Source organism: Streptomyces sp. DT224, assembly GCF_049844595.1.
GTDB lineage: Bacteria > Actinomycetota > Actinomycetes > Streptomycetales > Streptomycetaceae > Streptomyces.
Genome location: NZ_JBNCLI010000002.1, coordinates 678,578 through 734,872 on the forward strand (window position 1 = coordinate 678,578; position 56,295 = coordinate 734,872).

Sequence of the window (56,295 nt, forward strand, 5' to 3'; positions counted from 1 at the left end):
GGCTGGGGTTACGAGGGCGTGTCGCTGTGGGCCGTCCACGAGCCGTACGGCGGGCCCGAAGGGCTGAAGCGCTTCGTCGACGCGGCGCACGGCCTCGGGCTGGCCGTCGTCCTGGACGTCGTCCACAACCACCTGGGCCCGTCCGGCAACTACCTCCCCGCGTTCGGCCCGTACTTCACCGAGACGCACCACACCCCGTGGGGCGCGGCGGTCAACCTGGACGCACCGGGCTCCGACGAGGTGCGGTCGTACCTGCTGGGCAGCGCGCTCGCCTGGCTGCGGGACTACCGGCTCGACGGACTGCGGCTCGACGCGGTGCACGCCCTGGCCGACACCCGGGCGCTGACCTTCCTGGAGGAGCTGTCCGCCGCGGCCGACGCGCTCTCCGCCGAGCTGGGGCGCCCGCTGCCGCTGATCGCCGAGTCCGACCTGTGCGACCCGCGCACCACCACCCCGCGTGCGGAGGGCGGGCTCGGGCTGCACGCGCAGTGGAACGACGACTTCCACCACTGCCTGCACACCGCGCTCACCGGCGAGTCCCAGGGCTACTACGCGGACTTCGCGGCCGCCCCGCTGGCCGGGCTCGCCAAGACGATGACGAGCGCCTTCTTCCACAACGGCACGTACTCCAGCTTCCGGGGCCGTACGCACGGCCGCCCCGTCGACGTCACGCGCAGCGCCGCCCACCGCTTCGTGGGCTACGCCCAGACCCACGACCAGATCGGCAACCGGGCCCTCGGCGACCGGCTCGCCGCCTCCCTCTCCCCCGGGCTGCTGGCCTGCGCGGCGGCGCTCGTGCTGACCGGGCCCTTCACGCCGATGCTGTTCATGGGCGAGGAGTGGGGTGCCCGCACCCCGTGGCAGTTCTTCACGGACCACACGGACCCGGAGCTGGCGGAGGCCGTACGGACCGGCAGGCGGCGGGAGTTCGGGGCGCACGGCTGGGCGGAGGAGGACATCCCGGACCCTCAGGACCCGGCCACCCGGGCCCGCTCCTGCCTGGACTGGGACGAGCCCGGCCGCGAGCCGCACGCCCGGCTGCACGCCTGGTACCGCGAGCTGATCGCCCTGCGCCGCACCCTGCCGGACCTGCGCGACCCGGACCTGGCGAGCGTGAAGGCGGCGTACGACGACGAGGCGCGGTGGCTCGCGGTGCGCCGGGGCGACCTGCGGATCGCGGTCAACCTCGCCGCGAAGCCGGCCGCGATCCCGCTGGGCAACGGGCGGCACCGGGGCGGTCCGGGGCGGGTCCTCGCGGCATGGCTGCCGGTGGACCCGCCGGGCCCGGACGGGACGCTGCACCTGCCGGCGGAGTCCTGCGTGATCCTGGCCGACGACTGACCGGCGCTACTCCACGATCGCGAGTTCGCGGGCGGTGGCGTTGAGCCGGCGCCCGCCGTCCTCGGTGACGGTCACGATGTCCTCGATGCGGACGCCGAACCGGCCCGGCAGATAGATGCCGGGCTCCACCGAGAAGCACATGCCGGGCACCAGCGGCTGCTCCTCGCCCTCGATCATGTAGGGCGGTTCGTGGGTGGTGACGCCGATTCCGTGGCCGGTGCGGTGGATGAAGCGTTCCCCGTAACCGAATTCGGTGATGACCGCGCGGGCGGCCCGGTCGATGTCCTGGCAGGCGGCGCCGGGGCGCACCGCCGCGCAGCCCGCCTGCTGCGCCTCGCGCACGATGTCGTGGACCCGCTGCTCCTCGGCGGTGGGTTCGCCGACGTGGACGGTGCGGGAGGTGTCGGAGCCGTAGCCGTGCTTGAGGCCGCCGAAGTCGAGGACGACCATGTCGCCGTGCTCGATGGTGCGCTCCCCCGCCTCGTGGTGCGGGTTGGCGCCGTTGGGGCCGGAGCCGACGACGGTGAAGTCGACCTGGGAGTGCCCGTGCTCGGTGAGCAGCCGGGCCAGGTCGGCGGCGACCTCGGTCTCCTTCCGGCCGGAGAAGCGGACCTTCAGGATCTCCTCGTACGCGGCGTCGGCGGCGGCCCCGGCGGCGGCGAGCCGGTCCAGTTCGTGGGCGTCCTTCACCGCGCGCAGCATGGGCAGCGCCTGGGTGAGCGAGGCGTACGAGGTGCCGGGCAGCCGCTGCTGGAGGCCGAGGAGGTGCATGGCCCAGGCGTTGTCGCTGATCCCGAACCGGCCCCGCGCGTCGAGCAGCGGGGCGGTGACCTCGTACGGGTCCTTGCCGTCCGTCCAGTCGCGCAGGGTCAGGGCGGGGGCGCCGACGGCTCTCTCCGCGTCCGGCGCCTCCAGGGTCGGCACGACCAGCACCGGGTCCTGGCCCGCCGCGAGGACGAGCAGGGTGAGGCGCTCGGTGTCCGCGGGCGGCGCATAGCCCGTCAGGAACACCATGTCGGGCCCCGGTGCGACGAGGACCCCGGCGAGCCCGGCCGCGGCGGCGCTCTCGGCCGCCCGCGCCATCCTGGCCCGGTAGTCGTCGGCGGTGAACGGCACCGGCTGGTTCATGGGCATGCGGGTCCTCCTGACGGCACGGAACGGCCCTCCCATCCTGCCCGCCCGCCGGTGCGCGCGCGAACGGGTCACCGGATGACGAGGTCGGCCAGGTCGCGCCCGGCCGCGACGAGCCGGGCGTTGGCCTCGTCGGACCGCGCCACCCAGCGCTCGGCGCCGGCCCGGGTCTTCCCGTACCGCACATGCCGCTCGACGAGCCGGGGCACGCGTACCGCGTCGTCCGGGTCCAGGAACCACGCCTCGTCCAGCAGCCCGCGCACCGGGGCCCAGGGTCCTTCCTCGTACAGCAGGTAGTTGCCCTCGGTGACGACGAGCGGGACGCCGGGCGGTACGGAGATCGCCCCGGCGACCGGTTCCTCCAGGGAGCGGTCGAAGGCGGGGGCGTAGACGACGGTGCCGGGCTCGGGGGCGCGCAGCCGGCGCAGGAGGGCGGCGTACCCGGCGGCGTCGAAGGTGTCGGGCGCGCCCTTGCGGCCGGCCCGGCCGAGGCGTTCGAGCTCTCCCTGCGCGAGGTGGAAGCCGTCCATGGGCACGAGGACGGCGAGCGGGCCGAGCGCGTCGGTGATCCGTGCGGCCAGCGTCGACTTGCCGGCTCCGGGCGGCCCGGCGATGCCGAGGACGCGCCGCCGCCCGGTGCGGGCGAGGCGGTGCGCGCGGGCGGTGAGGTCGGGAAGGTCCATGCGGATAGTGTCGCGCCGGGGGCCGGCGCCCCGCCGCCCTGCCGCACCACGAGGAGTTCCATGCCGCACATCGCCCTGGTCACGCTGGTCGTCCGCGACTACGACGAGGCCCTTTCCTTCTACACCGGCGCCCTGGGCTTCGAGTTGGTGGAGGACACCGACCGGGGCGACGGCTCCCGCTGGGTGGTGGTGCGGCCGCGGGGCACCGAGGGTACGGGGCTGCTGCTGGCGCGCGCCAAGAACGAGGCGCAGGCGGCGAGCGTCGGGGCGCAGACCGGCGGCCGGGTCGGCTTCTTCCTGCACACCGGGGACTTCGCGGGCGACCACGCCCGGATGTCGGCGGCCGGGGTGCGCTTCCTGGAGGAGCCGCGCCACGAGGCGTACGGCTCGGTCGCGGTCTTCGAGGACCTGTACGGCAACCGCTGGGACCTGCTCCAGCCGTCGTCCTGACGGCGCGCCCCGCCGCTCAGCCGCCCGTCGGCACGTCGGCGTCCGCCGCGCCCGCCAGCGCGTCCAGGACCGGTGCGATCAGCGGGTGGGCCTCCGCGCCCCGACGCACCGCCGCGAAGACCCGGCGGGTCGGGGCGGTCCCGCGCACCGGGCGGACCACCACGCCGGTCAGCGTCATGCCGCGGAGGGCGGTGCGCGGGACCAGGGCCACTCCGGCGGCGGCGCCGGCGAGGGCGACGACCGCGTGGAAGTCGTCCGAGGAGTGTTCGAGGTTCGGGGCGAAGCCGGCGTACTCGCAGGCCAGGACCACCACGTCGTGGCAGGGGTTGCCGGGGTAGGGCCCGATCCAGGCGTCCTTGGCGAGCTCGGCGACGGCCACCTGGTCCTGGCCGGCCAGCCGGTGGCCCACCGGGAGCACCGCGTCGAACGGTTCCGAGTAGAGGGGGACGCGGGTGAGCCGGCGGTCGTCCTCGCCCGGGGCGCCCCGGTACTCGACGGCGACGGCGACGTCGGCCTGGCGGTCCAGGACCATCGGCACGCTCGCGTCGCCCTCGGCGTCCTGGACGCGGACCCTGATGCCGGGGGCGGTCCGGCTCAGCGCGGCGATGGCGGGGGCGAGCACCAGCCCGATGCCGGTGGCGAACGCGGCGACCGTGACCGTACCGGCCTCGCCGGAGCCGTACGCGGCGAGCTCGGCCTCGGCCCGTTCCAGCTGGGCCAGGACCGCGTTGGTGTGGGTGAGCAGGATCTCGCCGGCCGGGGTGAGCCTGGCCCCGCGCGAACCGCGTTCGACCAGCCGGTGACCGGTCTCCTGCTCCAGGGCGGCGAGCTGCTGGGAGACGGCGGACGGGGTCAGGTACAGGGCGGCGGCCGCGGCGGTCACTGTGCCGTGGTCCGCCACGGCGCGCAGGACGCGCAGCCGCCGGGCATCGATCATGCGACCCATTGTCCCAGGTCGCGGGGGGATGTCGGCCCGGGCCGCGGGGGCGCCCCGACCGCCCCCGCGACCGGTCGGGGACCGCTCCTCAGCTCTCCAGCTCGGCGCGCGCCGCGACGAACGCGTCCACCGCGCGGTTCACGTCGTCCGTGGAGTGCGCCGCGGAGAGCTGGACGCGGATGCGGGCCGCGCCCTGGGGGACGACCGGGTACGAGAACCCGATCACGTACACACCGCGCTCCAGGAGCAGCTCCGCCATCCGGCCTGCCTTCGCCGCGTCCCCGATCATGACGGGGGCGATGGCGTGGTCGCCGGGCAGGATGTCGAAGCCCTCCTCGGTCATCCGGGTACGGAAGAGCGCGGTGTTGGCGTTGAGCCGCTCGCGCAGTTCGCCGGCGGACTCCAGCAGGTCGATGACCTTGAGGGAGGCGGCGGCGATGACCGGGGCGAGCGAGTTGGAGAAGAGGTACGGGCGCGAGCGCTGGCGCAGCAGGGCGACGATCTCGGCGCGGGCCGCGACGTAACCGCCGGACGCGCCGCCGAGCGCCTTGCCGAGGGTGCCGGTGATGATGTCGACGCGGTCCATGACGCCGTGCAGCTCGGGCGTACCGCGTCCGCCGGCGCCGACGAAGCCGACGGCGTGCGAGTCGTCCACCATGACCATGGCGTCGTAGCGCTCGGCCAGGTCGCAGATCTCGCGCAGCGGCGCGACGTAGCCGTCCATGGAGAAGACGCCGTCGGTGACGATCAGCCGGCGCCGGGCCCCGGACGCCTCCTTGAGCTGCCTCTCCAGGTCGGCCATGTCGCGGTTGGCATAGCGGAAGCGCTTGGCCTTGCACAGGCGGATGCCGTCGATGATCGAGGCGTGGTTGAGGGCGTCGGAGATGACCGCGTCGTCGGCGCCGAGGATCGTCTCGAACACGCCGCCGTTGGCGTCGAAGCAGGAGGAGTAGAGGATCGTGTCCTCCTGGCCCAGGAAGGAGGAGAGCCGCTGCTCCAGCTCCTTGTGGACCTCCTGGGTACCGCAGATGAAGCGGACCGAGGCCATGCCGTAGCCCCAGCGGTCCAGCGCCTCGTGGGCGGCGGCGATCACGTCGGGGTGGTCGGCGAGCCCCAGGTAGTTGTTGGCGCAGAAGTTCAGCACCTCGCCGGGGCGGCCCCCGGCGGTGACGGCCACGGTCGCGGACTGCGGGGTGCCGATGACGCGCTCGGGCTTGTGCAGCCCGGCCGCCTCGATCTCTTCGAGGGTGGTGCGCAGGTCGTCGCGTACGGAGTCGAACATGCCGGATTCCTTAAGAGGTGTGAGGGTCAGGCGGTCCAGTCGAGGATGACCTTGCCGCCGCGCCCGCTCGCCGCGTCGTCGAAGGCCGCCTCGAAGTCGCGGTAGCCGTACCGGCCGGTGATCACGGGGGCAAGGTCGAGACCGCCCTCCAGCAGGACGGACATGGCGTACCAGGTCTCGTACATCTCGCGGCCGTAGATGCCCTTGATGGTGATCATCGAGGTGACGATCCGGGCCCAGTCGACGGCGAACTCCTCGGCCGGGAGTCCGAGCATGGCGATCCGGCCGCCGTGCGTCATGTTCGCGATCATGTCGCGCATCGCCTCGGGGCGGCCGGACATCTCCAGGCCGATGTCGAAGCCCTCGCGCAGGCCCAGCTCCTTCTGGCCGTCGGCGATGGTCGAATCGGCGACGTTGAGCGCCAGGCTGACGCCGACCTTGCGGGCCAGTTCGAGGCGGGCCTCGCTGACGTCGGTGATCACGACGTTGCGGGCGCCGGCGTGCTTGGCGACGGCGGCGGCCATGATGCCGATCGGGCCGGCGCCGGTGATCAGGACGTCCTCGCCGACCAGCGGGAAGGACAGCGCGGTGTGCACGGCGTTGCCGAACGGGTCGAAGATCGCGGCGACGTCGAGGTCGACGGGGACCCGGTGCACCCACACGTTGGACGCGGGCAGGGCGACGTACTCGGCGAAGGCGCCGTCGCGGCCGACGCCGAGGCCCAGCGTCGAGCGGCAGAGGTGGCGGCGGCCGGCCAGGCAGTTGCGGCACTTGCCGCAGACGAGGTGGCCCTCGCCGCTGACCAGGTCGCCGACGGCGATGTCGACCACGTCCGCGCCGATCGCGGCGACCTCGCCGACGAACTCGTGGCCGAGGACGAGCGGGGTGCTGATGGCCTGCTGCGCCCAGCCGTCGTAGTTGCGGATGTGCAGGTCGGTCCCGCAGATGCCGGTGCGCAGGACCTTGATCAGTACGTCGCCGGGGCCGGTCTGGGGCTCGGGGACGTCCATCAGCCAGAGTCCGGGCTCGGCCTTCTGCTTCACGAGTGCCTTCACGGCTGCGGCTCCCTGTACGGCGTTGAGCTCCCCGGGCCGGGGGCATGCCTGAGGAAGCCTGCGGCCCGGGGAAGGATGAGGGGGACGGCGTGGCAGCGCGCTCGCACCGGCTGCCGCGCACCATCCTCCGCCGTCACGGAGAAATCTGCCGTACCCCGCGCCCCAGGTCCATCGAGGTTTTCTTAAGCGGGCCCGCAGCTCCGCTTCACACCGCGCACGGGTTCCGCCGGACGGCTCAGTCGCGCGGCCAGGGCCTGCCGTCGAGGCGTTCGATGTCGCGGTTGAGCCGGGCCAGGTCGTCGGCGAAGCGGGCGGCCTCCTCCGGGGTCCAGGCAGCGAGGACCCGTTGCAGGCCCTCGCGGTTCTCCGCCCGGTCCTTGTCGAGGCGGCGCTCACCCTCCTCCGTGATGGCGAACTTGCGCGCGATCCCGCCGTCCGGGTCGGCGATGCGGTCGACGACGCCGGCCCGGAGCATCGCGGCGGTCTGCCGGTTCAGCGTCGAGGTGTCGAGCCCGAAGGCGTCGTGCAGCTGGCCGATCGACATCGGGCCCTGGACCCTGATGCGGCTGAGGAGGATGTACGCGCTCCGGTCGAGCCGCCCGTCGCCGCGCGAGGTGAGCAGGCTCATGTGCCGGCCGAGCAGCATCGTCTCGAACTCGATCCGGTCCACAGGCATGTCCACGCACGGCTCCCTACGACTGCGGTACGCCTCCCCCACCGGGACGGCGACCTCTCTGTACACATATACCACGGAATGTGTGCACGATGCACGCGTCATGCATGATGCACAACGCCCTGCGGGGCCGTACAGGTTTGAACGGCGTCCGCCACCCGAAACGGTTGTCCTTCCCGCCCCCGGGCCGGACAATCCGCTGTGACGGGAGCCGTTCGTCCACCCGGTCGTAGACTCGCCGGATGGCGAAGTATTTCGACGTACACCCCGAAAATCCCCAGCAGCGCACCATCACCAACGTGGCCGAAAGCATCCGCTCCGGGTCGCTCGTCGCGTATCCGACGGACTCCTGCTACGCACTCGGGTGTCAGCTCGGCAGCCGGGACGGTCTGTCCCGCATCCGGGCGATCCGCAACCTCGACGACCGCCACCACTTCACTCTGATGTGCCAGAACTTCGCCCAGCTCGGGCAGTTCGTGCACATCGACAACGACGTGTTCCGCACGGTCAAGGCGTCGACGCCCGGCCAGTACACCTTCATCCTGCCCGCCACGAAGGAGGTGCCGCGCCAGCTGCTGCACCCCAAGAAGAAGACCGTCGGCGTCCGCATCCCGGACCACCCGGTCGTGCAGGCGCTCCTGGGCGAGCTGGGCGAACCGCTGCTCTCCAGCACGCTGTTGCTGCCCGACGAGGCCGAGCCCCTGACCCAGGGCTGGGAGATCAAGGAACGCCTGGACCACGAGGTGGACATCGTCATCGACTCCGGCGACTGCGGTACGGAGCCGACGACCGTCCTCGACTTCTCGGGCGGCGAGCGGGAGATCGTACGCCGGGGAGCCGGCGACACCTCGCGCTTCGAGTAGCCCGGCCCGGCCCCCGCGGCCTCGCCGAAGACCGCGGGGGCGGCCACCGCCTCGGACGAGGACGGAGGCCGTTCCGGTCGGGAATCAGCCCGCGGGCGCGACGCCCGGGAACCAGCCGTCGGGCGAGGCGTCCTGCCCGGCCGGGAACCAGCCCGCGGGCGCGACGCCCGGGAACCAGCCGTCGGGCTCGGCGCTGTGCGCGGCAGGCGTGGACGAGGTCGCGGCCACGGCGGCCGGCGCCATGGCCCCGCCCACCACCACCAGGACCGCTGCGGCCAGCCCCGAGAACGCGTACTTCCTTTTCATCGAACTCCCCTTCATCGGTTGCTCGTCAGCCGGACCCCGGCGTCCCCCCGGAGCACCGGGGTCCGGTGACCACAGCTTCCCTCCCCGCCGCGCCCCCGTCTTTGACCTACGGTCACCACTGACTTGACGATGCGTGCCGGTAGTCGCGGGGCGACATGCCGTAGGCCGTACGGAAGCTGCGGGTGAAGGTGGAGTGGTCCCGGAAGCCCCAGCGCGCGGCGATCTGGTGCACGGTCACCTCGCTCAGGGCGGGGTCCCGCAGATCCCGGCCCGCACGCTTCAGCCGCATCCCCCGGATCCACGCCGTCAGCGTCGTGCCGCGCGCGCTGAACAGCCGGTGGAGATGCCCCACCGAGACGTGGTGGGCGCCGGCGATCGTACGGGGGGACAGGTCCGGGTCGTTCAGATGCCGTTGCACGAATGCCTCGACGCTCAGCAGCAGCGCCCCCTGGCGGGAGTCGCCCCCGGGCACCGGCTCCGCGTCCGCGTGGTGGTCCACGAGTGCGGTGAGCAGGTCGCCGGCGATCTCCGCCAGCCGGCTGCGGTCGTTGGGCCGGTACGCGCGCGACTCGTCGGCCAGACTGCTCATCAGGTGGACGAACATGCCGGCGAAGCCACCGCGCCCCGGCAGCGGCCGGGCGAGCAGCGGCTCCACGAGGTCCGCGGACGGGCCGAGCAGGGCGCGCGGGATGTGGGCCCGGATCAGCGTCGCGGGCTCGCCGCCCGGGGCGCCGACGCCGATCTCGAAGGGGCGCGAACTGTCGTAGAACGCGAGCTCGTTCGGCCCCAGGACCGCGTCCCGTCCGGCCTGGCTGAGCATCGTCCGCCCGGCGGCGGCCAGCGCGACGCAAACCAGCTCCGGATCGGCCTGCCGCACCATCCGGGCGGAACGCACGACCCGCCCCGGTGACATCGTCAGCTGGACGACGTTCACCGCCGCGAGGTCGACACCCCTGACCGACGCGGTGAAGCCGTCCGCCTCATGGCTGAGGACGCCCATGGCATGCTCGCTGGTGAGGAACGCGTCGTTCAGCGCCGCCAGCCGCTCACGCGGCGCCAAGTCGGCGCGATCAAAGAGTGTATGCAGCATGGCTCCCCCCAGGAGCCCACGGTAACGAACGCCTCCTCCCCCTACCGAGCCGAATCGGCCACGCGTTCGGCGACCCGGCCGTCGTCTCCTTGATAGCGTCGCCCCAGCGACTGCGGAGCACTCCCCGCCGGAGTCGCCGCTCTCTGCCGGGACGGCGCTGCCACCGCGAGGGCGGATGCGGGTGGCAGGGGATCTTCAGGCAGGGACGAAGAGAGCCGACGCATGAGCCTCGCGCAGTTGCACTACACCTCCGCGGTGGACGGGGACGGAACAGGCGAGGACGGGCCGGCCCCCGCCCGCTTCACCTCGGTCGACGCCTCGATACCCGCGTCCGTGCTGACCGAGGCGGGACCGCTGCTGGCGTACGAGGCGCCGAGCGGCACCCCGGAGCGGCTCACGGACACCGCCCTGCGCGCCCTGCCCGAGGCGTACAGCTTCAGCCTGCTCTCCGACGGCAGCGGGCTGCTGGCCCGGACCGTCCCGGTGCGCTCCCCCCGGACCTCCGCCGTCCGCTTCCACGCCCACGCGGTGCACCTGCCCCCCGGCACCCGGCTGCCCGAGGGGACGTTGCCCCTCGCCGCCTGCCGGTCCGCCCGCTGGGCCGCCGCCACCCCGGAGCGGCCGCTGCCCGACCCGCTCGCCGCGCTGCCCGCCCCGGCCGGCCACGAGGCCCGCGAGCGCGAGGCACTCAACGACTTCGCCGTCTCCCGCGGCCCCTGGCTCGCCGGTGTGCTGTCCGACCTGCGCCGCCTGCACGGGCCGGACGGGCCGGACCGGGTCGTCCTGGCCGAACGGCAGAGCGCGGACGTCGCCCGGTGGATCGCGCTCGCCGGGCTCACCCTGCCGGACGGGCTCGCCGAGCACCTGACCTTCACCACGTACACCCGCCGCCCGCGCGAGGCGGCCGGGCGGGTGGTCGGCGTGCTGCCCGAGGACGCCGACGGGCTGGCGGACTCCGGACTGCGCGTGCACGTGTGCACGGGTCCGCGCCCGGAGGGGCCCGTCGGCGACACCTGGGCCGAGACGGCGGCCCGTGTCTGGCGCGGACGTGCGCCGGAGCTGTTCCGGGAGGCGGCCGCGCTGCCCGGCGAGCCGTTCGCGGCGGGGCCGCTGGCGGTGACGGCCCTGTGCGCCGGCATACCGCTCGGCACCGAGGAGCGCGCGGCGGCGGCCGACTGGGCCGCCGAGCGGCCGTACGCCCTGGACGGGGCCCGGACCCGCCGGCTGGTCGAGGCGCTGACCTCGCCCGGGGCCGACGACCGCTCCGGACCCGAATTCGACGCCGCCGGACGGCTGTTCGCCGCGCTCGACGGCCGCTCCCCCGCGACCACCACCGCCCCGCTCGCCGCGATGCTGGTGACGGAGGCGGTGCGCGGCGGCAACGGCTCGCTGGAGCTGCCCGGCCGCACCGCCTTCAGCGGCCCGGAGGGCGCGGCCGTCGCCGGGGTGCTCGGGCCGGAGATCGTGACCGAGCTGGGCGGCGCGGGCGTCGGCCTGGACGTGGCCCGTACGGTGCAGTTGCTGCGGGTGGCCCGGCTGCTCGGGGTGGACTGCGCCGAGTTGCTGCCCTCCGTGGTGGGCCGGCTGGCGCCCGCGCTGCTGGCGGGCGGCGAGGAGGAGGCACCGCGCTGGGCACCGGCCCTGCTCGAACTGATGGACGAACAGTTCGATGTGCGTACGGCACTGCTCGGGGCGCTCGACCGGATCGCGCCGGACCACCCGGCGGGGGTGGCGCGGCTGCTGAGCCGGGTGCCGCTGCCGTTCACCGGCACGCAGGCGCTGCCGCACCTGCGGATGTGCGCCGGGGCGTCGGAGGCCAGGGCCGACTGCGGCGACGACCGGGTGGCGACCCTCCAGCGGATCCTGCGGGCCGGCGGGGTGTCGCCGTTCGCGGAGCCGCTGGTGCTGCGGACGGGGGTGGGCCTGGTGTGGAACGAGGAGGCCCCGACGGCCGCCGAGGCCCGGCAGCTGCTGGAGGCGGCGACCTCGGACGCGCACCGGGCGGCCGGCACCTGGTCGGTCCTGGTGGCCGCCGCGCTCGCGGCCGGCGCCGACGACGGAGCGGCCCCGGAGCTGGCCCACGACCTGCTGCGCGGCTTCCCGCGGGAGACCGGGGGCCGGGTGCGCGCGGCGCTCCAGCTCCTGGAGTTCGCCCGCGACGTGCGTTCGGGCGCGGCGGAGCCGGACTGGGCCGAGCGGGTGCGGGCGCTGCGCGCGGAGGCGGAGCCCGTGGAGCCGGGCGTGCTCGGGCAGGCGTGCGACGCGGTGGCCGGGCGGCTGCTGGCGCCGGAGCGGCCCGACGAGGAGCTGTACGCCCTCGTGCAGAGCGGGGACGCGGACCTGATCGCCGCCTACGCCCGGACCGCGCGCGGTGACGGCGTCCGGGCCCGGCTGGCCGCCGATCCGGCCTACGCGGCCGACTGCTTCACCGTGTGGACGGCCCACCCGCACGCCGGTGAGGTGTGGACCGGGGCCGCCGCCGGGCTCCTCGACGAGGTGCTGCGCCCCGTGGTGCGGGGGCTGCCCACCGACCGGGTCGCGGCGGTCGAGGACGCGGTCGGCCGCTCGGGCAGCAGCGGCCGGGCGGACGCCTTCCGCGACTGGAACCGCCGCGAGCGCCGCACCCTGGGCCGCCTGGGCCGCCGCATCGCGGGGCGGGTGCGGCGGGGCTGAGTGGGGCGCGTGGCGGGGCACCCGTTGCGGCCGCGGCCGCCGGTCTGCTCAACGCTGTGGTGCTCGCGGGTCTGCTTGCGGCCGTAACCGGTCTCTCCGTGCCCGTCTCGGTGGCCGCCGGTGCGGGTGCCTGCGTGGCCGTCTCGCTCGTGATCAGCGTGCTGCTGCCCCGCCCCCGGGCGATGGCCGGGGTACGGGGCAGCCACTGACGCGTGGGATCGGTTCAGCCCGCGTCCGGCGTCAGCCGCAGCGAGATCGAGTTGATGCAGTAGCGCTGGTCCGTCGGGGTCGGGTAGCCCTCGCCCTCGAAGACGTGGCCCAGGTGCGAGCCGCAGCGGGCGCAGCGGACCTCGGTGCGGACCATGCCGTGGCTGCGGTCCTGGACCAGCTCGACCGCGTCGGTGTCCTTCGGGTCGTAGAAGGACGGCCAGCCGCAGTGCGACTCGAACTTGGTGTCGGAGCGGAACAGCTCCGCGCCGCAGGCCCGGCAGGAGTAGACGCCCTCGGTCTTGGTGTCCGTGTACTCACCGACGAACGCGGGCTCGGTGCCGGCCTTGCGCAGCACCGCGTACTCGGCGGCGGTGAGCTCCTCCCGCCACTGTTCGTCCGGCTTCTCGACGTCGTACGTCACGGTGGCTCCTTCAGCTCGACAGGTGGTCCAGGATCCGCGGGCCGAGGTCGGTGACGTCGCCCGCTCCCATGGTGAGAACGAGGTCGCCCGGCTTCGCCATTCCCGCGACGACCTCGGGGACGCGGTCCTTGTCGTGGACGGCGGTGACGTCGGCGCCCGCGGCGGTCGCGGCGTCGATGATCAGGGCGCTGGTGACGCCGGGGACCGGGTCCTCGCGGGCCGGGTAGATGTCCAGGACCACGGAGGCGTCGGCGAGCGCGAGGGCCTGGCCCATCTCGGTGCCGAGCTCCTGGGTGCGGGAGAACAGGTGGGGCTGGAAGACGACGAGGAGGCGGGCGTCGGACGCGGCGCCGCGCATGGCCTCCAGGTCGGCGGTCATCTCGGTGGGGTGGTGGGCGTAGCTGTCGATGACCTGGACGCCGGCCGCCTCGCCCTTGAGCTGGAGGCGGCGCTTGACCCCGGTGTACTTACCCAGGGCCGATGCGAGGTTGTGGGCGGGGATGCCGAGGGCGATGCCGGCGGCGAGGGCGGCGACCGCGTTGAGCGCGTAGTGGCGGCCGGGGACGGAGACGGTGAAGGTGAGGAACTTCCCGCCCAGGACCACCGTGACCTCGCTGGTCAGGCCGCGCGGGGTGATCTTGTGGACGCGCACGTCGGCGGTCTCGGCCTCGCCGTAGGTGACGACGGTGAGCGCGGGCAGCGCCTCGCGGACCCGGCGGGTCAGCTCGACGGCGCCGGACTGGTCGGCTGAGACGACGAGCGTGCCCTCGGGGACGATCTTCCCGGCGAAGGTCTCGAAGGACTCGTAGATCTCGTCCATCGAGGCGTAGTTGGCGTGGTGGTCCAGCTCGACGTTGAGGACGATCGCGACGTCGGGGTCGTACTTCTGGAAGCTCCGGTCGCTCTCGTCGGCCTCCGCGACGAAGATGTCGCCCTCGCCGTGCGTGGCGTTGGTGCCCGGGCCCGCCAGGTCGCCGCCGATGGCGTACGAGGGGCCGAGGTCCAGCTCGCTCAGGGCGACGGCCAGCATCGAGGTGGTGGTGGTCTTGCCGTGGGTGCCGGCGACGGCGATGGAGCGCAGCCCGCCCATCAGCGAGGCCAGGGCGTCGGAGCGGTGCACGACGGGGACCGACAGCTCCCCGGCGCGCACCAGCTCCGGATTGTCGGCGCGGATGGCGCTGGAGACGACCACGCAGCTGGCGTCGTCGGCCAGGTGCCCGGCGGCGTGCCCGATGTGGACGGTCGCGCCCAGCGCGCGCAGCGCCTCGGCCGTCGGGGACTCCTTGGCGTCGCTGCCCGCGACCTTCGCGCCGCGCTGGGCGAGGATCTTGGCGATGCCCGACATTCCGGCGCCGCCGATGCCGATGAAGTGGGGTCGTTCCATGGCGGCGGGGATGCCGGGTGCCATACGTGTCTCTCCCAGGTGCGTACGGGTAAGGGCTCCAGCCTATTCGCTGTGGGCGAAGAGCTTGAGCACCGGGACGCCGACCTTGTGCCTGGCCCGGGACGCCCAGTCGCGGTGGAAGAACTCCTCGACGTAGTGGGGTGCGGTGAGCACGATGACCTCGTCGGCCTCGGACTGCTCGACCACCGTGGTGAGCTTGTCCAGGGGGTGGCTCTCGATCACCTGTCCGACGGCTTCGGAGCCCGCCTGGCGCAGCGCCTCCAGCGAGACCTGGAGGGCGAGCTCGGCCGACTCCCTGGCACTCCGGCCCTCGGGCTCCTCGCTCTCGCGGGCGGCTTCCTTCAGTTCGCCCATCGCCAGGTCGTCGATGGCCCGCAGCAGCACGTCCGCCTGGTCGCCGCGCGGCTGCATGAGGACGACGAAGGAGATGCGCTCCTCCCCGTGCAGGGTGGTGACGAATTCGACGTCCCCGGAGGTGAGGGCCTTCTCGATCATCAAAACGCTGGTGAACACCACAGAGCCCTTCTCTTCAGCGACCGCCGCCGGCCGCTGCCGAAACCATCCTTCCCCGCGCTCGCACGGGGTCTGCGAGATCCATTCTGCCCACGGAACGCTAACCGGAACGTAATATTCCGCTAATTGCCATCGTGGGGCGCGGTACGGGAGAGCCCTGGGGCGTACGGGGCTGCCGCGGCTCAGTGCCGGCGGTAGCGGGTGAAGAGGAAGCCGTCCTCCTCCAGCAGCGAGGCCAGGGCGAATCGTTTCGGCACTGCGACGGCGGGCCCGCCCGCGATCCGCTGGGCGTCACCGGCCGTGAGCATCGGCGCGACGGTCAGGCACAGCTCGTCGAGCACTCCCTCCGCCACGAACTGGCCGAGCAGCCGGGGACCACCCTCCGTCAGCAGCCGCCGGTGGCCCCGGTCGGCCAGCTCCCGCACGGCGCGCGCGGGGTCGACGCGCGAGCCCTCCCCCGCGATCACCACCTCGGCGCCCGCCTTCCGGGCCGTCGCGATCCGGTCCGGGGGCGCGCCCGCGCCGGTCAGCACGAGCGTCGGGACCAGCGGCGAGACGAAGAGCGGGAGCGAGAAGTCCAGGTCCAGGCTGCCGCTGACCACGGCGATGGCCGCGACCGGCGTCTGGCCCGCCTCCGCCCGGCGCGCCGCGAAGGCGTCCCGCGCCCTGGCCGGCCGGTACCCCTCCTGGCGTACGGTCTCGGCACCCGCGATCACCACGTCGGCCAGGCCGCGCAGGGTGCCGAAGATCCGCATGTCGCTCGCGCAGGAGATGGGCTGCGAGCGGCCGTCGTGCTGGGCGGCCCCGTCCAGGGTCGACACCATGTTGGCGCGCAGCCAGGGGCCGTCCACAGCCGGGTAGGAATAGGCGTCGGCGAGGCGGTCCAGGCTCCAGTCGCCGGAGAGGTCGGCCGCCGCCAGGTCGGTCACAGGGAACAGGCGTCGCATGTCAGGCAGTCTGGCACGGGTCGTCACGGCCTCGCCCGCGATGGCCAGCGGCGTCACGCCACCCGGGACCTCCGCCTCCGGCGTTGTCGTCGGCCGGGATGGCCCCGCCGTCACTCCCCCCTCCGCCTTGGACGGGAAGCCCCCGGGCGCCGCTCCTTCGCCCACTGACCATCGCGGGTGAGGCCGTAAGCTTGACGGTTGTGTCGTCCTCCCATGCCGCGCCGGGGTCCAGCCCCATAGCCGAAGCGGCCCCGCTGTCCCTGTGCGCCCGCGAGCCGCACGTCCCCGCCGACCGTCTGGTCGCCGAGATGGTGCCGCCGCCGCGCTTCGACTCGGTGCGTTTCGATACGTACGTACCCGACCCGGACCAGCCGAGCCAGACCGAGGCGGTCCGGGTGCTGAGCGACTTCGCCGCGGGGCTCGGCGGGGCGCACGCGACGGGCGCGGGCAAGCGCAAGTGGTTCGGCCGGAAGGCGGCCGCGCCCTCCGGCCCGCGCGGGGTGTACCTCGACGGCGGGTACGGGGTCGGCAAGACCCATCTGCTCGCCTCGCTCTGGCACGCCACCCCGGCCGCGCCCTCGCTGAAAGCTTTCGGCACCTTCGTGGAGCTGACGAACCTGGTGGGCGCGCTCGGCTTCCAGCAGACCGTGCGGACGCTGAGCGGGCACCGGCTGCTCTGCATCGACGAGTTCGAGCTGGACGACCCGGGCGACACCGTGCTGGTGTCCTCGCTGCTCAGCCGGCTGGTCGAGGAGGGCGTGGCGCTGGCCGCGACCTCCAACACACTGCCCGGCAAGCTCGGCGAGGGCCGGTTCGCCGCCGCCGACTTCCTGCGCGAGATCCAGGGCCTGTCCGCGCACTTCCGCCCGCTGCGCATCGACGGCGAGGACTACCGCCACCGCGGCCTGCCCGAGGCCCCGCCGCCGTTCTCGGACGAACAGGTCACCAAGGCCGCGTACGCCACGCCGGGCGCCAGCCTGGACGACTTCCCGGCGCTCCTCGACCACCTGGCCCGCGTCCACCCCAGCCGCTACGGGGCGCTGACGGACGGGGTGAAGGCGGTGTGCCTGACCGAGGTGCGCCCGGTGCCCGACCAGTCGACCGCGCTGCGGCTCGTGGTCCTCGCGGACCGGCTGTACGACCGGGAGGTGCCGGTCCTCGCGGCCGGGCTGCCCTTCGACAAGCTGTTCAGCGAGGAGATGCTGAACGGCGGGTACCGGAAGAAGTACTTCCGGGCAATCTCCCGGCTCACGGCGCTGGCGCGTGACGCGAAGGGGCTGGCGGCGCAGTAGGTTCGGGGGCGTAAGGACGTACCACCGGCGGCGCACGACGCAGTGCCCCGCCGTCCCCGTACAACCGCGCATTCCGTTCGAAGGGAACCAGCATGGCTACCACGCGTCAGGCTCACACGGTCTGGGAAGGCAATCTGACCGAGGGCTCGGGCGTCGTCACGTTCGACTCCTCCGGGATCGGTGACTACCCGGTCTCCTGGCCGTCCCGCGCCGAGCAGGCGAACGGGAAGACCAGCCCGGAGGAGCTGATCGCCGCGGCCCACTCCAGCTGCTTCTCGATGGCGCTCTCGCACGGCCTGAGCGGCGCCGGGACCCCGCCGGCCCGGCTCGACACCAAGGCCGACGTCACCTTCCAGCCGGGCACCGGCATCACCGGCATCCACCTCACCGTCGTCGGCGAGGTGCCGGGTCTCGACGAGGCGGCCTTCGTCAAGGCGGCCGAGGACGCGAAGGCCAACTGCCCGGTCAGCCAGGCGCTTTCGGGCACGACGATCACGCTGAGCGCGTCGCTCGTCTGACCTCTCCCCTCCTGTGTCCCCGGGCCGCCTGCCCGGGGACACAGCTGTTCGCGCACCGGGCGTGTTCACCTTCCGGCCCACGCGAAGCCGCTTCCCGGAGCGTCGGCCCCGGTCCGTAAAGGCGGCATGACAACGTTCACCAGTGGCCTCGGATGGGCAGGGCTGCTCTTGACGAAGCCATGCCACCTGTCCCCCCAGCAGGGAGTCGCTCATGTCAGTCGCACCCCGCCCCACCGCCACCCGGCGGAACGTTCTTGCAGCGGGCGGCGCCGCCGCCGTCTCGATCGCCTTCACCGGGGCGTTCACCGAACTCTTCGCGGGCACCTCCGCCGCACGCGGTCACGAGGGTTACGGCCCGCTGGTGCCGGACCCGGACGGCCTGCTCGACCTGCCGAAAGGCTTCCACTACCGGGTGCTGTCCCGGGAGGGCGACCGGCTCCGCTCCGGCGAGGGGCAGGTGCCCAGCCACTGCGACGGAATGGCCGCGTTCAAGGCCCGGGGAGGGCACGTCCGGCTGGTCCGCAATCACGAGAACCGGGTGAACGCCGCGATTCCGGTGCCGGTGGTCGAGGGGCTGACGTACGACCCGATGGGCAAGGGCGGCTGTACGGCCCTGGAGCTGGACGGCCACAACCGCGTGCTGTCCGAGCGCGTCGCCATCGCCGGTACGGCGGTGAACTGCGCGGGCGGGCGCACCCCGTGGAACACCTGGCTGACCTGCGAGGAGACCGAGGACAAGGCCGGCACCAACGGCTACACCAAGGACCACGGCTACATCTTCGAGGTGGACGGCGCCGATCCGCGCCGCACCGGCGCCGTGCCGTTGACGGCGATGGGCCGCTTCCAGCACGAGGCGATCGCGGTCGACCCGCGCGACGGGACGGTCTACGAGACGGAGGACGCGTTCGAGAAACCGTTCGGGCTGTTCTACCGCTTCCTGCCGGAGAAGCCGCTGGGCGGTACGGGTTCGCTGCGCGCGGGCGGCCGGCTGGAGGCCATGCGGGTGCCGGGGGTGCCCGACCTCTCGGCCGTCCAGGAGACCGGGACGGTGTTCGACGGCGTCGAGTGGGTGCCCGTACCGGACCCGCGGGCCGTCGAAACCCCCATCCGTCTCCAGGACTTCGGCCGGAAGGGCATCACGCACGGCCAGAAGCTGGAGGGCTGCTACTGGGGCGGTTCGTGCGTCTACTTCGTCTCCAGCTTCGCGCACAGCGCGGAGGGCTCGGCTGCGGACCACTACGGGCAGGTCTGGCGCTACGACCCGCACCGGCGCCGGCTGACCCTGGTCGTCGTCTTCGGCCCGGACACCGACCTCCGGCTTCCCGGCGAGTCCCCCGACAACATCACCCTGGCCCCCGGCGGCGGCCTGATGGTCTGTGAGGACGGCGGCGGCGCCCAGCACGTGTTCGGCCTGACCCGGCGCGGCGAGGTGTACCCGATGGCACGCGGCCGGCAGAACATCGGGACGCCCGAGGAGCCGGAGTGGGGCGAGTTCGCGGGCGTCACGTTCGCACCGGATTACGGGACAATGTACGTGAACGTCTACACGCCGGGCACGACCTTCGCGGTCACGGGCCCCTGGCACTGACGGACTGAGCGGAACCGCGGCGCACCCCGCCGCGTCTTTGCATCCGGCAACATGGGGTTTGATCCACCGGGTGTGCCGGTGCAGGATGGCGGGGTGCGCTTCGGTGCGCCCGCGCTTCGGCGCGCCGGTGCCCGGACGCCCAGTGGAAGCGATTCTTGACGGGGGTGGCACCGTGACCAAGTGGGACATCGACCCGAACGGCGTTCGTCGGGTGCTGAGGAAGACCGCTGAGGTGGGCGGGGAGTTCGAGAAGGAGTTCACGTCCTACAACGACGGGCTGGTGGGGTCGGCGACCTCGGCGGGCACGATGGTGCTGGGCGGCTCCGAGATCCCGGCCGGAGGCGCGTTCGGGCCGGTGGCCCAGGCGTTGCAGGAGTTCCAGCAGCACACGCTCAACGACCTCAAGTTCCTTCCGGTCCGGGCGGCGAAGTCCATGACGGGGGCGCGGCTCGCCACTGAGGCGTACCTCGCGGGCGACCTGGAGATGGCGAAGAACAAGCAGGAGCAGTACTCCAAGGCGCCGACCCCGGAGGAGCTGAAGGGGAAGGGTCCCAAGAAGTGATCGACCTGGCGAAGATCCCCTTCTTCACCGGCAATCTGGAAGCCCTGGAGAAGCACGCGGCCACGCTGAAGACGACCGCCTCCGACATCCGGACCACGGGCAAGGACGTCCACACGGCCTTCCAGGCGCTGGACCCGGTCTACGACGCCCCGGAGCAGGAGGAGTTGCTCGACTCCACGATTCCGGTACGCGACAAGGCGGACGCGTTCGCGGACAAGTTGGAGTCGGTGAGCGGGGCGCTCTCCGGATTCGCGACGACGGCGCGGCCGCTGGTGGCCCGGATGAACCGGCTCCGGGAGGACGCGGCGAGGTTCGTCGCGGAGAACCGGGACGACGACGACTGGCAGCAGGACCAGGACAAGATCGACGAGAACGCCCGTCTGGTCCACGAGGTCGGCACCACGTGGGTGGCCTTCCAGGGCGCCGAACGCGACGCGGCCAACAAGATCACTGCGCTGGTGGGCGGGACGCACTTCGTCGTGGACGACGGTTCGCACAAGGCCGGCATGTACGGCTTCAAGGCGGACGACGTCAAGGACGCCGGTGAGACGCCGTGGGGCACGGTGGACGAGCGCGAGTACACGGGGCTGCGGGCCGCGTGGGAGTGGACGAAGGACAACGTCGGCGGTGCGCTGAAGGGCTTCTTCGTCGACGGGGTCTGGGGCACGATCAAGGGCCTCGGCAGCATGGTCAACGTCTTCGACTGGGACAACTTCAAGAAGACGTGGTCGGGCATCGGTGACGTCTTCGGCGGCATCAGCGCGTACATCATGACGCCGTACGACTGGGCGATGGACAAGATGTTCGGCCCGGTGGACCACAGCGACACCGATCGCCAGAAGGCCGCCCTGCGCAACTTCGGCAAGTCGCTGGTCGCCTGGGACGAGTGGGGCCACGACCCGTCACGCGCCTTCGGCACGGTGCTGTTCAACGTGGTGACCATCGGTTCCGGCTCCCTGCTGAAGCTCGGCAAGGCCGGCAAGCTGGGCGTGGTCGCGGACGCGGCGTCGGTGGCGGGCAAGGCGGGCGCGCTGGTGGACCCGATGAGCTACCTCGGCAAGGCGGCGGGCGTCACCAAGATCAAGGTCGGCGACCTGATGGAGAGCCTGAAGACGGGCACCGCGGGCGTGGACGACATGGCCCGTACGGCCCCGTCCGGCACGGCCCCGCACCCGACGACCGAGGTCCCGGGCCTCCACTACACCGACCACCAGGGCAACCCGCGCGTCGTCGGCGAGGACGGCGTCATCCGCGACGAGCACGGCAACCCCGTACCCGACACCGAGCCGGTCCCGGAGCCGCACAAGAACGAGCTCCCGGACACGCACGAGCGCGTCCCGGACCACGAGAAGGTGCTGGAGGGCGCGGGGGGCCCGAGTCACGTCGAGAACTCGGCGAAGCCGCCGCACTCCTCGCCGGAGGGGACGACGCACCACACGACCCCGTCGACGGGCGGGCATGTGACGGAGCATCCGACGGGGGCGGGTGGGGGCGGCGGGTCGCATACGCCTGCCGGTCATGGGGGCGGCGGCTCGCATTCAGGCGGTGGCTCCGGCTCCGACGCGGGTCACGGTGGCCCCGGTTCCGGGGACGGCGGGGGTACGCCGCCGCCCAGCGACGGTCCGTACCGTCCCGCCCCGGGTGAGGACGTCCCCGATCTCCGGCGCCAGGACAACGACTTCTCGGACGAGTACAACAACAAGGGTCAGCGCAAGAGTTACCTCAACGAGGACGGTGACCTCGTTCCGGCCAATCCCGACGGCAAGGCGACGATTGTCGACCACATCGTTGGGCGCGATCCCAAAAAATCGGACAGCCCCTACACCTCGACCAGCAAGGACGGCGCGGACGCCAAGGACTACGGCGGCAAGACCATCCGCGTGGACCTGCCCCGCCTTATCGACGACATCGACAAGGGCAAGGTCAAGGGCGTCGAGGTGTATTCGCCGAAGGAAGTCGAGGCGGCCATTCAGGCAGCTGCCGACAAGATCGTCGGGCACCCGATCGACATCACGGTTCCGCCGGAGACAAGCTATGCGAGGATTCACGAGATCGCGGCTGATTTCGGTCTCAGCAAGACGAAGACGGCCCGCATCGAGCAGCGAATGAAGGACATGATGCACACACGCCGCGACTCGGAATGGCTTATCAAGGGTGTTGTGCCAAGTGAATACATCACCGGTCCGTTCTAGCTCCAGCATCCACACATGAAGAAAGGCCGGCTGTGACGAAGATCGACGAACTGCTCGGCAGGGATTTCGACGGCGAACCGACGCCAGATCTCGACGACGTGATCGACACCGCGTACGACGACCCTCGGCACAGCGAGCGCGTGCCTGGGCTCATTGAGCTGATGAACGATCCGGGTGAGCCCGAGAAGGACCGCTTTCTCGCGTGCCTGGCGCTGACCTCGTGGGCCGAGCCGGCCGGCTACAAGGCGGTGATCGCAGCGGCGGCGGACCCGCAGAGCACACCCTGGTACGACTTCTCGATCGACCGGAAGTTCTCCGTGGACAGCACGTTCTCGCAGCTCGCGGTGGCTGTCGACAGCAGCCGTTTTCTGGTGGAGGAGAAGGGCACCGCCGCACTGCGCACCCAGGCCTTCCGCGCCCTCGTGCAGCTCGCCGACACGCAGTACTTCGAGGACCGCCTCGGTGAGCTGATCGACGACACCACGATCAGGGCCACGCTGGGCGAGATCAAGGAAGCCATCGGCCGTGGCGTGCACGCCCTGACCGCCGGCGAGAAGCAGCGGTTCGACCTGGCCACCCAACTGGTCGACCTGGCCTGCGCCGTCGCCCCGGTCGACGGGCCCCTGTCTGTCGACCTGGCCATGAGCGTCCTACGGGTCAGCACCTCGCCCCGCACACTGGAGCACGCCGTCACCATCGTCTACCGCGCCGAGGGGCCGCAGATCCGGGAGTTCGGCGAATACCTCACGACGGTCGGCGACGAGCGCGTCCGGACAAGAGTCCGCAAGGCATTCGAAGGCTCGCAGTGACGGAGACGCCCTTCCTGGAGACGGTCCCGTGGCAGCCGGCCGCGTTCCCCGCCGACCCTGCGGCCGCAGAGCAGCTCCGTGAGTGGCTCGCTTCCGAGGAATACACCCTCGACGGCGTGGAGCGGGACTTCCGGGGCGCGGACCACTCGGGTGGGGATTTCTCGCATTGCTGGTTCACCGACGCCGTGCTGGTCACTGTACGGCTCGTCGGGGCTTCCCTCTACCGTGCCGATCTCCAGTCGGTGAACCTGACGCGCGCGGACCTGACGGCGGCGGACCTGGTGAAGGCGAACCTGGATGAGGCCGTTCTCCGGTCGGCGGTGCTCGACGGAGCGGACATGGTCGGAGGCTCGTTGTCCGAGTGGACGCGAGGGGAGCCAGTTTTCGCGGCACACGCTTCGTCGGCGCGGAGTTGCTCGACACCGACATGAGGGGCAGCGACCTGTCCGATGCCGTGGTCGAGGAGAACTACTTCGAGATCAAGGTGGACGACACCACGCTCCTTCGCGGCTTGCAGGGCACGGTCTTCGGCCCGGTCACCGTTGTCAGCGACGGCTCCTCGCACCAAGTGGGCGGTACGGAACTCGAAGCCTGGATCAGTGCGCGCGGCGGGCAGGTTCAGGTGATCCCGCCGCGCCGACCGGCAGTAGGTACGCCTTGAGCGAGCCAATTCAAGCGGACCCGGACTTCAGAAACTTTTTCAGAACTCAACTCGACCTTGAGCGCGGATACGAAATCCTGGGCGACTTGAGGCCCACGTTGTGGAGCTTCAGCGATTCCTACGTTGACTTGATCCGCTCTGGGTTCGAGCAGATCATGGCAGACGAGAACTTCGGCCCCGACGACTACGAACGGCTGACCGACATCGAGTTCCCCGACCGGGAGACCCTGCACACCTACCTTCGGGACATGTACGACTACCTGTTCGGCGATGCGCCGGAACAGCCGATGCCCCCGGGTTAGTTCGAGGAGGAGGACCGATTGGACCAGGAACACGACCGCGTCGAGCGCGTACGGACTGAAGTCCGCGAGGCGTTCGAAGGCTCGCAGTGACGGAGACGCCGTCCAGCGAGTCGGGTCCCTGGCAGCCTGCCGCGTTCCCCGCCGACCCGGCGGCGGCGCGGCAGTTGAGGGAATGGCTCGATGACACGAGTTGCGCCCTGTACGGGGTGGGGCACGACTTCCGGGGTGCCGATCTCACGAACGGCGAATTTCCCGGCGCGTGGCTCATCGACGCGGTGCTGACGGGCGTGGAGCTCGCGAACGTGTGTCTCTACCGTGCGGACCTCACCGGGGCGGACCTGACCAGGGCCAACCTGTTCGGCGCCGGCCTCGTCCGGGCGAAGCTCGACCGGGCGGTGCTCCGGTCCGCCCGGCTCGACGGGGCCGACATGGTCAAGGCGTCGCTCCACGATGTCGACGCCTCGGGGGCGAGCCTGCGCGGGACGCGCATCATGGGTGCCTCGCTGTACGACGTGGACCTGCGGGGCGCGGACCTGACGGACGCCGTCCTCTTCCACAACACGTTCAAGGTCACCGTGGACGACGCCACGCTCGTACGCGGCCTCACCGGCACGGCCTTCGGGCCGGTCACGGTGGTCAGCGGCGAGGGTTCCCGGGAAGTAAGCGGCGCGGACCTTGAGGCGTGGATCAGTGCGCGTGGCGGCGAGGTTCAAGTGATCCCTCCGCAGCGACGGGGGCAGTAGGTGCGAATGGGAGATGAAAAGCCGTTGGACCCGCACGTCAGGAACTTCTTCCGGGTGTACCTGGACCTTGAGCGGGGGTTCTGAACTGCTGTGGGCTGAGTGCGCATGAGTGAGTTGTTGTGGTGCTTGGGGGTGAGCGGGGTGGGGTGGGTGTGCGTGGGGGGATATGAGTTCTGGGGTCGAATGGGTGACCTTGTGGGGGGTTGCTCGTTGTTGCGGGTGGCGGGGTGTGCCGGTTGTGGGTGGGGGTGTGGTGGTGGGTGGTGTGCGGGCGGTGGCGGCGTCGTTCGTGGTGGCTGGGCCGTCCGGGGTGGCGGTGCGGGACCGTCTCAAGCACCTCACCGAACAGGACGAGCAGGTGTTGCGGGCCGTCGGCGCCCATCAGGGTGGGCTGGCGTCGCGGGATCTGAAGGTGCGGTGTGCGGATGGTCTGGAACACAGCGCTGAGTCGTGGGCTGTGCGCAAGCGTGGGTTGACGGGGTTGTCGTCGTCGCGGATCGCTGGGGCGATCACGAAGGCGTCGCATGATCAGTGGGCGTTGGCCCGGCGGGGGCTGGTCGCGCACATTCGCACCCTTGAGGCCGGGATCCAGACGCTCAAGCATCGCTTGTCGCTTCCGGTCGGGGCCAAGGGGACGAAGCGGGCGGCGGGTGGTTACCGGTCCAGGGGTGAGTGGTTCCACAAGTCCCGCCGTCTGAAGACCCTGGAGGACCGGCTTGCTGCTGCTGTCGCGGACTGGCGGGCGGGGCGGGTGCGGGTGGTGCGCGGCGGGAAGCGCCTGTTGAACACCCGCCATCACTTGGCCGAGGCCGGGCTGACGGAGGAGGAGTGGCGTGAACGCTGGGAGGCGGAGCGGTGGTTCCTGGCGGCGGACGGTGAGTCGGGCAAGCGGTACGGCAACGAAACGATCCGCGTCACCCCGGAGGGCCGGGTCAGTATCAAGCTCCCCGCCCCCTTGGCCCACCTCGCCAACTCCGCGCATGGCCGCTACACCCTCGCCTCCACGGTCGCCTTCGCGCACCGGGGTGGGGAGTGGGCCGACCGTATTGAGGCGGACCGTGCTGTGGCCTATCGCATCCATTACGACACCGGCCGGGACCGCTGGTACCTGACCGCGTCCTGGCAGAAACCAGTCGTACAGACCGTACCGTTGGAAGCTGCGAGGGCCGGGGGTGTGATCGGTGTGGACACCAACGCCGATCACTTCGCCGCCTACCGCCTGGACCCCCGCGGCAACCCGGTCGGCGAACCCCACCGCTTTCCGTACGACCTGGGCGGAACGGCCGCACATCGTGACGCACAGGTCCGCCATGCCCTCACCCGCCTCCTGCACTGGGCCGCCCGGTCCGGTGTCACGGCGATCGCCATCGAGGATCTCGACTTCGGTGCTGAGAAGACGCGGGAGAAGCATGGCCGCCGGAAGCGTTTCCGGCAGCTGATCTCCGGTATGCCCACCGGCAAATTCAAGGCCCGGCTCGTCTCCATGGCGGCCGAACACGGTCTCGCGATCATCGCGGTCGACCCCGCCTACACCTCACGGTGGGGTGCTCAGCACTGGCAGAAGCCACTGACCACCCCGCACCGCAGAATGTCCCGTCACGATGCCGCCGGTATCGCGATCGGGCGACGCGCCCTCGGACACCCGATCCGGCGTCGGACGACACCGCCCTCACACGACCGGAGTGATCGTGCGAGGCATCGGACCGTCCAGGCCGCACCAGGTGCCCCAAGGCGCGAGGAAACCCGCCCCCGCATCCCCGGACCACGGACACGATCCGCGCAACCGGACGCGACGAGAACGCGGGCAACCAGGACACCCAAAACCGTTCGGGATGTCCGCAGCGAACAGGAATGGGTCCAAGACCCACTCCTGCTCACTGAATAGGAACGGTACGAGAACACCGGCCACCTGCGGCGCACCCTGCTGAGCTTCAAGGATTCCTACGTGGACCTGATCCGGACGGGATTCGAGCAGATCATGTCGGACAAGGGTTTCGGGCCCGCCGCATACGAGGACCTGACCGACATCGAGTTCCCCGACAAGGAGACACTGGACGCCTATCTCCGGGACATGTACGCCTACCTGTTCAACAAGGCGCCGGAACAGCCGATGCCCCCGGGCTAGCCAGATCCCCCGATCCACCTCACCGAAGGACCCCGCATGACCCAGGACGTCGTCGCACTCACCAAGCGCATGCCCGACTCGCTCGCTGTGCTGGCCGGGTTGCTCGCCGGCGGGCCCGATCTGCGGGTGGGGACCACCGGGGACGGGGCCGTCGTGCAGTTGTGCGACGCCGAGGGGCGGCCGCTCGTGTCCGTGGAGGTGCCCCTGTTGATCCAGGTGCCCGGGGAGGCCGTGCGGCTGCTCGGGGCGGACGCCGCGCCGGAGGGGGACGGGCCCTGGTGGTGGGTCGAGGCGCGGGCCGCCGCCGGGGTGGACCGGGCCGAGGAGCTGGCCGGGGCCTTCGCCGCGCGGCTCACGCTGCTGCTCGGCGGCAGGGTCTGGCCGGCCGACGCCCCCGGCACCACCGGCGCCGCCAGCCCCCTCGACGTCTCGGGCATCACGGCCGTGCCCTCCCCCGCCGCCGCGCAGCCCGCCGTCGACATGCTCACCGAGAAGGCGGCCGTCGTCATCCAGGACCGCCCGGTCGTCCCCATGACGAGCTGGCTGACGGAGGCGCTGCGGGCCACCGTGGAGAGCGAGCGGTCGCTCCAGATCGTCACCCCGCCCCACTGCACGCTCTCCCTGCCGACGCGGCTGCTGCTCCAGTCCACCTCCTCGCGCTGGGTCGTCCAGGACGAGCGCTGCGGCTACTACGACGGGCTGACCGGCGCCGTACTCCGCTGGCAGGACGACGCGTTCGCACCGGACCGGCGCGAGGACGGGCAGACCCCGGTCGCCGAGGCGTTCACCGAGGCGGAGCCCACCGGTGAGCGGCAGCTCGTCGTGTCGCTCAGGACCGTGCACCGGCCCACCGCCGACCTCGTGCTCGGCGGCGCCCTGGAAGCCGCCTGGGAGGCGCTGACCGGCGCGCCCCCGGCCGGCTGGGGGACCTCGGAGCCGGCCGGGCTCACCTGGTCGCGGCGGCGGCTGACCGATCTGGCGTACGAGCGGGCGCCCCGGCCGACCTGGCTGGTGGCCGTGGGCGACCCGGACCGCCCCGCCGTCGCCACCCTGCAGGTGAACCGCACCCCGGACGGGGTGGAGGAGGACATCACGCTCGTCCTCGGCTACGGCCCCGACGAGCCGCCGGCCCTGGACGCGCTGCCGGGGCTCGCCGACGAGCTCGTGACCCGGCACGGGCTGCGGACCATGCTCTGCCAGCTGGCCGAGGGCCGCCGCGACCTGAACGCCCCGCCCCGCTTCGAACGCCCCCCGCTCCCGTACTCCTTCACGCTCGGCTCCGCCGAGGTGGCCGAGGTGGGGCGCGACACCGCCTCCCGGACCCCGCTCAAGGAGGCGCCGGTGCGGCTGGGTCCCGGGGGCCGGCCGGGCTACTACTACCCGCTCGGCGACGGCGAGACCGCCGAGAGCTGGGCGGCCCTGGAACAGCTGATGCGCCATCTGCGTGGGGCGCCGCCGGTCTAGCGCGCCAGCCCCGTGCGGCCTCTGGCCGATCGGTTAGCGTCCGGAAGTGATCAGATTTGCGCACAGGGCGGCCGTTTTGGGTGTGCTGGGTGCGGTGCTCGTCGGCTGCGGCCAGGCCGGGCCCCGTGCAGCCGTCGAACGACCGGCCGCCTCCCCCGCCGCGGAGAAGCCCGCCGAGAAGCCCCCCGTCATGGCCCCCGGTCCCGGCGGGCTGACCCCCGTCTTCACGCGCGGGGCGCAGCACGCCGCGAAGGTCGTCGCCCTGAGCTTCGACGCCGACATGACGGCCGACGAGGGACCGCGCGCGGCGGCCGGTGAGCGCTTCGACAACCCGGAACTGATCGCCCTGCTGCGCCGCCTGAAGGTGCCCGCGACCGTGTTCATGACCGGGCGCTGGGCCAAGGAGTATCCGGACCAGGCGCGTTCCATCGGCACCGATCCCCTCTTCGAGATCGGCAACCACTCCTACAGCCACTACGCCTTCACCCCGCCCTGCTACGGGCTGCCGACGGTCGAAAAAGGTGCGGTGCGCAAGGAGGTCCAGCGGGCCTTCCGGGCGATCCGGGCGACCGGCGCCCGCAACGTCGTGCCGTACTTCCGCTTCCCCGGCGGCTGTTACGACGACGACACGCTGCGCGCCCTCGGGCCGGAGAAGGTGACCGCCGTGCAGTGGGACGTCGTCAGCGGCGACGCCTTCGCGACGGACGCGGACGCGGTCGCCGAGCAGGTGCTCGACGGGGTGCGGTCCGGTTCGCTCGTCGTCATGCACTGCACCCGCAGCGCGGCACCGGTCACCGCCGAGGCGGTCCGCCAGGTCGTGCCGGAGCTGCGGAAGCGCGGCTACCGCTTCGTCCGGGTGTCCGAGCTGATGGCCGGATGAAGCGCCTCAGCCGGAGCAGGCCGTGCGCTGGGCCTCCTGCCACTCGCACACCGGGCACAGCGTGATGCCCTTGACCGACTCCGCGTATTCGGTCGGCTTCCGGCACAGCACGCACTCGGCGTACGGCGGCCCCTCGGCCCGCTCCGGCGACTCGGCGGGCGGCGTCTCGCAGTAGGGCCCCGATTCCTCAGTCATACGTACGAGCCTACTCAGCCCCGTACCGAAGTGAGCCGGCAGACGAGCGCGAACACGGCGGCCGCCACGGCGGCGGCCCCGAGCAGCGGGAGCACCGGTACGTGGACCGTGCCGGTCAGCGAGCCGGTGACCAGGCCCGTCACCGCGTACTTCGCGGGCGATCCGGCGGTGACCAGAGCCAGCAGCGCCACGAGCGCCGTCGCCGCGATCGACCACCCGCGCCCGTGCAGCACCGGTCGGCCGCACAGCGCCCCGGCCGCCGCGCCCAGCAGCACGCAGCACGCGGTGGCGAGGAGTCCGGCGGCCCCGGCGGGCGGCAGGGGCACCCGCACCGAGTGGTCCGTACTGGCCGGGTCGCTGATCGCCAGGACCACGGCGGTGGCGGCGGTGCCGAGGAGCACGGCGCCGCCCAGCGCGGTGAGCAGGGCCGCCAGATGGGCCTTCGGCTGCCCGCCGACCGCCGCCGCGACGACCGCCCGGGCGGCGGAAGGCTCCTGGGTGACGCAGACGCGCACCAGCCAGGCGGTGACCGGGAGCATCCCGGCGGCGGTGTAGCCGAGCGAGTCCAGGACGGGCTGCCCGGAGCGGATGCCGACAGCGAGGAAGGCCAGGTAGAGCAGCACCGGGGCCAGCCAGCGCTGGGACCGTACGAGCAGGGCGGCCTGGTAGCGGATGAGCGAGGTCATGGCGCGGGGTCCCCGTCCGGGGAGGGTGAGCGGTGCGGCGCGGATTCCGGTACGGGGCCGGCGCCGCCCGCCTCGCCACCGTCCGCGCCCGGCCCCCGCACCGGCTCCACCCGCCCGATGTGCCACGGCGGCCGGGCCGACAGCAGGGCCCCGAGCAGGGCGTCGGAGTGCGTCGCCGGGACCGTGAGGCGGGCCGTTCCGTCGGCCAGGGTGTACGCGGGAGCCCCGGGCAGTCCGGCCGGGAGCGAGGTCCCCGGCGGGGCGGTCGCCTCGATTCGCACGCGGGGCTCGGCGGGCGCGAGCGGGGCGGCGGTCAGGCCCAGCCCCTCCACCCGGTACGCCGCGTCGACCGAACCCGCCAGCCGGCGCGGGTCGTGGTCGACGTAGACCACCGTCGCCCCGGCGGCGACGCGTTCCGCCACGGCACGGTCCAGCACGTCACGCGCCTCGGTGTCCAGGCCGGTCCACGCCTCGTCCAGGACCAGGAGTTCCGGTTCGGCGAGGAGCGCCTGGGCGACGGCGACCTTCTGGCTGGTGCCCTTGGAGAGTTCGGCGAGGGCCTGTCCGGCGGATCAGGGTCGGGTAGGGCGCGGCGTCTGGTGCGGTACATCGCAAGGCGCCGGAGCGGCCTAATAGCGGAGCTATTCGGGCGTTTCGGCAACGCGGCGAGGTGCTGTGCCCAGACGCCGCGACCCCGGCCATGATCCGCCGGACAGGCCCGGGGGCGTCCGGGCGTGCGCGGCGGCGCCGAACCTGGTCAGCCAGCGGTCCGCCCGGGCGGCCGCCTCCGGGGCGCGCAGCCCGTGGACGCGGCCGAGGTGGACGAGATATCCGGCGGCCGTGAACGGCAGGGCCGCCGGGAACCGCTCGGGGACGTACGCCGTGCGCGGCCGGCCCGTGATCCGGCCCTCGGAGGGGGCGTCGATCCGGGCCAGCAGCCGCAACAGGGTCGACTTGCCGGTGCCGTTGGCGCCCTCGACGCGGACGAGGGCGGGCGCGGGCAGGACCAGGTCGACCCCGCGCAGCACCCAGGGGCCGGTGAGCCCGTACCGCCGGCCGGCTTCCCGCAGCCGCAGGACCTCCGTACCGGTGCTCAGTGGGACGACGCCTTCTCGGGCTTCAGCTCGCTGGGCCGTACGATCACGAAACCCTGCCCGTCCAGGCGGAGTTGGACGGCCTCGCCCGAACCGCCCCGGATCATCGAGCCGAGGCTCTGCGAGCGGTGCAGCGAGGTGTTCAGCTGGGCGCTCCAGCCGACGACGGCGTCCGTGTCCACGAACACCGGCTGCTGCGGGGTGACGGGGATGACGATGGGATACCCGTCACACATCAGGCCCAGCTTGCCGTACCCGGTGAAGACGCTGTTGAAGAGGCCGCCGCCGGTCATTCCGGCGCCCTTCACGGTCTTTATCTCGTACGAGAGCGTCGCGTCGAAGCACAGCACGTTGCGGCCGTTGAGGGTGAGGGCGTCACCCTGCTCCATCTCCACGATGAAGCAGTTCGCGGCCTCGTGCGCGAACCACGCCTCGCCCTGGCCGCGCACGGCCATCAGCGGGAGCCCCTCGCCGGTGACCGCCCGCTTGAGGAGGCCGCCGATGCCCTGGCTCTTGTGCTCGAACTGGAGGTTCCCTCGGAAGGCGACCATCGATCCCTGGCGGGCGTGCATCTCCCCGTTGACCGCGTACTTGATGGACTTGGCGTTCTGCAGGGTCATCCCGGGGGCGGTCGCCTGCTCCGCCATGTGCTCACTGGAAAAGAGATCGCTCTTCATGGCGGCATCCTCGCCCGGAGCCTTCCATTCCGCCAAGAAGGGTGTCGGGGGCGACTGGCAGACTGGGTGGGTGAGCAGCAACGACATCCCCGCGCCCCCGTCCGCCGAGCCGGCCTCCGTGCCCCTCGACAGCCCCTTCCGGACCGAGCGGACAAACCGGGACGAAGCACCGCAGTACGTACTGCCGTTGGTGGTGCGCATCGAGAAGGCCGCGCCGCCGGCCCGCACCGACGCCCTGCGCACGGCCGCCCGCGCGGTGCTCGTGATGCTCTCCGACGAGCGGTCGGTGGGCGAGGGCGAGTGGGCGCGGGTGATGCGGGACTGGCAGGACGCCCGCATCCGCAAGGTGGTCCGGCGGGCCCGGGGCGCGGAGTGGCGCAAGGCGTCCACCCTGCCCGGGATCACGGTGACGGGCGAGGAGGCGGAGGTACGGGTCTTCCCGCCGGTGCCCCTGGACGGCTGGCCGAAGGAGCTGGCCAAGCTCCAGGTGTCGGGCACGGACCTGGACGACCCGGAGCCGCCGGCCGCGCCCGACCCGGCGCACCCGGTGCTCTGGCTCAACCCGGAGCTCGGCATGTCGGCCGGCAAGGAGATGGCGCAGGTCGGGCACGGGGCGCAGCTCGCCTGGTGGGAGCTGTCGGAGACCGCGCGCAAGGCGTGGCGCGAGGCCGGTTTCCCGCTCTCGGTGGCGACGGCGGAGCCGGGCCGCTGGGCGGAGCTGACCGTGAGCGGCCTGCCGGTCGTACGGGACGCGGGCTTCACGGAGATCGCCCCGGGCTCGTGCACGGTGGTCGCCGACCACCCGGCGCTGCGGCGTTGAGACGGGAACCTCAAATGAAGCTCTGAACGTCCCACCTTCCGGATTCAGGGCCGCGCTCCGGGGCCATCACCCCTGCACGAAGCGAGGGGCAAGCACCATGGGGGACCGTATGAGGCTGGGCATCGGGATCGGCTGGCGGCCGGAGATCGCCGACGAGGTGGAGGCGCTGGCGGGGATCGACTGGGTGGAGGCGGTCGCGGAGAACCTCTGTGCCGATCACCTGCCGGACTCGCTGGTACGGCTGCGGGAGCGCGGGGTCACCGTGGTGCCGCACGGCGTCTCGCTGGGCCTCGGCGGCGCCGACCGCCCCGATCCCGGCAAGCTCGCGGACCTCGCCGCCCGCGCCACGCTGCTCGGCGCGCCGCTGGTGACCGAGCACATCGCGTTCGTACGGGCCGGCGGCGCGCGCACCGGGTCGCCGGTCCTGGAGGCGGGTCACCTGCTGCCGGTGCCGCGCACCCGGGCGGCGCTGGACGTGCTGTGCGAGAACGTGCGCATCGCGCAGGACGCGCTGCCGGTGCCGCTGGCGCTGGAGAACATCGCGGCGCTGGTCTCCTGGCCGCACGAGGAGCTGACGGAGGGCCGGTTCCTGGCGGAGCTGGTCGAGCGGACCGGGGTGCGGCTGCTGATCGACGTGGCCAATCTGCACACCAACCACGTGAACCGGGGCGAGGACCCGGCGGCCGCGCTGGACGAGCTGCCGGTGGAGGCCATCGCGTACGTGCATGTGGCGGGCGGGGTCGAGAAGGACGGCGTGTGGCACGACACGCACGCCCACCCGGTGACCGCTCCGGTGCTCGACGTGCTGGCGGAGCTGTGTTCCCGGATCGACCCGCCGGGGGTGCTGCTGGAGCGCGACGACGCGTTCCCGCCGACCGGTGAGCTGGCGGGCGAGCTGGACGCGATCCGGGGGGTGCTGGAGAAGGGCGGGGGCGCCTCGGCTGCCCCGGCGACCCCGGAGGTCCCGCCCGCCTCGCCCGTCGCGGAGTGCGTACGGGACGGCGTCGCCGTCGCGCAGACCGCGCTGCTGTCCGCGCTGGTCGCCGGCACACCCGCGCCGGAGGGGTTCGATCCGCGCCGGCTCCGGGTGCAGAGCCGCGCCCTGGCCGCGAAGCGTGCCGATGTCGTGTCCAAGGTGGCGCCCGAGCTGCCCGAGATCCTGGGGGGCGGTTACCGGGCGGCGTTCCTCGCGTACGCCGGGGCGCGGCCCATGGCGTCGGGGTACCGGCGCGACGCCCTGGACTTCGCCGAGCACCTGCTCGTCGCGGGCCGCCCCGAGGACGACGCGGCCCGGCGCCGGCTGACGCGCTGGTGGCGGGACCGGGCCGCGCCCCGGCCGCCCGGGCGCGCGACCCGGCTGGCCCGGGCGGCCCGCTCCGTGCTGGTGGGGGGGTGACGGGCATGGACGGGATGATCGTGTTCCTCACGCTCGTGGTGGTCGCCTCGTCCACCCTGCTCATCCGCGGCCTGGCCCGCTCCCGCCGGGGGGTGGTCGGTCCGGCGCACGACCTGTCCGAGGTGGCGTTCCTGAACGGCGGGCCCGGCCGGGTGGTCGACACCGCGCTGGCCGCCATGCACGCGGACGGACGGCTGGCCGTCGGCGGGCCCGGCATCGTCGCCGTGCTCCGGCCGGTCGCCGGCGACCCGGTGGAGCGGGCGGTGCTGCACGAGCTGGCCGCCGCGCCCAGCGGGGCGCTGGCGGCGCTGCGGGCGGCCGTGATGCGGCACCCGGCGGTACAGGAGACCGGCGACGGTCTCGCCGCGCGCGGACTGCTGGCCCCGCCCACCGCGAACGCCAAGTGGCGCGTCTGGGGCCTGCTGCAGACGCTGTTGTGCTTCGCGTCCGCCCCGGTCACGATCGGCCTGGCCATCAGCCGGTTCATGGAGGACGACGACGGCTCCGGCTGGGCGTACCCGTTCGCGGTGGCGATGATCCCGGCCGTCGTCGTCGGATTCGTGTCCGGGCTGGTCTGCGCGGCGGTGGCCCGGTCCCGGATCACCCGGGCGGGGCGCAGGGCGGCGGCGGAGTTCGGGGCCGCGCACGCCCACCGGACCGACCCGGCGTTCCTGGTGGCGACCCGGGGCCTGCGCGGCGTCCCTGACCCGGAGCTGCGGACGCAGCTGGTCGCGGCCGCGCGGACCCGGCCCGCCTCGTCCTCGTACACCCCGCACGGCTCCTCGGCGCTGGTCGTACCGGCCGTGTGGTGTGCGGGGGCGAGCCCGGGCGGCGGCTGCGGCAGCTCCTCGGGCAGCAGCAGCTGTGGCGGAGGCGGCGGGTCGGGCTGTGGTGGCGGCAGCAGCTGCGGGGGCGGTGGGTCGAGCTGCGGGGGCGGCAGCAGCTGCGGCGGCGGTTCCAGCTGCGGTGGCGGGTCGAGCTGCGGCGGCGGGTCCTGAGACGGCCGTCCACCTGCTGGACGAGCTATGGCGCCGCGGGCGGTTCCGGCATAGAAATCCGGCATGGTGCCGTTTCTGTTGCTGCTGGTCGCGTGGGGTGCAGCAGGTCTCTCCTGCGCCCGGCTCTGTCTCGCGGGGGCCCGCGCGGCCCGGCGGCCGGTGGCCGCGTCCGGCGGTCGCGGACGGCGACTCACGCTGTACGAGGCGGCGTTCCTGGCGGGCGGCCCCGGCCGGGTCGCCGACCTGGCGCTGGTCTCCATGCATCTGCGGCGCCGGCTGCTGCTGGCCCACACCGGGTGGGCGACGGTCGTGGACCCGGAGGGCCGCGACGAGGTGGAGCGTACGGTGATCCGCGCCATAGGGCCGCAGGGCCAGTCGCCGATAGCGCCGGTGCGCGCGTCGGCCGCCGCCGCCGACGCGGTACGCGCGGTGGCCGACCGGCTCGTCGCGGCCGGTCTGGCGGTCCCGCGCGGGGCGGACGTCGCCTCGGCGGTGCGGGCGGTGCGCGGGGCGGCACTGCTGGTGGCCGCGCTGGGCGCCGCCGCCCTGCTCGCGCCCGACGGCGGGGGCGTAAGCCCGATGCCGGTGTGGTTCGCGCTGCCGCTCGTGCTGACCCTGGGCTGCCTGGCCATAGCCCGGGTCGAGGCGCACCCCTACGGTGCGTGGGCCTCCACGGACGGGCAGCGGCTGCTGGCGGCGTGCGCGGTGCCGGGGGACGGCGCGACGGGCGACACGCTGGTGGCGGTCGCGGTGCGCGGGGTGGACGCGGTGGACGACCCGGCGCTGCGGGCCGCGCTGACGGGCCGGGCGGCCCGGGAATGACGAACGGTGCGGCGCGCGAGAAGCGCGCCGCACCGTTGAGCCGAACCCGGTGTCGCTGGACCAGCGGGCGGCACGAGGTGCCGGGTGCCCGCCGTCTGATCTTCCGGGTCGGGGTGGTCGGGAGCCCGTTCGCTACGCGAGCCCGGCCACCAGGTCCGCGACCGACTTGCGCCGGCCGGTGAAGAAGGGGACCTCCTCGCGGACGTGCATCCGCGCCTCGGAGGCCCTGAGGTGACGCATCAGGTCCACGATGCGGTACAGCTCGTCCGCCTCGAAGGCCAGCATCCACTCGTAGTCGCCGAGGGAGAACGAGGCGACGGTGTTGGCGCGCACGTCGGGGTAGCCGCGGGCCATCTTGCCGTGGTCGGCGAGCATGCGACGGCGGTCCTCGTCGGGCAGCAGGTACCAGTCGTACGAGCGCACGAAGGGGTAGACGCTGACGTAGTCGCGCGGCGTCTCGTCGGCGAGGAACGCCGGGATGTGCGACTTGTTGAACTCGGCGGGGCGGTGCAGCGCCATGTTCGACCACACCGGCTCCAGGTGGCGGCCGAGCCGGGTGCGGCGGAAGAGGTTGTACGCCTCCTGGAGCTCGTCCGCGGTCTCCGCGTGCCACCAGATCATCAGGTCGGCGTCGGCGCGGAGGCCCGAGACGTCGTACGTGCCGCGGACGGTGACGTCCTTCGCCGCGAGCTGGTCGAACAGCTCCTGGACCTCTCCGGCCACGGCCGCGCGGTCCGTGTCGGCCGGAAGGACGTCGCGCAGCTTGAAGACGGACCACAGGGTGTAGCGGATGACGTCGTTGAGGTCCTTGGCCTTCTTGCCGGCGTTCGGAACCTTGCTTGATGTCGCAGTCTCAGGAGCACTCATACGGCTATTGTCCCGCCTCGCTCCGAGTGCCCTGAACCAGGGTCGGCGTGGCGATGATCTCCCCCGGTGGGGTCCCCGGTGAGATCCCCGGCGATCTCGTCCGCCGCCCGGTGGGCGCTCGCCACGCAGGCCGGGATGCCGACCCCGTCGTAGACGGCCCCGCACACCCTCAGCGCGGGCAGCTTCGCGACCTCGTCGCGGATGCGGGCGACCCGGGTGAGATGGCCCACCGGGTACTGGGGCAGGCCGCCGATCCACCGGGTGACCTCGGTCCCCACGGGCCGGGCGCCGAGCCCGGTCGCGGCGGCGAGGTCGCGCAGGGAGATGCCGACGAGCTCGCCGTCCTCGCGGTGCAGGTGCTCCTCCTCGCCGTACCGGCCCACGGAGGTCCGCAGCACGAACAGGTCAGGGGCCGCGTCGGCGACCCACTGCCACTTGTGCGTGGAGAAGGTGGCGGCCTTGATGGTGTGCCCGTCGACCGGCGGTACGAGGAAGCCGGAGCGCCCGTCGAAGGCCGTGCCGGTCACGTCGGAGCGCCGGAACGCCATGGTGACCAGGGCCATCGACGCGTACTCGACGCCGGCCAGCTCGGCCGAGGCGCCCGGTGACTCGGCGGCGAGCAGCGTGGCGGCGGACCAGGCGGGAACGGCGAGGACGATGCCGTCGGCGGAGACGGTCCGGGTGTCGGTGCGGACGTCCCAGCCGTCGGCGGTACGGGTCAACCCCAGCACGGGCGTCTCGGTGAGGATCTCGCCGCCTCCGGCGCGCACGGCGTCGGCGACGGCTCCGGGAAGGCTGCCGATGCCGCCCTCGATGCCCTGGAAGACGGGCCCGGTCTGCTGCCGGGCGGCGGCGCGCTCCTGGAGGCGGGTGACCCCGTCGAGCAGGGAGCCGCCTTCCCGGGCGGCCTCGAAGAGCTGCGGTACGGCGGCGCGCATCGAGATCCGGTAGGCGTCGCCCGCGTACACCCCGCCGAGCAGCGGCTCCACCAGCCGGTCCACGACCTCGCGCCCCAGCCGGTCCGCGACGTACGCGCCGACGGCGACGTCCTCGCCGACGGCCACCGGGGGCAGCTCGCGGTCCTCGGCGATCCGGGCGAGCCCCTCGGCCGACAGCACCTCGCCCAGGACGGACGGGTCACCCGGGACGCCCATCACATGCCCCTTGGGCATCGGGCGCAGCGCGTCGCGCGTCCACAGCGCGGCGGTGGCCGTGGCGGGCGGCTGGAGGCGGTCGGCGAGGCCCACGGCGCGGGCCAGGCCGACGGCCTCCGGGCGGCGGGCGAGCATGGACTCGGCGCCGAGGTCGACCCGGACGCCGGCGACCTCGCCGGCCATGAGCTTGCCGCCGAGCCGGTCGGTCGCCTCCAGGACGGTGACCCTCAGCCCGGCGCCGACGAGCCGGTGGGCGGCCGCGAGTCCGGCGATGCCGCCGCCGATGACGACGACATGGCGGGGGGCCCAGTCCGCGCGGTGTGTGGATGGCTGCATGGCTCCACTCTCTCAAACCGGTTCCGAGTCCCGACCGTGACCGGTTCGCAACCGGATTCCCGGGTCCGCCCGCACCCTCTCGTACGTCCTACCGACGCCATCGATCACCCGTCCTGGGGGGACAGTCATGCGAGGAACACCCATCACCCGCACCGGCCGGCGCGTGTGCGGCCCGGCCGCCGTGCTGCTGGCCGCCGTGCTCGCCCTGAGCGGCTGCGGCGCGTCCGGCGACGACTCGGGCAGCGCCGCCGACCGGGGCGTCGCCGGGCCCCAGCAGCAGAAGGGCGGTCTCGCGGCCGGCAAGGCCGAGGCACCCGCCGCGGATTCGGCCGGGACGAAGCAGCAGCGGAAGGACCCGAAACCCGCCGCCACCCATGTCATCCGCACCGCCTCGCTCTCCGTGGAGGTGAAGGACGCGTCGAAGGCGGCCGCGCGGGCCCGTACGGCGACGCAGGGCGCGGGCGGGCTGGTCGAGAAGGAGACCACCGAGCGGATCGACTCCACGCGGGACTCCTCGCACCTGGTGCTGCGCGTCCCGCAGGACGCGTACGACGAGGTGCTGCGGGAACTGTCGGGGGCCGGGAAGCTGGTCTCCCGCACCTCGGCGGCCAAGGACGTCACCGACCAGGTCGTGGACGTCGACAGCCGGATCGCCACCCAGCGGGCGAGCGTGGCACGGGTCCGCGAGCTGATGGACCGGGCCGGCAAGCTGGCCGATGTGGTCACATTGGAAGGCGAACTGAGCAGCCGTCAGGCGGCGCTCGAATCACTGCTCGCCCAGCAGGCGTCGCTGAAGGACCGTACGACGCTGGCGACCATCACGCTCGACCTGGTCGAACCGGAGACGGCGGCCGGCGCGGCCGACGACGACCCGGGCTTCCCGGACGCGGTCGCCGGCGGCTGGCACGCCTTCGTGACGATGCTGCGCTGGCTGGCGATGGCGATCGGCGCCACTGCCCCGTTCCTCGGCGCGGCGGCCGTCCTGGCCGTGCTGTGGCGGCTGCTGCGCCGCCGCCGGGGCGCGAAGGGGGAGTGAGTACGTCACCGGTGCGGCCCGCGCCGTAGCGTGGGTGCTTTCGTAGAGGCTGCGGAGGTACCGGCATGGCGGCGGAACGACTGGTGATCATCGGCGGGGACGCGGCGGGGATGTCCGCCGCGTCCCAGGCCAGGCGGCTCAGGGGTCCGGACGAGCTGAGCATCACCGCCTTCGAGCGGGGCCACTTCACCTCGTACTCCGCGTGCGGCATCCCGTACTGGGTCAGCGGCGACGTCACCGACCGGGACGACCTCATCGCCCGTACCCCCGAGGAGCACCGGGCCCGCGACATCGACCTGCGCACCCGCACCGAGGTCACCGGGATCGACGTGGCGGGGCGGCGGGTGCGCGCTCTGGACCGGGAGTCCGGCGAGGCGTACTGGACCGGGTTCGACAAGCTGGTGATCGCCACCGGGGCCCGCCCGGTGCGCCCGGACCTGCCCGGCATGGACGCGCCCGGGGTGCACGGGGTGCAGACCCTGGACGACGGGCAGGCGCTGCTGGACACCCTGGAGCGGACGGAGGGCCGGCGCGCGGTCGTCGTCGGGGCGGGGTACATCGGCGTCGAGATGGCCGAGGCGATGCTGAAGCGGGGCTACGAGGTGACCGTCCTCAACCGCGGCGAGCAGCCGATGGCCACGCTCGACCCGGACATGGGGCGCATGGTCCACGACGCGATGGACGGGCTCGGGATCACCACGGTGAACGGGGCGGAGGTCACCGGGATCAGGACCGGTCCGGACGGCAGGGTCGCCGAGGTCGTGACGGACGACGCGTCCTACCCGGCGGACGTGGTGGTGCTCGGCATCGGCGTCCGGCCGGAGACGGCCCTGGCCCGGGAGGCCGGGCTGCCGCTCGGACCGCACGGCGGGCTGCTCACCGACCTGGCGATGCGGGTCCAGGGGCACGAGAACATCTGGGCGGGCGGCGACTGCGTGGAGGTCCTGGACCTGGTGGCGGGCCACACCCGGCACATCGCGCTCGGCACGCACGCGAACAAGCACGGCCAGGTCATCGGCTCCAACGTCGGGGGCGGCTACGGCACGTTCCCCGGTGTGGTGGGTACGGCGGTGAGCAAGGTGTGCGACCTGGAGATCGCCCGGACCGGGCTGCGCGAGAAGGACGCCCGGGCGGTGGGTTTGCGGTACGTCACGGCGACGATCGAGTCGACCAGCCGGGCGGGCTACTACCCGGACGCGCGGCCGATGACGGTGAAGATGCTCGCGGAGTACCGCACGGGCCGGCTCCTCGGCGTGCAGATCGTGGGCCGCGAGGGCGCGGGGAAGCGGGTCGACGTGGCGGCGGTGGCGCTCACCGCCCGGATGACCGTCGAGCAGATGACCGCCCTGGACCTGGGCTACGCCCCGCCGTTCTCACCGGTCTGGGACCCGGTCCTGGTCGCGGCCCGCAAGACCGTCGCGGTGCTGCGGAAGGCGGGCACCGACTGAGCGGCGCCCGCCTCCGCGGGGTTCAGCGCGCGGTGGTGGTGTGGACGTACTCGACGAGGCGGGAGAGCGCGTCCGGGTCCATGTTCGGCATCACACCGTGGCCCAGGTTGAAGATGTGGCCCTCCAGGCCGGCGGCCGCGTCCAGCACCTCCCGGGTCTGGGCCTCCACCGCGGAGGTCGGCGCGAACAGCACCGCCGGGTCGAGGTTGCCCTGGAGCGCCTTGCCGGGGCCGACGCGGCGCGCGGCCTCGTCCAGCGGCACCCGCCAGTCGACGCCGACGACGTCCGCCCCGGCCTCGCCCATCAGGCCGAGCAGTTCGCCGGTGCCGACGCCGAAGTGGATGCGGGGGACGTCGTACGCGGCGACGGCGTCGAAGACCTTCGCGGAGGCGGGCAGCACGGAGCGCCGGTAGTCGGCGGGGGCCAGGGCGCCGACCCAGGAGTCGAAGAGCTGGACGGCCGAGGCGCCGGCCTCGATCTGGACCTTGAGGAAGGCGCCGGTGATCTCGGCGAGCCGGTCGAGCAGGTCGGCCCAGAGCTCCGGGTCGCCGTACATCATGGCCTTGGTGTGCTCGTGGTTGCGGGAGGGCCCGCCCTCCACGAGGTAGCTCGCGAGGGTGAACGGCGCGCCCGCGAAGCCGATCAGCGGGGTCTCCCCCAGCTCGGCGGTGAGCAGCCGGACGGCCTCGGTGACGTACGGGACGTCCTCGGGGGTCAGGTCGCGCAGCCGGGCGAGGTCGGCGCGGGTGCGGACCGGCTCGGCGATCACCGGGCCGACGCCGGGCTTGATGTCCAGGTCGATGCCGATGGCCTTGAGCGGGACGACGATGTCGCTGTAGTAGACGGCGGCGTCGACCTTGTGGCGGCGGACGGGCTGCATCGTGATCTCGGCGACGAGCTCCGGCATCGTGCAGGACTGGAGCATCGGGATGCCTTCGCGCGCCTTCAGGTACTCGGGCAGCGAGCGCCCCGCCTGGCGCATGAACCAGACCGGCGTGTGCGGGACCGGCTCGCGCCGGCACGCCTTGAGGAACGCCGAGTCATAGGTGGCGGAAGTCTTCGTCTGCTGCCCGGAGGGGCGGTCGTTGGCACTCACGCACAGAATCTTCGCACGCGTGGGCAACGAGCCCTGCCCCGCACGGGTGTCCTTCCGCGCGCGGAGCTCCCGTTCCGCCTACTCTTCCCCGCATGGCTGCGGCTCAGGGACACATCTCCGGTCAATCCGATGGCGCTGACGGCACGGACGGCGCGGAGGGTGGTGCCGTCCCGCCCGCGTTCCGTTCGGCGGTGGACGCGCTGCGCGCGGCGCGGCTCCGTCCCGAGCTGGAGGTGGAGCCGACCCGGCCGCCGAAGCGGCTCGCGCCGCACGCGTACGCGCTGGAGGCGGCGGTCGTCGACGGCGAGGACGACCTCGCCGACGGCCGGCTCGTCCTGCTCCACGACCCGGCCGGCCACGAGGCGTGGCAGGGGGCCTTCCGACTGGTGACCCTGGTGCGCGCCGAGCTGGAGCCGGAGATGGCCGCCGACCCGCTGCTCCCGGAGGTCTGCTGGTCCTGGCTGACCGGCGCGCTGGAGGCCCGCGGCCTGTTCTACGGGGAAGCCGGCGGCACCGTCACGATGGCGGGCTCGCACTACTTCGGCGCGCTGGAGACCCGGCGTCCCGCGACGCAGATCGAGATCCGGGCCTCCTGGACCCCGCGCGAGGGCCTGGGCGGCGCACCGGACGCGGCGGCGCACCTGGTCGCCTGGGGGGACCTGCTCTGCCAGATCGCGGGCCTGCCGCCGTCGGGACCGCTCGACGCGGCGGTGGTCACGCTCCCTCAGCGCCGGGGCCCGCAGGCGCCGTGACCCCCGCCGCGATCGGGGCGAACGGGGCGGCCTCCGGGCCGCCCCGTTTTTCGTGACGCCGCGTCATGCGATCACTTTCAGCCAGCGGAAAACGCTCTCAGGAGTCGACCGAGAACACCATTTGCCCGAATTGTTACTCAACAAATCGTGATCTTCCCCTAAAGGAGCAGGGGTCTGCTGCCGAAGGAGTCAATGACCCTTCAAGCACGGTTCGCCCCGGCTTCATCCCCGAGCCGGCCCGTCCCGCCACTCCCCAGGAGGCCTGGTGTCCGTTCTCCTCGAGCAGCCCGCAAGCCTGGTCGCCTACCGCCCGAACAAGCCGACGGCCATGGTCGTCGTGGCCGACCCGCGCGTCCGTTCCACCGTCACCCGCCATCTGTGGGCTCTCGGAGTTCGTGACGTCATCGAGGCGTCGTCCATCGCGGAGGCCCGTCCCCGCGTCGGCAACCCGCGCGACATCTGCGTAGCCGACGTCCACCTGCCCGACGGTTCCGGGCTGACCCTGCTGTCCGAAACCCGAGCCGCCGGCTGGCCCAACGGTCTCGCCCTGTCCGCCGCCGACGACATCGGCGCCGTGCGCAACGCCCTCGCGGGCGGCGTCAAGGGCTACGTGGTCACCGGCACCCGTACCAACATCGGCCACCCGGCCCGTCCCGGCGTCGCCCCCATCGGCGCCACCGCCGCCCGTATGCACCGCCGGCCCCCCGGCACCCCGAGCCACCCGGGCGGCTACCGCGAACTGTCCGGCCGCGAGGTGGAGGTCCTGCGGCTCGTCGCCGAGGGCCAGTCCAACAAGGCCATCGGCGTCTCCATGGGGCTGTCCGCCCTGACCGTGAAGAGCCACCTCGCCCGCATCGCCCGCAAGCTGGGCACCGGCGACCGTGCCGGCATGGTCGCGGTGGCCCTGCGGACGGGCATCATCCACTGATTCTCCGTCCCGGCCGGTGCACGACGTACAAAACCGGCTGGATTACGTGCATCGGCGCCGGCCGACGGAACGTTCCGTCGGCAGGCGCCGCGCACACACAGATACCCTTGACACGTGACCGACGCCCAAGAGACCGCAGCAGACACATCACTGCGAACCACCGGGGGCGCTCCCCCGGACGACGTCGCCCCGGCGCCGATCCCCTTGCTCGAACCGCGCGAGGGCATTCCGCCGGTGGTGGCCTCCGACGAAGCCCTGGCCGGGGTGATCGCGGCATTCGCCGCGGGCTCGGGCCCGGTGGCCGTGGACGCCGAGCGGGCGTCCGGTTACCGCTACGGACAGCGTGCCTACCTCGTGCAGTTGCGCCGCGACGGGGCGGGCAGCGCGCTCGTCGACCCCGTCGGCTGCCCCGACCTGTCCGGGCTCGGCGAGGCCCTGCGCGGCACCGAGTGGATCCTGCACGCGGCGACGCAGGACCTGCCCTGTCTCCGCGAGATAGGGATGACGCCGACCGGGCTCTTCGACACCGAGCTCGCCGGACGGCTGGCCGGCTTCCCGCGCGTCGGCCTCGGCGCCATGGTCGAGAGCGTGCTCGGCTACTCGCTGGAGAAGGGCCACTCCGCCGTCGACTGGTCCACCCGCCCGCTGCCCGAGCCCTGGCTGCGCTACGCCGCGCTCGACGTCGAGCTCCTCATCGACCTGCGCAACGCCCTGGAGGACGAGCTCGACCGGCAGGGCAAGCTGGAGTGGGCCCAGGAGGAGTTCTCCGCCATCGCCTCGGCGCCGCCCGCTCCCCCGCGCCAGGACCCGTGGCGCCGCACCTCCGGGATGCACAAGGTCCGCCGCCGCCGGCAGATGGCGGTCGTCCGGGAGCTGTGGAACGCCCGGGACCAGATCGCCCGGCGGCGCGACATCTCGCCCGGCAAGGTGCTCGGGGACGCGGCGATCATCGAGGCCGCGCTCGCGCTTCCGGCCAACACGCACGCGCTGACCGCCCTCACCGGCTTCGGTCCGCGCATGGGCCGGCGCCAGCTGGAGCAGTGGCAGGCCGCCGTGGACCGGGCCAAGGCGCTGCCCGACACGGAGCTGCCGCAGCCCGGGCAGGCCCTCGCGGGACCGCCGCCGCCGCGCGCCTGGGCCGACAAGGACCCGGCCGCCGCCGCCCGGCTCTCGGCGGCCCGCGCCGCGGTGTCCGCGCTCGCGGAACGGCTGCACCTGCCGCAGGAGAACCTGATCACGCCGGACACGGTGCGCCGGGTCTGCTGGGAGCCGCCGAAGAACCCGACGCCGGAGACGGTGGAGTCCGCGCTCGCCGGGTACGGCGCGCGGCACTGGCAGATCGAGCAGGTGGCCCCGCTGCTGTACCGCGCGCTGACTCAGCCCTCGTAACGGCACATGGCCCCGCCGGCCTGGAACAGGGGCGTGATCACGCCAGGTTCCGCGCGGTCCCGCACGCGGCGCGAATGGCCCGGACGGACTCGAGAACGAGTCCGTCCGGGCCATTCGCCGTGTGCGGAGGGGCGCTCTCCGGGCAGTTTTCGCGTGTGACCTTCGCCGCTCCGGCCATGGGGGGTGGGCAGTCTGGTTACCCGCAAGTAGCATGACCGGAGCGGCGTGCCCCCGGGCGCGCCCCGCAGCAGTGCCATCCCGCACCCTGGAGGAGAGCCATCGTGCCTCGTACCATCCGGGACGTCGTCTTCGTAGACGGCGTCCGCACCCCGTTCGGCAAGGCGGGCCCGAAGGGCATCTACCACGAGACCCGCGCCGACGATCTCGTCGTGAAGGCCATCCGGGAGCTGCTGCGCCGCAACCCGGACCTGGACCCCAAGAAGATCGACGAGGTCGCCATCGCCGCGACCACGCAGATCGGCGACCAGGGCCTGACCCTCGGCCGCACCGCAGGCATCCTGGCGGGCCTGCCCCAGTCCGTCCCCGGCTACTCCATCGACCGCATGTGCGCGGGCGCCCTGACCGCCGTCACCTCGACGGCCGGCTCCATCGCCTTCGGCGCGTACGACGTCGTCGTCGCCGGCGGTGTCGAGCACATGGGCCGCCACCCGATGGGCGAGGGCGTGGACCCGAACCCGCGGTTCGTGTCGGAGAAGCTGGTCGACGAGTCCGCCCTGTTCATGGGCATGACCGCGGAGAACCTGCACGACCGGTACCCCACGATCACCAAGGAGCGCGCCGACGCCTACGCGGTGCGGTCGCAGGAGAAGGCCGCCAAGGCGTACGCCAACGGCAAGATCCAGCAGGACCTGGTGCCCGTCTCGGTGCGCCGGACCAACGCCGAGGCCGGTGAGACCGGCTGGGGCCTGGTCACCGCCGACGAGCCGATGCGCCCGGGCACCACCATGGAGTCCCTGGCCAACCTGAAGACCCCGTTCCGCGCCCACGGACGCGTCACGGCGGGCAACGCCGCGGGGCTCAACGACGGCGCCACCGCCTCGCTGCTCGCCGCCGAGGACGTCGCCCGCGAGCTGGGCCTCCCGGTCAGGATGCGCCTGGTCTCGTACGCCTTCGCGGGCGTCGAGCCGGAGGTCATGGGCTACGGGCCGATCCCGGCCACCGAGAAGGCCCTCGCCCAGGCCGGCCTGTCCATCTCGGACATCGGTCTCTTCGAGATCAACGAGGCGTTCGCCGTACAGGTGCTGGCGTTCCTGGAGCACTACGGCATCGCCGACGACGACGCCCGCGTCAACCAGTACGGCGGCGCGATCGCCTACGGCCACCCGCTGGCCTCCTCCGGTGTCCGGCTGATGACGCAGCTGGCCCGGCAGTTCGAGGAGCAGCCGGAGGTCCGCTACGGCCTGACCACCATGTGCGTCGGCTTCGGCATGGGCGCGACGGTCGTCTGGGAGAACCCGCACTTCGAGAACGCCGGAGGCGACAAGTGAGCACCACCACCGAGCTTCTGAAGGGTGCGGCCGAGCTGTTCCCGGGCGAGGTCGTCACCCAGGCGCACGTACGCCACCTGGACCTGCCGGCCGGTGCGGGGCGCTTCGCCCTCATCACGCTGGACAACGGCCTGGACCACACCAAGCCGACCACCTTCGGACCGCAGTCGCTGGCGAACCTGAACGCCGCGATCGACCAGGTCGAGAAGGAGGCCGCCGAGGGCGCGATCACCGGCGTCGGCATCACCGGCAAGCCGTTCATCTTCGCCGTCGGCGCCGACCTCAAGGGCGTCGAGCTGCTCAGGGAGCACCAGGACGCGCTGGCCATCGGCAAGGGCGGCCACGACGTCTTCCGGCGGCTCTCCTCCCTCGCGGTGCCCACGTTCGCGTACTACAACGGCGCGGCGATGGGCGGCGGTGTCGAGGTCGGGCTGCACTGCTCGTACCGCACCGTCTCGAAGGCGCTGCCGGCGTTCTCGCTGCCCGAGGTCTTCCTCGGTCTGGTCCCCGGCTGGGGCGGCTGCGTGCTGCTGCCGAACCTGATCGGCGCCGACCGCGCGGTCTCGGTGATCATCGAGAACTCGCTGAACCAGAACCGCCAGCTCAAGGGCAAGCAGGTCTTCGAGCTCGGTATCGCGGACGCGCTCTTCGAGGGCGCGGACTTCCTGGAGCGGTCCCTCGTCTGGACCGCGGACGTGCTGAACGGCACGGTCACGGTCGAGCGCCCCGAGGTGGACCGCGGGGACGCCTGGGACCAGGCCGTCGCGCGCGGCCGGGCCATCGCCGACTCCAAGGTGCACGGGGCGGCCCCGGCCGCGTACCGCGCGCTGGAGATCGTCGCCGCGGCCAAGGACGGCGACCTGTCCGCGGGCTTCGACCGTGAGGACCAGGCCCTGGCGGACCTGATCATGGGCGGAGAGCTGCGGTCCGGGATCTACTCGTTCAACCTGGTCCAGAAGCGCGCCAAGCGCCCGGCCGGGGCGCCGGACAAGAACCTGGCGCGCCCGGTCACCAAGGTCGGCGTGGTGGGCGCGGGCCTGATGGCCAGCCAGCTCGCCCTGCTGTTCCTGCGCCGCCTGGAGGTGCCGGTCGTGCTGACCGACATCGACCAGGAGCGCGTCGACAAGGGTGTGGGCTACGTCCACGCCGAGATCGAGAAGCTGCTCGGCAAGGGCCGCATCAACCAGGACAAGTCCAACCGCCTGAAGGCCCTGGTCTCCGGTGTGCTGGACAAGGCGGAGGGCTTCTCCGACGCCGACTTCATCATCGAGGCGGTCTTCGAGGAGATCGGCGTCAAGCAGCAGGTGTTCGCTGAGGTCGAGGCGGTCGCCCCGGCGCACGCGATCCTCGCCACCAACACCTCGTCCCTCTCGGTCACCGAGATGGCGTCGAAGCTGAAGAACCCCGAGCGGGTCGTCGGCTTCCACTTCTTCAACCCGGTCGCGATCCTCCCGCTCCTGGAGATCGTGCGCGGCGAGAAGACGGACGACGCGTCGCTGGCCACCGCCTTCGGGGTGGCCCGCAAGCTGAAGAAGACCGCGGTGCTGGTGAAGGACGCCCCGGCGTTCGTCGTCAACCGCATCCTGACCCGCTTCATGGGCGAGATCCAGAACGTCATCGACGAGGGCACCCCGGTCGAGACGGCGGAGAAGGCCATCGAGCCGCTCGGTCTGCCGATGTCCCCGCTGGTGCTCCTGGAGCTGGTCGGCCCGGCGATCGGCCTGCACGTCTCCGAGACCCTGAACCGCGCCTTCCCGGAGCGCTTCACCGTCTCCGAGAACCTGGCCGCGGTCGTGAAGGCCGGCAAGCGCGGCTTCTACGTGTACGACTCGGGTGCCCCGGTCCTCGACCCCGAGGTCGCCGCCCTCCTCAAGCAGGGCGACACCGTCCTGACCGAGCAGCAGGTCCGCGACCGCGTCCTGGACGCGGTGGCCCAGGAGATCGGCCTGATGCTGGACGAGGGCGTCGTGGCCGAGGCCCAGGACATCGACCTCTGCCTGATCACGGGCGCCGGCTGGCCCTTCCACCTGGGCGGCATCACGCCGTACCTGGACCGCGAGGGCGTCTCGGAGCGCGTGAACGGGAAGAAGTTCCTGGCCGCGGGCGTGGCGAGCGTTCCGGCGTAACGCGTTTGTCTGCTATGCGGACGGGCCGTACGGATTTCCTTTCCGTACGGCCCGTCCGCGTGACGGGCGGCTCCCACGCGTCCACAACCTCCCGGGACGGAACACCTAGGCCGCCACGACGACCAGCGCGTCGGCCACCGCTCGCTCGCTCACTCTCGCACCGTCCGCCCCCCTGGGGCGGTTACGGAGCTGCCCCAGCACGATCATCGTCGTGGAGCCGCCGCCGTCGAGGTTCAGGGCGTCGTGGGCGCGCCACGCACGCATCAGCTCAGCCGCCTCGGCCATGGTCACACCGATGCTGGTGCCGGGGTCACGGCCGTCGACCGTCATGAGCAGGAGGGTCCCGTCACGGGTGAACCCCGCCAGGGTCCGGGGGTGGCGCTGGGAGAGCGCGGTCGGGGAGAGCCCGTTCGCCTCGATGTTGATGTCGACGCGGCCGTCGCGCAACAACCGGGGCCCGGCCTGGAGCACGGTCAGGTTCTTCCCCGACAGCCGCCGCCCCTCGCTGTCGTAGACCTGCGACGTGATGCGCAGGACGGTATCCGGCAGGGCGTGGCGGCGCAGCCAGGCCGCGGCGGTGCCGGTCCCCTGCAGGACGCGGCCGCCGACCGGCACGGGCCCTCCGGCCGGTGTGCGGAGACGGACCACGCGGCCCCCGGCGGCAAGGACGGCCTCGACGGTTCCGGCCGGCGCACGGGCCGCCTCGGGGCCCCACTGCGGTGTGAACAGCACCAGTTCGTCGCGGTCGGTGCAGAGCTTGTTGTGAGCGGGGGCGGTGGTGGTGTGCCGCTGCCCCTGGAGGACGTCGCCTCCCACTCCGCCGCATCCGACGATCCGGCCGGGCATCCGGTTGACGCCGTCGATCGGCCGCGCCGCACCGTCCTCGGCCACCACGCGGCTCACCGAGCGGGCTTCGGTGATGCGTCCAGGGACGGCGTCCTCTCCCAGAACCAGGGCGGTGCGTCCGCTCGCCGCCTCACTGAGCAGTGCGTTGTGCTCGACGTACAGCCCGAGCGGGTCCCCGTCGTAGCCGCTGAAGACCGCACTGGTGCGGATGTCGAAGAAGGAACCGTTCACGGCGGCGACCGCCCCGGCCCGCTTCGCCATGGACCGCACGGTCTCCGCCGAGTCCAGGCGGGCACCGTGCACCGCGCCCAGCTTGACCGGCGCGTCCGGCGCGACGGACAGCACCTGGTGGCGCACGGGGCCGGCCGGGAGACGGACCGTGTGCTCCTCGTAGCGGACGCCGGGGGGAAGGCGGCTGGCGGGGGGCCGGCGGGCGGCGGGCCGGAGCCTCGGCGCCTCCGCCGTGTCACAGCCGCTCAGGGCCCAGCCGCCGGCCGCGGCCAGGAACAGACGACGCCTCATCCCGCGAGGGCGCCGGGGAGCAACCCGGGATTCCTGCCCATGTCCCCCGCGTACACGGTCACCTCGGACCAGTTCCGGTGGCCCCGCGCGTTCTCGTAGCAGACGGAGAAGCGGTCGTAGCCGGCCGCTCCGGGCACGCCCGTGTAGGTGATGCTGCCGTCCGGCGCCGCGGTCACCGTACCCGCCTGTGGGAGCCCCACGCCGACCACCCGGAGGCCCGCCTCGGCAGCGTCGCGGTCGGGACCGATGACGGCGTAACCGCCGGACGGGATGGACAGGCTGCGGCCGGGCACCCAGGCACGGCGTACCCGGAAGCCCGCGTCGGTGATCTGGGCGGACGAGACCAGTTTCTCACCCGCGTACGACATCACGCCGACGCACACCTTGGGGAGCAGGACCGCACCCTCGGGAGCGTCGTCGTTCACCGTGAGGACGGCGGTCACCGCCCGGGGCTCGTTTCCGCTCGCGTACGTCGCGAACCGGCCGTTGGGGAGGTGTCCGAGCCCTTGCAGCCGGGCCATGGTGGCGTGCTCGGCCACGATGTCGTCGAAGATGTAGCCGTACGCCCGGTAGGGGCCGCCCGCGGGCAAGATCTGGAGATGCAGGGCGATGTCCTGGCCCGGCACCACGGGGGCCTCGGGGTCCGCGTCGGCGTGGAGCTCCATGAGCGCCGAGACTCCCGTGCGCTCCGGGTGCGCGACCTGGATACGGGCGAGCAGATACCAGTCATTCATTCGGCGACCTCCAGGGTCCGGGTCCGCACCAGTTCGCCGAAGACGTCGTCATCCAGCCACTCCACGCTGTCGGGGGAGAAGCAGGGACGTTCCAGGTTCTCGAAGTAATCCGCTTCCAGCATCGAGCGGTCCCGGAGTTCACGGGCGATGAAGCGCGCGCACTCGATCGCTCCGCCGACGCGCAGGTGCGTGTTGTCGGCCGCGCCCTCGGGGTAGTTGGGGTGCTCCCCCGGGGCGAGGTAGAGAAAAATCTGCTGCGTGCCGTCCGGACCGGCCTCACGCCACCAGCGCACGCTCCACTCGTTCAGGTCGATCAGCGGTACGGATTTGTCCGCCGCAACCTCCCTCATGGCCAGTGGGTACATCCCGAGCAGCGGCCGCAGGTTGCCCTGCGCGTCGAAAACCCTGCGCTCGTGGCTGGTCACGAGGACCGGGTGGGCGCCGCGGTCGCGCACCGCGTCCACGCACTGGCTCAGGCGACCCTGGTAGTCACGGAACGGCTCGGTGTGTCGGCCCTCGTCGGGCTTCATGTCGATCAGCCCGAACGACAACAGGACCAGGTCGTCCGGCCGGGCCTCCCGCAGGAGCCAGGTCATCCTGCCGCGTTCCATGAAGCTGCGTGAACTCGCTCCGGCCCGTGCGCAGTTGACAACCTCGACGGAGGGAATGAAGAGGGGCAGTGCCTGGCCCCACCCCGCCATGGGCGCGAAGCTGCGCTGCCGGCGGGTCACACTCGAGTCACCGGCCAGGAAGACCGTGCGCGTCCGCTGCACTACGCCCACTCCCTGCTGGGGTCCCGATCGTGGCGGTCCGTGCCGGTGAGGCCCGCGCCGCCGTCGGGCGCGCGGTGCGTGCTCGACGGCGCGTCCGGCGCCCAGCTGCTCTCGACCGCCCCCTCCAGTTCGTCGATGGCCCTGAAGACCCGTTCCGAGTTGTTCGTGTCCCGGCGGCCGAAGAAGGCGTCGACCCGGGCGCGGTACTGCGGCTCCACGGCGAAGCCCCGCTCGATCGTGGCGATGATCTCCCGCACCGTCGCGTCGACGTCGCGGCAGACCGGTCCGAATCCGTCGCGCTCGAACTCGTAGTAGCCGCGCTTGTAGTGGTTGCCGTAGAAGTCTTCCTCGTCGAACGGCGTGTAGACGATGGGGGTACCCATGTAGGCCACGTCGAAGAAGACCGACGAGTAGTCGGTGACCAGGAGCGAACACTCACGCATGGCCAGCTGCACGTCCCGTCCGTCGCCGGTCACGGTCACCGACGGATGGTCGATGCGGAAGTGGTGCAGATAGGGGCGGATCTCATAGTGCGGCATGAACTCCAGTTCCACCCCGTGCTGTTCGAGCACAGCCAGCAGGCGCTCGTCGCGCAGCAGGGTCGAGAAGAACCGGAAGTAGTCGGACGCGGCGAACGGGATCTTCGCCTTGGCCGCCCTGTCGTACGAAGGGGCGACGATGTCCCTCCGCCAGGTGGGCATCAGAAGCACCCTCGGCCGTCCCGAACGCACGGGCTGCAGGGCGTCGAACCGCGGGAAGCCCGCGGCTGCGACCCGGGCGTAGCCGTAGCCGCAGTGCTCGGCGAAGTACGACCGCTCGGCCTCGCCCACGGTCAGCAACAGGTCGACGTCGGTGACCTGCTGGTGCACCGAGGGCGCCACGTCGTTGTAGGTGACCCCGTGCTGGAGGAAGACCCGCCGGTAGTTCAGCAGGTCTCCGTAGCCCCGCAGGAAGGAGCTCTTGCTGAGTTCGGGGAACCCGAGGTACGCCTCCAGGTCGTACGGGTTGATGAGCCGCTTGGCATGCAGCAGATACATCCGGTACTTGCGCGAGGTGCGGTCCAGGACGTGCCCGTACGGTGCCACCTTGGCCCGGTCCTTGGCGTCCCCGTTGATGGCGTAGTAGACCTTCCGGCGCGGCTGGTTCTCCCTGATCCACCGGAACAGGTGGTAGGCGTTGTCCTGCGCGGTATCGGCCCTCTCACCGATGATCCAGATGTTCTTGCGGTGGAGCCGCGGATAGCTCAGCAGGTAGGCCAGGCGCGTACGCCAGCCCGGCCGGCCGGGCAGCGCGGACCGCACCTGGCGCCGCAGATGCCACAGCCGGCCCCGCAGCTTCCTGCCGGCCCCGGTGAAGTAGCGGAAGACCATGGAGTCGTCGTCGCGGACACCGAGCCACAGCCAGTCACGGCCGATCCTGCGCATGCCCTTGAACCGGTGCAGCATCAGCCGTGCTCCGACCGGAGCATCGACGTGGCGGTCGCCGTCGTGAATGCGCAGGACCACCGTGAGCTCGCGGCCGGCGAGCCGGGCGAGCGCCTTCGGCGCCGCCGCCGCGCGCCATCCCCCGAACCAGTCCCGTTCGTTCCTGACCCGCCACCGGTCGCGCCGGTACACCTGCTCGGCGGGGATCGCCACACTCCTCGTCCCGTCCGTGCATATCAGTTCGATGCGGTTGGTGAAGAGTTGGGAGATGTCGACGCCCGTCAGGGTCATCAGACCCTCGAACTGAAGCTCGCCGTCCCGGTAGCGCACGCTTTCGAGTACGGCCTTCTGGCGCTCCACCCGGAGCAGGCTGGACGCGACGCCGTCGGCCGCGAGCCGCCGGTACATACCCCTCTCGTCCAGCTGCAGCGACGGTTCGTACTCGGGCTTGGAGAACGGGTCGCAGAACAGCGGGAAGTTGCCGGTGCGGACGGCGTGGTGCTGGATCCGTGACACGGGGTGCGTCACGTACTGGAGCAGCACCTTCTCCGGAATCCGGGCGTAGACGGCGCACAGGTCCTCGAAGACGTCCGCGATCTCCGTGCGGTGCATGATGCGGTGGTAGTTGCGCAGGAACGGCTGGTAGGAGCGGACCACGAAGCGCTGGATCAGGAGCGCCATGGGCTCCTCCATCCGTTCGGCGCAGTCCAGCAGGTACCGGTTGAGGTGGAGCCGCTGGCGAACCTTGACCGGGTCGTTCCAGTCGACGTCGAAAAGCGAGTCGTTCTGAGCGGGATCGCGTTGGAAATAGACGTACCGGTCGACCAGGCTGAAGGTGCGGGCGGTCGCCAGCGCCAGCACGCTGACCCACGTCTCGACGAACATGCCGCCGTCCGACGGCCGTATCAGGCGGTCACGCAGCATCGAGACACGGAAGAGCTTGTTCCCGAGGTCGACCGAGAAGAGCATGTGGGGAGCCTTGGCCACCAGGTCGGTCCGGCCCTTGGCGCCCTCGCCGAAGTACCGCTTCCACGGTTCGTCGGCGTTGCGACGCGGTCCGGGGAACGTGTCGCAGTTCCCGATGGCCACATCGACGTCGTGCTTGACGGCCGACTCGGTGAGCTGTCGCAGACTGTCGGCGCCGAGAATGTCGCGGCCCCTGGCGAACAGCACGTAGGGGGCGACGACCTCGGCGAGGCCGTGCTCGTAGGCTGCCGCCGCGCCCTGCGGGGGCAGCCGGAGCACGGAGGCGTTGCGGTAGTAGGCGACGAAGTTGTGCAGGAATTCGCCCGTACGGTCGGTGGAACCGTCGTCGACGAACACGATCTGCGTCTGGGTGAACACGCTCTGGGCCGCCAGCGACCTCAGTGACTCGTTCAGATGGTGCTCGTCGTTGTGGCAGTGGACGACGACCGCGGCCTGGTACGGACCGGGCTGGGACACCCGCGGCGGTTCCTCAGCACCGTGCCACCAGTTCCAGGGAGTTCCCCTGCGGGTGTCCAGGGCGGCACGCTCCCCGGTCTCGGGCCGCAGTGCGACGTTCCCGCTGACGGTCTCGTACATCTCGTACGTTCCGGTCGGGCCCTCGTAACGCTCCCGGGTGATGTCGATGCCATGGATCGCCACGGTCGTGGTGGCGCGCTGGCCCGCGTGGCGGACCTGGACGAAAAGGTTCCAGACGCCTTCGCCGGTCGCCGCCCCCACGCTGCTCTTCAGGTCGAGGACCGACTGGTAATGCACACGGTGATCGTCCGTCTCGACCGCGTTGACCGGGAAGACGTGGTCCCTCTTGGTGCTGCGCAGCCGCAGCACGGCCTTGAGTTCGATCTTGCCGCCGGTGGAGAACCTGCCGAACTGATTGAGCAGGTATCCGGACAGATGGAGTTCACCGCCCCGTATCTCCACCTCGGTCGCCTGGTTGAACAGCCGCGCGTCGGTCAGCGGCTTGCCGACGAGGTCGAGGTCCGTGACATCGAGGAAGCGTTCCGCGTGGGGAAGGTGCAGAAGCGCTTCGGACCAGTAGACGCGCTGGTCACGCTCGACGAGGTCCGAGCTGAGCACGCTCCGGCGTTGCGCGTAGTCCGAGACGGACAGCGCCAGGTCCACCCGCCCGTGCATGAGGCAGAAGGCGCGGACCCGCTCCAGCACGCCGCACAGCTCGTAGACGGAGGGCTCCAGGGAGCGCAGGTACGGGCCCACGACGGCGGCGAAACCCCGCCGGTACCGCTCGTCGCCCGAGCGCAGTTCGCGCGCGTACAGATGCAGGTCGTGCGAGAGGAACTTCACCGCCTTGTGCGCGAGGAGTTCACCCTCCCCAACCTGACGCAGGAAGGAGTCCGTGTACTGGTGGACGGCGACCCGGTCCTGAATGCTGCGCAGTTCGCCGCGGCGGTTCGTTATGGAGGGTGCGGAGGAGTCGCGTTCCCACATCCAGCGGTACACGGGGACGGTGAGGAAGGTGATCGAACCGGCCCAGTAGTTGGCCAGCGTGGAGAAGTACGTGTCCTCGTAGTAGACGCCCTCGGGAAACCGGACCCCGTGGTTGTGCAGGAAGTCGAGCCGGTACAGCTTGCCCGCCGCGATCGGGTCGTCGAAGAGCTGGGGCAGTGCGCGCAGCCCGGCCACCGTACGCGGAGAGGCGTAGAGCTGCGGCTGCCAGACCGTGGTCTCCTCGGTGTTGAGGTTGACGCGCAGGGCGCGTCCGGCGGTGATGTCCGAACCCGTGACGACGGCCGAGGCGAGCAGTTCCTCGCAGGCCTTGAGGGGCAGTTCGTCGTCCGCGTCCAGGAACATCACGTACTGGCCCGTGGCGGTCATGATGCCGATATTGCGCGGGGCCCCGACACCGCCGCTGTTCTGCGGACACTCGACGATCCGTACACGCCCGTCGGCCGCCGCGAACTGCCGCGCCACGCCGAGGGTCCCGTCGGCCGAGGCGTCGTCGACGACGATCACCTCGACGTTGCGGTGCGTCTGGGCGAGCGCGGACTTCAGGGCCCGCCCCAAGGTGGCAGCGGCGTTGTACGCGGGAACCACGACGGAGACCGTGTAAGCCGCCGGGTCGACTGCCGGACTCATCGCACCGAACCTTCGGTTTCCACCCAGTAGGGCAGCGCCCTGAGCTGCTGCGTCTCGATGTCCTGGGCATGGTGGGGATAGGGCTGGGGGTAGGGCTGGAAGCCCAGGTCGTCGTCCTGCTCGGGTACCGGGAACTGCTGTGCCAGGGCGGCGCCCCGCTCCTCGTCAAGACCGCCGGCCCGGCGGTGGCGTCCCCGGTGGAGGTTCTCGGCGATCACGCCGGCCTTGGAGGGCTCGGTGGCGAGCTTCTCCATGAGCCGGGTGAAGTCACGGGTGGACAGCCAGAACTTGTACATGATGACGAGCTCGAAGAGGCCGAGCGCCACCGCGGATATCGCGGTCGTCCACAGGATCCGGCCGATCAGCGGCGCCACGATGAAGATGAACATCTGGAACTCGATGCCGCTGATCAGGTGCGGCCTGATGCGGCTGCGCAGCAGGGCCTGACGGAATCGCGTGTACCACGGGAACCGG

General features: G+C 72.3%; 52 protein-coding genes and 3 pseudogenes (2 of these 55 only partly in view). 30 read left to right on the forward strand and 25 right to left on the reverse strand.

What is annotated here, in order from left to right; genetic code table 11:
- Window positions 1-1,341 carry the 3' portion of a malto-oligosyltrehalose trehalohydrolase gene (gene treZ, locus ACLQ2N_RS06740; protein ID WP_425810039.1) on the forward strand. The gene continues 420 nt to the left of window position 1, outside the view, so the window shows 1,341 of its 1,761 coding nt (coding positions 421-1,761); its start codon lies beyond the left edge, outside the window; its stop codon occupies window positions 1,339-1,341.
- A gap of 6 nt (window positions 1,342-1,347) precedes the next feature.
- Here the strand turns inward: treZ and ACLQ2N_RS06745 are convergent, their stop codons facing one another.
- Entirely contained in the window at window positions 1,348-2,475 is a 1,128-nt protein-coding gene (locus tag ACLQ2N_RS06745) for a M24 family metallopeptidase (RefSeq protein ID WP_425810041.1), read from the reverse strand.
- A gap of 68 nt (window positions 2,476-2,543) precedes the next feature.
- Window positions 2,544-3,155 (reverse strand): nucleoside/nucleotide kinase family protein, encoded by a 612-nt coding sequence (locus ACLQ2N_RS06750; protein WP_425810043.1) that lies wholly within the window; start codon window positions 3,153-3,155, stop codon window positions 2,544-2,546.
- Window positions 3,156-3,215: 60 nt separating this feature from the next.
- On the opposite strand from ACLQ2N_RS06750, the gene ACLQ2N_RS06755 reads away from it, so the two are divergent.
- The gene (locus tag ACLQ2N_RS06755) at window positions 3,216-3,605 is read left to right on the forward strand and encodes a VOC family protein (protein ID WP_425810045.1); all 390 of its coding nucleotides are present in this window, start codon (window positions 3,216-3,218) and stop codon (window positions 3,603-3,605) included.
- A 16-nt stretch (window positions 3,606-3,621) separates the two neighbouring features.
- Here the strand turns inward: ACLQ2N_RS06755 and ACLQ2N_RS06760 are convergent, their stop codons facing one another.
- The 4 genes from ACLQ2N_RS06760 to ACLQ2N_RS06775 form a co-directional block, all read right to left on the reverse strand.
- Window positions 3,622-4,542 carry a LysR substrate-binding domain-containing protein gene (locus ACLQ2N_RS06760; RefSeq protein WP_425810047.1) on the reverse strand — a complete coding sequence of 307 codons (921 nt, stop codon included), beginning with the start codon at window positions 4,540-4,542 and terminating at the stop codon, window positions 3,622-3,624.
- 88 nt (window positions 4,543-4,630) lie between these two features.
- Window positions 4,631-5,824, reverse strand: coding sequence for a glycine C-acetyltransferase (locus ACLQ2N_RS06765; protein ID WP_425810049.1), 1,194 nt, complete (start codon window positions 5,822-5,824; stop codon window positions 4,631-4,633).
- Window positions 5,825-5,850: 26 nt separating this feature from the next.
- Window positions 5,851-6,879, reverse strand: coding sequence for an L-threonine 3-dehydrogenase (gene tdh, locus ACLQ2N_RS06770; protein WP_425810051.1), 1,029 nt, complete (start codon window positions 6,877-6,879; stop codon window positions 5,851-5,853).
- A gap of 235 nt (window positions 6,880-7,114) precedes the next feature.
- On the reverse strand, window positions 7,115-7,561 hold the full coding sequence (locus ACLQ2N_RS06775; protein WP_164398648.1) for a MarR family transcriptional regulator: 447 nt from the start codon (window positions 7,559-7,561) through the stop codon (window positions 7,115-7,117).
- Between the two features lie 233 nt (window positions 7,562-7,794).
- Between ACLQ2N_RS06775 and ACLQ2N_RS06780 the strand changes: the two genes are divergently transcribed.
- Window positions 7,795-8,415, forward strand: a complete 621-nt coding sequence (locus ACLQ2N_RS06780) for an L-threonylcarbamoyladenylate synthase (protein ID WP_425810053.1) — start codon at window positions 7,795-7,797, stop codon at window positions 8,413-8,415.
- 84 nt (window positions 8,416-8,499) lie between these two features.
- Here the strand turns inward: ACLQ2N_RS06780 and ACLQ2N_RS06785 are convergent, their stop codons facing one another.
- Together ACLQ2N_RS06785 and ACLQ2N_RS06790 are read right to left on the reverse strand one after the other, a co-directional pair.
- Window positions 8,500-8,721 carry a hypothetical protein gene (locus ACLQ2N_RS06785; RefSeq protein ID WP_425810055.1) on the reverse strand — a complete coding sequence of 74 codons (222 nt, stop codon included), beginning with the start codon at window positions 8,719-8,721 and terminating at the stop codon, window positions 8,500-8,502.
- A gap of 112 nt (window positions 8,722-8,833) precedes the next feature.
- Window positions 8,834-9,811, reverse strand: a complete 978-nt coding sequence (locus ACLQ2N_RS06790; RefSeq protein ID WP_425810057.1) for a helix-turn-helix domain-containing protein — start codon at window positions 9,809-9,811, stop codon at window positions 8,834-8,836.
- A 222-nt stretch (window positions 9,812-10,033) separates the two neighbouring features.
- On the opposite strand from ACLQ2N_RS06790, the gene ACLQ2N_RS06795 reads away from it, so the two are divergent.
- Together ACLQ2N_RS06795 and ACLQ2N_RS06800 are read left to right on the forward strand one after the other, a co-directional pair.
- On the forward strand, window positions 10,034-12,484 hold the full coding sequence (locus tag ACLQ2N_RS06795) for a GTPase-associated protein 1-related protein (protein WP_425810059.1): 2,451 nt from the start codon (window positions 10,034-10,036) through the stop codon (window positions 12,482-12,484).
- A gap of 56 nt (window positions 12,485-12,540) precedes the next feature.
- Window positions 12,541-12,693, forward strand: a complete 153-nt coding sequence (locus tag ACLQ2N_RS06800; protein ID WP_425810061.1) for a hypothetical protein — start codon at window positions 12,541-12,543, stop codon at window positions 12,691-12,693.
- A 14-nt stretch (window positions 12,694-12,707) separates the two neighbouring features.
- On the opposite strand, the gene msrB is transcribed toward ACLQ2N_RS06800, so the two are convergent.
- From msrB to ACLQ2N_RS06820, 4 genes are all read right to left on the reverse strand, one after another.
- On the reverse strand, window positions 12,708-13,115 hold the full coding sequence (gene msrB / locus ACLQ2N_RS06805) for a peptide-methionine (R)-S-oxide reductase MsrB (RefSeq protein WP_425810063.1): 408 nt from the start codon (window positions 13,113-13,115) through the stop codon (window positions 12,708-12,710).
- 10 nt (window positions 13,116-13,125) lie between these two features.
- Window positions 13,126-14,523, reverse strand: coding sequence for a UDP-N-acetylmuramate--L-alanine ligase (murC, locus tag ACLQ2N_RS06810; RefSeq protein WP_425810065.1), 1,398 nt, complete (start codon window positions 14,521-14,523; stop codon window positions 13,126-13,128).
- A gap of 39 nt (window positions 14,524-14,562) precedes the next feature.
- Window positions 14,563-15,015, reverse strand: a complete 453-nt coding sequence (locus tag ACLQ2N_RS06815; RefSeq protein WP_425810231.1) for an indole-3-glycerol phosphate synthase — start codon at window positions 15,013-15,015, stop codon at window positions 14,563-14,565.
- Window positions 15,016-15,215: 200 nt separating this feature from the next.
- Window positions 15,216-15,980 (reverse strand): pyrimidine reductase family protein, encoded by a 765-nt coding sequence (locus tag ACLQ2N_RS06820; protein WP_425810067.1) that lies wholly within the window; start codon window positions 15,978-15,980, stop codon window positions 15,216-15,218.
- A 200-nt stretch (window positions 15,981-16,180) separates the two neighbouring features.
- Between ACLQ2N_RS06820 and zapE the strand changes: the two genes are divergently transcribed.
- From zapE to ACLQ2N_RS06890, 14 genes are all read left to right on the forward strand, one after another.
- Entirely contained in the window at window positions 16,181-17,272 is a 1,092-nt protein-coding gene (gene zapE / locus ACLQ2N_RS06825) for a cell division protein ZapE (protein ID WP_425810069.1), read from the forward strand.
- Between the two features lie 92 nt (window positions 17,273-17,364).
- Window positions 17,365-17,790, forward strand: coding sequence for an OsmC family protein (locus ACLQ2N_RS06830; RefSeq protein ID WP_425810071.1), 426 nt, complete (start codon window positions 17,365-17,367; stop codon window positions 17,788-17,790).
- 211 nt (window positions 17,791-18,001) lie between these two features.
- Window positions 18,002-19,378, forward strand: a complete 1,377-nt coding sequence (locus ACLQ2N_RS06835) for an alkaline phosphatase PhoX (RefSeq protein ID WP_425810073.1) — start codon at window positions 18,002-18,004, stop codon at window positions 19,376-19,378.
- A gap of 172 nt (window positions 19,379-19,550) precedes the next feature.
- On the forward strand, window positions 19,551-19,940 hold the full coding sequence (locus ACLQ2N_RS06840) for a DUF6507 family protein (protein WP_425810075.1): 390 nt from the start codon (window positions 19,551-19,553) through the stop codon (window positions 19,938-19,940).
- A complete protein-coding gene (locus tag ACLQ2N_RS06845; protein ID WP_425810077.1) occupies window positions 19,937-22,132 on the forward strand; it encodes a hypothetical protein in 2,196 nt (731 codons plus the stop codon). The genes ACLQ2N_RS06840 and ACLQ2N_RS06845 overlap by 4 nt, the downstream gene beginning before the upstream one ends.
- 32 nt (window positions 22,133-22,164) lie before the next feature.
- Window positions 22,165-22,941 (forward strand): hypothetical protein, encoded by a 777-nt coding sequence (locus tag ACLQ2N_RS06850; RefSeq protein WP_425810079.1) that lies wholly within the window; start codon window positions 22,165-22,167, stop codon window positions 22,939-22,941.
- Window positions 22,938-23,372: a pentapeptide repeat-containing protein gene (locus tag ACLQ2N_RS06855; RefSeq protein ID WP_425810081.1), complete on the forward strand. Its 435-nt coding sequence runs from the start codon at window positions 22,938-22,940 to the stop codon at window positions 23,370-23,372. Before ACLQ2N_RS06850 ends, ACLQ2N_RS06855 begins: the two co-directional genes overlap by 4 nt.
- Complete coding sequence (locus tag ACLQ2N_RS06860; RefSeq protein WP_425810083.1) at window positions 23,303-23,602, forward strand: pentapeptide repeat-containing protein; 300 nt, start codon at window positions 23,303-23,305, stop codon at window positions 23,600-23,602. The genes ACLQ2N_RS06855 and ACLQ2N_RS06860 overlap by 70 nt, the downstream gene beginning before the upstream one ends.
- 155 nt (window positions 23,603-23,757) lie before the next feature.
- The gene (locus ACLQ2N_RS06865; RefSeq protein WP_406283015.1) at window positions 23,758-23,904 is read left to right on the forward strand and encodes a hypothetical protein; all 147 of its coding nucleotides are present in this window, start codon (window positions 23,758-23,760) and stop codon (window positions 23,902-23,904) included.
- 86 nt (window positions 23,905-23,990) lie between these two features.
- Window positions 23,991-24,647 (forward strand): pentapeptide repeat-containing protein, encoded by a 657-nt coding sequence (locus ACLQ2N_RS06870; RefSeq protein WP_425810085.1) that lies wholly within the window; start codon window positions 23,991-23,993, stop codon window positions 24,645-24,647.
- Window positions 24,648-24,903: 256 nt separating this feature from the next.
- A complete protein-coding gene (locus tag ACLQ2N_RS06875) occupies window positions 24,904-26,532 on the forward strand; it encodes an IS200/IS605 family accessory protein TnpB-related protein (RefSeq protein WP_425810233.1) in 1,629 nt (542 codons plus the stop codon).
- 60 nt (window positions 26,533-26,592) lie between these two features.
- Window positions 26,593-26,772, forward strand: coding sequence for a hypothetical protein (locus ACLQ2N_RS06880; RefSeq protein ID WP_425810087.1), 180 nt, complete (start codon window positions 26,593-26,595; stop codon window positions 26,770-26,772).
- 36 nt (window positions 26,773-26,808) lie between these two features.
- Entirely contained in the window at window positions 26,809-28,236 is a 1,428-nt protein-coding gene (locus ACLQ2N_RS06885; RefSeq protein ID WP_425810089.1) for a DUF6177 family protein, read from the forward strand.
- A gap of 190 nt (window positions 28,237-28,426) precedes the next feature.
- A complete protein-coding gene (locus ACLQ2N_RS06890) occupies window positions 28,427-29,116 on the forward strand; it encodes a polysaccharide deacetylase family protein (RefSeq protein WP_425810235.1) in 690 nt (229 codons plus the stop codon).
- Window positions 29,117-29,122: 6 nt separating this feature from the next.
- On the opposite strand, the gene ACLQ2N_RS06895 is transcribed toward ACLQ2N_RS06890, so the two are convergent.
- The 5 genes and pseudogenes from ACLQ2N_RS06895 to ACLQ2N_RS06915 all read right to left on the reverse strand — a co-directional run bounded on the left by ACLQ2N_RS06895 (window position 29,123) and on the right by ACLQ2N_RS06915 (window position 31,768).
- Window positions 29,123-29,311: a hypothetical protein gene (locus ACLQ2N_RS06895; protein ID WP_425810091.1), complete on the reverse strand. Its 189-nt coding sequence runs from the start codon at window positions 29,309-29,311 to the stop codon at window positions 29,123-29,125.
- A 14-nt stretch (window positions 29,312-29,325) separates the two neighbouring features.
- The gene (locus ACLQ2N_RS06900) at window positions 29,326-29,997 is read right to left on the reverse strand and encodes an ABC transporter (protein ID WP_425810093.1); all 672 of its coding nucleotides are present in this window, start codon (window positions 29,995-29,997) and stop codon (window positions 29,326-29,328) included.
- A pseudogene (locus ACLQ2N_RS06905) lies at window positions 29,994-30,554 on the reverse strand (ABC transporter ATP-binding protein); the annotation flags it as partial. The gene ACLQ2N_RS06900 and the pseudogene ACLQ2N_RS06905, both read right to left, overlap by 4 nt.
- Window positions 30,555-30,717: 163 nt before the next feature.
- A pseudogene (locus ACLQ2N_RS06910) lies at window positions 30,718-31,025 on the reverse strand (ATP-binding cassette domain-containing protein); the annotation flags it as partial.
- Window positions 31,026-31,090: 65 nt separating this feature from the next.
- Entirely contained in the window at window positions 31,091-31,768 is a 678-nt protein-coding gene (locus ACLQ2N_RS06915; protein WP_425810095.1) for an AIM24 family protein, read from the reverse strand.
- A gap of 70 nt (window positions 31,769-31,838) precedes the next feature.
- Here ACLQ2N_RS06915 and ACLQ2N_RS06920 point away from each other — a divergent pair, with 70 nt between their 5' ends.
- From ACLQ2N_RS06920 to ACLQ2N_RS06935, 4 genes are all read left to right on the forward strand, one after another.
- Window positions 31,839-32,588, forward strand: coding sequence for a peptidyl-tRNA hydrolase (locus ACLQ2N_RS06920; protein WP_425810097.1), 750 nt, complete (start codon window positions 31,839-31,841; stop codon window positions 32,586-32,588).
- Between the two features lie 109 nt (window positions 32,589-32,697).
- Window positions 32,698-33,984, forward strand: a complete 1,287-nt coding sequence (locus ACLQ2N_RS06925) for a DUF692 domain-containing protein (protein WP_425810237.1) — start codon at window positions 32,698-32,700, stop codon at window positions 33,982-33,984.
- The gene (locus ACLQ2N_RS06930; protein ID WP_425810099.1) at window positions 33,900-34,982 is read left to right on the forward strand and encodes a TIGR04222 domain-containing membrane protein; all 1,083 of its coding nucleotides are present in this window, start codon (window positions 33,900-33,902) and stop codon (window positions 34,980-34,982) included. The genes ACLQ2N_RS06925 and ACLQ2N_RS06930 overlap by 85 nt, the downstream gene beginning before the upstream one ends.
- A gap of 63 nt (window positions 34,983-35,045) precedes the next feature.
- Window positions 35,046-35,804: a TIGR04222 domain-containing membrane protein gene (locus tag ACLQ2N_RS06935; RefSeq protein WP_425810101.1), complete on the forward strand. Its 759-nt coding sequence runs from the start codon at window positions 35,046-35,048 to the stop codon at window positions 35,802-35,804.
- Window positions 35,805-35,936: 132 nt separating this feature from the next.
- On the opposite strand, the gene hemQ is transcribed toward ACLQ2N_RS06935, so the two are convergent.
- Window positions 35,937-36,671 carry a hydrogen peroxide-dependent heme synthase gene (gene hemQ / locus ACLQ2N_RS06940; RefSeq protein ID WP_425810103.1) on the reverse strand — a complete coding sequence of 245 codons (735 nt, stop codon included), beginning with the start codon at window positions 36,669-36,671 and terminating at the stop codon, window positions 35,937-35,939.
- Window positions 36,672-36,675: 4 nt separating this feature from the next.
- Window positions 36,676-38,161: pseudogene (gene hemG, locus ACLQ2N_RS06945) on the reverse strand (protoporphyrinogen oxidase).
- Between the two features lie 127 nt (window positions 38,162-38,288).
- Between hemG and ACLQ2N_RS06950 the strand changes: the two are divergent.
- Together ACLQ2N_RS06950 and ACLQ2N_RS06955 are read left to right on the forward strand one after the other, a co-directional pair.
- Window positions 38,289-39,197: a DUF4349 domain-containing protein gene (locus tag ACLQ2N_RS06950; RefSeq protein WP_425810105.1), complete on the forward strand. Its 909-nt coding sequence runs from the start codon at window positions 38,289-38,291 to the stop codon at window positions 39,195-39,197.
- Window positions 39,198-39,262: 65 nt separating this feature from the next.
- The gene (locus ACLQ2N_RS06955) at window positions 39,263-40,645 is read left to right on the forward strand and encodes an FAD-dependent oxidoreductase (RefSeq protein WP_425810107.1); all 1,383 of its coding nucleotides are present in this window, start codon (window positions 39,263-39,265) and stop codon (window positions 40,643-40,645) included.
- Between the two features lie 22 nt (window positions 40,646-40,667).
- Here the strand turns inward: ACLQ2N_RS06955 and hemE are convergent, their stop codons facing one another.
- Window positions 40,668-41,741, reverse strand: a complete 1,074-nt coding sequence (gene hemE / locus ACLQ2N_RS06960) for a uroporphyrinogen decarboxylase (protein ID WP_425810109.1) — start codon at window positions 41,739-41,741, stop codon at window positions 40,668-40,670.
- Between the two features lie 92 nt (window positions 41,742-41,833).
- On the opposite strand from hemE, the gene ACLQ2N_RS06965 reads away from it, so the two are divergent.
- The 5 genes from ACLQ2N_RS06965 (at window position 41,834) to ACLQ2N_RS06985 (ending at window position 48,444) form a co-directional block, all read left to right on the forward strand.
- Entirely contained in the window at window positions 41,834-42,493 is a 660-nt protein-coding gene (locus ACLQ2N_RS06965; protein WP_425810111.1) for a DUF3000 domain-containing protein, read from the forward strand.
- Window positions 42,494-42,758: 265 nt separating this feature from the next.
- Complete coding sequence (locus tag ACLQ2N_RS06970; protein ID WP_018100712.1) at window positions 42,759-43,421, forward strand: helix-turn-helix transcriptional regulator; 663 nt, start codon at window positions 42,759-42,761, stop codon at window positions 43,419-43,421.
- A 114-nt stretch (window positions 43,422-43,535) separates the two neighbouring features.
- Complete coding sequence (locus ACLQ2N_RS06975) at window positions 43,536-44,810, forward strand: HRDC domain-containing protein (RefSeq protein WP_425810113.1); 1,275 nt, start codon at window positions 43,536-43,538, stop codon at window positions 44,808-44,810.
- Window positions 44,811-45,091: 281 nt separating this feature from the next.
- Window positions 45,092-46,318, forward strand: coding sequence for a thiolase family protein (locus ACLQ2N_RS06980; protein ID WP_425810115.1), 1,227 nt, complete (start codon window positions 45,092-45,094; stop codon window positions 46,316-46,318).
- Window positions 46,315-48,444: a 3-hydroxyacyl-CoA dehydrogenase NAD-binding domain-containing protein gene (locus ACLQ2N_RS06985; RefSeq protein WP_425810117.1), complete on the forward strand. Its 2,130-nt coding sequence runs from the start codon at window positions 46,315-46,317 to the stop codon at window positions 48,442-48,444. The genes ACLQ2N_RS06980 and ACLQ2N_RS06985 overlap by 4 nt, the downstream gene beginning before the upstream one ends.
- A gap of 105 nt (window positions 48,445-48,549) precedes the next feature.
- Here ACLQ2N_RS06985 and ACLQ2N_RS06990 read toward each other — a convergent pair whose 3' ends face one another.
- The 5 genes in view from ACLQ2N_RS06990 to ACLQ2N_RS07010 are tightly spaced (each overlapping or abutting the next) and all read right to left on the reverse strand, a layout consistent with a single transcriptional unit that may run on beyond the window.
- The gene (locus tag ACLQ2N_RS06990; RefSeq protein ID WP_425810119.1) at window positions 48,550-49,812 is read right to left on the reverse strand and encodes a phosphodiester glycosidase family protein; all 1,263 of its coding nucleotides are present in this window, start codon (window positions 49,810-49,812) and stop codon (window positions 48,550-48,552) included.
- A complete protein-coding gene (locus ACLQ2N_RS06995) occupies window positions 49,809-50,546 on the reverse strand; it encodes an Ig-like domain-containing protein (RefSeq protein WP_425810121.1) in 738 nt (245 codons plus the stop codon). The genes ACLQ2N_RS06990 and ACLQ2N_RS06995 overlap by 4 nt, the downstream gene beginning before the upstream one ends.
- Window positions 50,543-51,328: a rhamnogalacturonan acetylesterase gene (locus tag ACLQ2N_RS07000; protein WP_425810123.1), complete on the reverse strand. Its 786-nt coding sequence runs from the start codon at window positions 51,326-51,328 to the stop codon at window positions 50,543-50,545. Before ACLQ2N_RS07000 ends, ACLQ2N_RS06995 begins: the two co-directional genes overlap by 4 nt.
- Window positions 51,319-55,821, reverse strand: coding sequence for a bifunctional glycosyltransferase/CDP-glycerol:glycerophosphate glycerophosphotransferase (locus tag ACLQ2N_RS07005; RefSeq protein WP_425810125.1), 4,503 nt, complete (start codon window positions 55,819-55,821; stop codon window positions 51,319-51,321). The genes ACLQ2N_RS07000 and ACLQ2N_RS07005 overlap by 10 nt, the downstream gene beginning before the upstream one ends.
- Window positions 55,818-56,295, reverse strand: partial view of a CDP-alcohol phosphatidyltransferase family protein gene (locus tag ACLQ2N_RS07010; RefSeq protein WP_425810127.1) — the final stretch only. 686 nt of this gene lie beyond the right edge of the window; 478 of the gene's 1,164 nt are visible here — the last part of the coding sequence; its start codon lies off the right edge, out of view; its stop codon occupies window positions 55,818-55,820. The genes ACLQ2N_RS07005 and ACLQ2N_RS07010 overlap by 4 nt, the downstream gene beginning before the upstream one ends.

Coding starts and splice junctions, on each gene's coding strand:
- ACLQ2N_RS06745 (WP_425810041.1), bottom strand. CDS start 2,475: ATGCCCATGAACCAGCCGGTGCCGTTCACCGCCGACGACTACCGGGCC.
- ACLQ2N_RS06750 (WP_425810043.1), bottom strand. CDS start 3,155: ATGGACCTTCCCGACCTCACCGCCCGCGCGCACCGCCTCGCCCGCACC.
- ACLQ2N_RS06755 (WP_425810045.1), top strand. CDS start 3,216: ATGCCGCACATCGCCCTGGTCACGCTGGTCGTCCGCGACTACGACGAG.
- ACLQ2N_RS06760 (WP_425810047.1), bottom strand. CDS start 4,542: ATGATCGATGCCCGGCGGCTGCGCGTCCTGCGCGCCGTGGCGGACCAC.
- ACLQ2N_RS06765 (WP_425810049.1), bottom strand. CDS start 5,824: ATGTTCGACTCCGTACGCGACGACCTGCGCACCACCCTCGAAGAGATC.
- ACLQ2N_RS06780 (WP_425810053.1), top strand. CDS start 7,795: ATGGCGAAGTATTTCGACGTACACCCCGAAAATCCCCAGCAGCGCACC.
- ACLQ2N_RS06785 (WP_425810055.1), bottom strand. CDS start 8,721: ATGAAAAGGAAGTACGCGTTCTCGGGGCTGGCCGCAGCGGTCCTGGTG.
- ACLQ2N_RS06790 (WP_425810057.1), bottom strand. CDS start 9,811: ATGCTGCATACACTCTTTGATCGCGCCGACTTGGCGCCGCGTGAGCGG.
- ACLQ2N_RS06795 (WP_425810059.1), top strand. CDS start 10,034: ATGAGCCTCGCGCAGTTGCACTACACCTCCGCGGTGGACGGGGACGGA.
- murC (WP_425810065.1), bottom strand. CDS start 14,523: ATGGCACCCGGCATCCCCGCCGCCATGGAACGACCCCACTTCATCGGC.
- ACLQ2N_RS06815 (WP_425810231.1), bottom strand. CDS start 15,015: ATGATCGAGAAGGCCCTCACCTCCGGGGACGTCGAATTCGTCACCACC.
- ACLQ2N_RS06820 (WP_425810067.1), bottom strand. CDS start 15,980: ATGCGACGCCTGTTCCCTGTGACCGACCTGGCGGCGGCCGACCTCTCC.
- ACLQ2N_RS06830 (WP_425810071.1), top strand. CDS start 17,365: ATGGCTACCACGCGTCAGGCTCACACGGTCTGGGAAGGCAATCTGACC.
- ACLQ2N_RS06835 (WP_425810073.1), top strand. CDS start 18,002: ATGTCAGTCGCACCCCGCCCCACCGCCACCCGGCGGAACGTTCTTGCA.
- ACLQ2N_RS06865 (WP_406283015.1), top strand. CDS start 23,758: ATGGCAGACGAGAACTTCGGCCCCGACGACTACGAACGGCTGACCGAC.
- ACLQ2N_RS06885 (WP_425810089.1), top strand. CDS start 26,809: ATGACCCAGGACGTCGTCGCACTCACCAAGCGCATGCCCGACTCGCTC.
- ACLQ2N_RS06890 (WP_425810235.1), top strand. CDS start 28,427: ATGGCCCCCGGTCCCGGCGGGCTGACCCCCGTCTTCACGCGCGGGGCG.
- ACLQ2N_RS06895 (WP_425810091.1), bottom strand. CDS start 29,311: ATGACTGAGGAATCGGGGCCCTACTGCGAGACGCCGCCCGCCGAGTCG.
- ACLQ2N_RS06900 (WP_425810093.1), bottom strand. CDS start 29,997: ATGACCTCGCTCATCCGCTACCAGGCCGCCCTGCTCGTACGGTCCCAG.
- ACLQ2N_RS06915 (WP_425810095.1), bottom strand. CDS start 31,768: ATGAAGAGCGATCTCTTTTCCAGTGAGCACATGGCGGAGCAGGCGACC.
- ACLQ2N_RS06925 (WP_425810237.1), top strand. CDS start 32,698: ATGAGGCTGGGCATCGGGATCGGCTGGCGGCCGGAGATCGCCGACGAG.
- ACLQ2N_RS06935 (WP_425810101.1), top strand. CDS start 35,046: ATGGTGCCGTTTCTGTTGCTGCTGGTCGCGTGGGGTGCAGCAGGTCTC.
- hemQ (WP_425810103.1), bottom strand. CDS start 36,671: ATGAGTGCTCCTGAGACTGCGACATCAAGCAAGGTTCCGAACGCCGGC.
- ACLQ2N_RS06950 (WP_425810105.1), top strand. CDS start 38,289: ATGCGAGGAACACCCATCACCCGCACCGGCCGGCGCGTGTGCGGCCCG.
- ACLQ2N_RS06955 (WP_425810107.1), top strand. CDS start 39,263: ATGGCGGCGGAACGACTGGTGATCATCGGCGGGGACGCGGCGGGGATG.
- ACLQ2N_RS06965 (WP_425810111.1), top strand. CDS start 41,834: ATGGCTGCGGCTCAGGGACACATCTCCGGTCAATCCGATGGCGCTGAC.
- ACLQ2N_RS06990 (WP_425810119.1), bottom strand. CDS start 49,812: ATGAGGCGTCGTCTGTTCCTGGCCGCGGCCGGCGGCTGGGCCCTGAGC.
- ACLQ2N_RS06995 (WP_425810121.1), bottom strand. CDS start 50,546: ATGAATGACTGGTATCTGCTCGCCCGTATCCAGGTCGCGCACCCGGAG.
- ACLQ2N_RS07005 (WP_425810125.1), bottom strand. CDS start 55,821: ATGAGTCCGGCAGTCGACCCGGCGGCTTACACGGTCTCCGTCGTGGTT.